Source organism: Amycolatopsis bullii (genome assembly GCF_014654205.1).
Taxonomy (GTDB): Bacteria; Actinomycetota; Actinomycetes; order Mycobacteriales; family Pseudonocardiaceae; genus Amycolatopsis; species Amycolatopsis plumensis.
In genome coordinates, this window is the sequence record NZ_BNAW01000004.1 from 1 (window position 1) to 55,947 (window position 55,947).

At 71.1% G+C, this 55,947-nt stretch carries 58 protein-coding genes and 1 tRNA gene (1 of these 59 only partly in view); 14 read left to right on the top strand and 45 right to left on the bottom strand.

The window, feature by feature from the left end; all coding sequences use genetic code 11:
- Positions 1–217 precede the first annotated feature (217 nt).
- Positions 218–1,657, top strand: coding sequence for an FAD-dependent monooxygenase (locus tag IE317_RS06680; RefSeq protein ID WP_191307343.1), 1,440 nt, complete (start codon positions 218–220; stop codon positions 1,655–1,657).
- Between the two features lie 53 nt (positions 1,658–1,710).
- Positions 1,711–2,412, top strand: a complete 702-nt coding sequence (locus tag IE317_RS06685; protein WP_191307345.1) for a VOC family protein — start codon at positions 1,711–1,713, stop codon at positions 2,410–2,412.
- Positions 2,413–2,503: 91 nt separating this feature from the next.
- Here the strand turns inward: IE317_RS06685 and IE317_RS06690 are convergent, their stop codons facing one another.
- From IE317_RS06690 to IE317_RS06705, 4 genes are all read right to left on the bottom strand, one after another.
- The gene (locus IE317_RS06690; protein ID WP_191307347.1) at positions 2,504–3,268 is read right to left on the bottom strand and encodes an SdrD B-like domain-containing protein; all 765 of its coding nucleotides are present in this window, start codon (positions 3,266–3,268) and stop codon (positions 2,504–2,506) included.
- A 99-nt stretch (positions 3,269–3,367) separates the two neighbouring features.
- Positions 3,368–4,783 (bottom strand): alpha/beta hydrolase, encoded by a 1,416-nt coding sequence (locus IE317_RS06695; RefSeq protein ID WP_229902545.1) that lies wholly within the window; start codon positions 4,781–4,783, stop codon positions 3,368–3,370.
- Positions 4,784–4,812: 29 nt separating this feature from the next.
- Positions 4,813–5,220 (bottom strand): hypothetical protein, encoded by a 408-nt coding sequence (locus IE317_RS45560; RefSeq protein ID WP_229902515.1) that lies wholly within the window; start codon positions 5,218–5,220, stop codon positions 4,813–4,815.
- Positions 5,221–5,544: 324 nt separating this feature from the next.
- Positions 5,545–6,429, bottom strand: a complete 885-nt coding sequence (locus tag IE317_RS06705; RefSeq protein WP_191307352.1) for an ABC transporter ATP-binding protein — start codon at positions 6,427–6,429, stop codon at positions 5,545–5,547.
- A 155-nt stretch (positions 6,430–6,584) separates the two neighbouring features.
- On the opposite strand from IE317_RS06705, the gene IE317_RS06710 reads away from it, so the two are divergent.
- From IE317_RS06710 to IE317_RS06720, 3 genes are all read left to right on the top strand, one after another.
- On the top strand, positions 6,585–7,700 hold the full coding sequence (locus IE317_RS06710) for a sensor histidine kinase (RefSeq protein ID WP_191307354.1): 1,116 nt from the start codon (positions 6,585–6,587) through the stop codon (positions 7,698–7,700).
- Positions 7,697–8,299 (top strand): response regulator transcription factor, encoded by a 603-nt coding sequence (locus IE317_RS06715; protein WP_191307356.1) that lies wholly within the window; start codon positions 7,697–7,699, stop codon positions 8,297–8,299. The genes IE317_RS06710 and IE317_RS06715 overlap by 4 nt, the downstream gene beginning before the upstream one ends.
- 145 nt (positions 8,300–8,444) lie before the next feature.
- The gene (locus tag IE317_RS06720) at positions 8,445–10,109 is read left to right on the top strand and encodes a discoidin domain-containing protein (protein ID WP_191307358.1); all 1,665 of its coding nucleotides are present in this window, start codon (positions 8,445–8,447) and stop codon (positions 10,107–10,109) included.
- 520 nt (positions 10,110–10,629) lie between these two features.
- Here the strand turns inward: IE317_RS06720 and IE317_RS06725 are convergent.
- Positions 10,630–10,881: a hypothetical protein gene (locus IE317_RS06725; protein ID WP_191307360.1), complete on the bottom strand. Its 252-nt coding sequence runs from the start codon at positions 10,879–10,881 to the stop codon at positions 10,630–10,632.
- Positions 10,882–11,247: 366 nt separating this feature from the next.
- Here IE317_RS06725 and IE317_RS44370 point away from each other — a divergent pair, with 366 nt between their 5' ends.
- Positions 11,248–11,655: a hypothetical protein gene (locus tag IE317_RS44370; RefSeq protein ID WP_229902516.1), complete on the top strand. Its 408-nt coding sequence runs from the start codon at positions 11,248–11,250 to the stop codon at positions 11,653–11,655.
- Here the strand turns inward: IE317_RS44370 and IE317_RS44375 are convergent.
- Together IE317_RS44375 and IE317_RS06740 are read right to left on the bottom strand one after the other, a co-directional pair.
- A complete protein-coding gene (locus IE317_RS44375) occupies positions 11,607–11,825 on the bottom strand; it encodes a hypothetical protein (protein ID WP_229902517.1) in 219 nt (72 codons plus the stop codon). The genes IE317_RS44370 and IE317_RS44375 overlap by 49 nt on opposite strands.
- A 122-nt stretch (positions 11,826–11,947) precedes the next feature.
- Complete coding sequence (locus IE317_RS06740; RefSeq protein ID WP_191307362.1) at positions 11,948–15,550, bottom strand: ALF repeat-containing protein; 3,603 nt, start codon at positions 15,548–15,550, stop codon at positions 11,948–11,950.
- A 446-nt stretch (positions 15,551–15,996) separates the two neighbouring features.
- On the opposite strand from IE317_RS06740, the gene IE317_RS06745 reads away from it, so the two are divergent.
- Both IE317_RS06745 and IE317_RS06750 read left to right on the top strand, forming a co-directional pair.
- Positions 15,997–18,003 (top strand): S1 family peptidase, encoded by a 2,007-nt coding sequence (locus IE317_RS06745; protein WP_191307364.1) that lies wholly within the window; start codon positions 15,997–15,999, stop codon positions 18,001–18,003.
- A 310-nt stretch (positions 18,004–18,313) separates the two neighbouring features.
- A complete protein-coding gene (locus IE317_RS06750; RefSeq protein WP_229902546.1) occupies positions 18,314–19,489 on the top strand; it encodes a GDSL-type esterase/lipase family protein in 1,176 nt (391 codons plus the stop codon).
- A 269-nt stretch (positions 19,490–19,758) separates the two neighbouring features.
- Here the strand turns inward: IE317_RS06750 and IE317_RS06755 are convergent, their stop codons facing one another.
- The 3 genes from IE317_RS06755 to IE317_RS06765 all read right to left on the bottom strand — a co-directional run bounded on the left by IE317_RS06755 (position 19,759) and on the right by IE317_RS06765 (position 21,358).
- Complete coding sequence (locus IE317_RS06755; protein WP_191307366.1) at positions 19,759–19,896, bottom strand: hypothetical protein; 138 nt, start codon at positions 19,894–19,896, stop codon at positions 19,759–19,761.
- A 151-nt stretch (positions 19,897–20,047) separates the two neighbouring features.
- Positions 20,048–20,746, bottom strand: a complete 699-nt coding sequence (locus IE317_RS06760; RefSeq protein WP_191307368.1) for a TIGR02391 family protein — start codon at positions 20,744–20,746, stop codon at positions 20,048–20,050.
- Positions 20,747–21,285: 539 nt separating this feature from the next.
- Positions 21,286–21,358 (bottom strand) — tRNA-Asn (locus IE317_RS06765).
- Positions 21,359–21,525: 167 nt separating this feature from the next.
- On the opposite strand from IE317_RS06765, the gene IE317_RS06770 reads away from it, so the two are divergent.
- Positions 21,526–21,696 carry a hypothetical protein gene (locus IE317_RS06770; protein ID WP_003097798.1) on the top strand — a complete coding sequence of 57 codons (171 nt, stop codon included), beginning with the start codon at positions 21,526–21,528 and terminating at the stop codon, positions 21,694–21,696.
- On the opposite strand, the gene IE317_RS06775 is transcribed toward IE317_RS06770, so the two are convergent.
- Genes IE317_RS06775 through dnaG form a run of 3 tightly spaced genes read right to left on the bottom strand, consistent with a single transcriptional unit; the run spans position 21,686 to position 24,933 of the window.
- A complete protein-coding gene (locus tag IE317_RS06775; protein ID WP_191307371.1) occupies positions 21,686–22,453 on the bottom strand; it encodes a trans-aconitate 2-methyltransferase in 768 nt (255 codons plus the stop codon). The genes IE317_RS06770 and IE317_RS06775 overlap by 11 nt on opposite strands.
- A gap of 49 nt (positions 22,454–22,502) precedes the next feature.
- Positions 22,503–23,024 (bottom strand): hypothetical protein, encoded by a 522-nt coding sequence (locus IE317_RS06780; RefSeq protein WP_191307373.1) that lies wholly within the window; start codon positions 23,022–23,024, stop codon positions 22,503–22,505.
- A 1-nt stretch (position 23,025) separates the two neighbouring features.
- Positions 23,026–24,933, bottom strand: a complete 1,908-nt coding sequence (gene dnaG / locus IE317_RS06785) for a DNA primase (protein ID WP_191307375.1) — start codon at positions 24,931–24,933, stop codon at positions 23,026–23,028.
- A 63-nt stretch (positions 24,934–24,996) separates the two neighbouring features.
- Here dnaG and IE317_RS06790 point away from each other — a divergent pair, with 63 nt between their 5' ends.
- Complete coding sequence (locus IE317_RS06790) at positions 24,997–25,938, top strand: sigma-70 family RNA polymerase sigma factor (protein ID WP_191307378.1); 942 nt, start codon at positions 24,997–24,999, stop codon at positions 25,936–25,938.
- On the opposite strand, the gene IE317_RS06795 is transcribed toward IE317_RS06790, so the two are convergent.
- The 3 genes from IE317_RS06795 to IE317_RS06805 form a co-directional block, all read right to left on the bottom strand.
- Positions 25,919–26,689 (bottom strand): hypothetical protein, encoded by a 771-nt coding sequence (locus tag IE317_RS06795; protein WP_191307380.1) that lies wholly within the window; start codon positions 26,687–26,689, stop codon positions 25,919–25,921. The genes IE317_RS06790 and IE317_RS06795 overlap by 20 nt on opposite strands.
- A 63-nt stretch (positions 26,690–26,752) precedes the next feature.
- Positions 26,753–27,319, bottom strand: a complete 567-nt coding sequence (locus IE317_RS06800) for a carboxymuconolactone decarboxylase family protein (protein WP_191307382.1) — start codon at positions 27,317–27,319, stop codon at positions 26,753–26,755.
- 22 nt (positions 27,320–27,341) lie between these two features.
- Positions 27,342–28,700 carry an MFS transporter gene (locus IE317_RS06805; protein WP_191307384.1) on the bottom strand — a complete coding sequence of 453 codons (1,359 nt, stop codon included), beginning with the start codon at positions 28,698–28,700 and terminating at the stop codon, positions 27,342–27,344.
- Positions 28,701–28,724: 24 nt separating this feature from the next.
- Between IE317_RS06805 and IE317_RS06810 the strand changes: the two genes are divergently transcribed.
- Positions 28,725–29,174, top strand: coding sequence for a MarR family winged helix-turn-helix transcriptional regulator (locus IE317_RS06810; RefSeq protein WP_191307386.1), 450 nt, complete (start codon positions 28,725–28,727; stop codon positions 29,172–29,174).
- Here IE317_RS06810 and IE317_RS06815 read toward each other — a convergent pair.
- Complete coding sequence (locus tag IE317_RS06815) at positions 29,171–29,875, bottom strand: carboxymuconolactone decarboxylase family protein (protein WP_191307389.1); 705 nt, start codon at positions 29,873–29,875, stop codon at positions 29,171–29,173. The two genes, IE317_RS06810 and IE317_RS06815, sit on opposite strands and share 4 nt — an antisense overlap.
- Before the next feature lie 101 nt (positions 29,876–29,976).
- On the opposite strand from IE317_RS06815, the gene IE317_RS06820 reads away from it, so the two are divergent.
- On the top strand, positions 29,977–30,576 hold the full coding sequence (locus IE317_RS06820) for a TetR/AcrR family transcriptional regulator (protein WP_191307391.1): 600 nt from the start codon (positions 29,977–29,979) through the stop codon (positions 30,574–30,576).
- 7 nt (positions 30,577–30,583) lie between these two features.
- Here the strand turns inward: IE317_RS06820 and IE317_RS06825 are convergent, their stop codons facing one another.
- The 13 genes from IE317_RS06825 to IE317_RS06885 all read right to left on the bottom strand — a co-directional run bounded on the left by IE317_RS06825 (position 30,584) and on the right by IE317_RS06885 (position 43,823).
- On the bottom strand, positions 30,584–31,123 hold the full coding sequence (locus IE317_RS06825) for a DinB family protein (RefSeq protein WP_191307393.1): 540 nt from the start codon (positions 31,121–31,123) through the stop codon (positions 30,584–30,586).
- Positions 31,120–32,940, bottom strand: a complete 1,821-nt coding sequence (locus tag IE317_RS06830; protein ID WP_229902518.1) for a glycosyl transferase — start codon at positions 32,938–32,940, stop codon at positions 31,120–31,122. Before IE317_RS06830 ends, IE317_RS06825 begins: the two co-directional genes overlap by 4 nt.
- Entirely contained in the window at positions 32,937–34,016 is a 1,080-nt protein-coding gene (locus IE317_RS06835) for a serpin family protein (RefSeq protein ID WP_191307395.1), read from the bottom strand. The genes IE317_RS06830 and IE317_RS06835 overlap by 4 nt, the downstream gene beginning before the upstream one ends.
- Before the next feature lie 286 nt (positions 34,017–34,302).
- A complete protein-coding gene (locus IE317_RS06840; protein ID WP_191307397.1) occupies positions 34,303–35,577 on the bottom strand; it encodes a deoxyguanosinetriphosphate triphosphohydrolase in 1,275 nt (424 codons plus the stop codon).
- Positions 35,578–35,610: 33 nt separating this feature from the next.
- Entirely contained in the window at positions 35,611–36,264 is a 654-nt protein-coding gene (locus tag IE317_RS06845; protein ID WP_191307399.1) for a YdcF family protein, read from the bottom strand.
- Between the two features lie 24 nt (positions 36,265–36,288).
- On the bottom strand, positions 36,289–36,894 hold the full coding sequence (locus IE317_RS06850; RefSeq protein WP_103348153.1) for a response regulator transcription factor: 606 nt from the start codon (positions 36,892–36,894) through the stop codon (positions 36,289–36,291).
- Positions 36,891–38,105, bottom strand: a complete 1,215-nt coding sequence (locus IE317_RS06855) for a sensor histidine kinase (RefSeq protein WP_191307401.1) — start codon at positions 38,103–38,105, stop codon at positions 36,891–36,893. Before IE317_RS06855 ends, IE317_RS06850 begins: the two co-directional genes overlap by 4 nt.
- Positions 38,106–38,124: 19 nt before the next feature.
- Positions 38,125–38,865, bottom strand: coding sequence for an ABC transporter permease (locus IE317_RS06860; protein WP_191307403.1), 741 nt, complete (start codon positions 38,863–38,865; stop codon positions 38,125–38,127).
- Complete coding sequence (locus IE317_RS06865) at positions 38,862–39,794, bottom strand: ABC transporter ATP-binding protein (RefSeq protein ID WP_191307405.1); 933 nt, start codon at positions 39,792–39,794, stop codon at positions 38,862–38,864. Before IE317_RS06865 ends, IE317_RS06860 begins: the two co-directional genes overlap by 4 nt.
- A 91-nt stretch (positions 39,795–39,885) precedes the next feature.
- Positions 39,886–41,274, bottom strand: a complete 1,389-nt coding sequence (locus tag IE317_RS06870) for a glycine--tRNA ligase (protein WP_191307407.1) — start codon at positions 41,272–41,274, stop codon at positions 39,886–39,888.
- Positions 41,275–41,361: 87 nt separating this feature from the next.
- On the bottom strand, positions 41,362–42,012 hold the full coding sequence (locus IE317_RS06875; RefSeq protein WP_191307868.1) for a class F sortase: 651 nt from the start codon (positions 42,010–42,012) through the stop codon (positions 41,362–41,364).
- Between the two features lie 80 nt (positions 42,013–42,092).
- Positions 42,093–42,734: a class F sortase gene (locus IE317_RS06880; RefSeq protein WP_191307409.1), complete on the bottom strand. Its 642-nt coding sequence runs from the start codon at positions 42,732–42,734 to the stop codon at positions 42,093–42,095.
- Positions 42,735–43,823 carry a hypothetical protein gene (locus tag IE317_RS06885; protein ID WP_191307411.1) on the bottom strand — a complete coding sequence of 363 codons (1,089 nt, stop codon included), beginning with the start codon at positions 43,821–43,823 and terminating at the stop codon, positions 42,735–42,737.
- Between the two features lie 263 nt (positions 43,824–44,086).
- On the opposite strand from IE317_RS06885, the gene IE317_RS06890 reads away from it, so the two are divergent.
- Positions 44,087–44,452, top strand: coding sequence for an ArsR/SmtB family transcription factor (locus tag IE317_RS06890; protein WP_191307870.1), 366 nt, complete (start codon positions 44,087–44,089; stop codon positions 44,450–44,452).
- Positions 44,452–44,877: a Fur family transcriptional regulator gene (locus tag IE317_RS06895; protein ID WP_103340864.1), complete on the top strand. Its 426-nt coding sequence runs from the start codon at positions 44,452–44,454 to the stop codon at positions 44,875–44,877. Before IE317_RS06890 ends, IE317_RS06895 begins: the two co-directional genes overlap by 1 nt.
- A 204-nt stretch (positions 44,878–45,081) precedes the next feature.
- On the opposite strand, the gene IE317_RS06900 is transcribed toward IE317_RS06895, so the two are convergent.
- The 15 genes from IE317_RS06900 to IE317_RS06970 all read right to left on the bottom strand — a co-directional run.
- On the bottom strand, positions 45,082–45,909 hold the full coding sequence (locus IE317_RS06900) for a helix-turn-helix domain-containing protein (RefSeq protein WP_229902519.1): 828 nt from the start codon (positions 45,907–45,909) through the stop codon (positions 45,082–45,084).
- Positions 45,910–46,716 carry an alpha/beta fold hydrolase gene (locus IE317_RS06905; protein ID WP_229902520.1) on the bottom strand — a complete coding sequence of 269 codons (807 nt, stop codon included), beginning with the start codon at positions 46,714–46,716 and terminating at the stop codon, positions 45,910–45,912. It abuts the gene before it with no gap.
- A gap of 46 nt (positions 46,717–46,762) precedes the next feature.
- Positions 46,763–47,476 (bottom strand): TIGR03943 family putative permease subunit, encoded by a 714-nt coding sequence (locus IE317_RS06910; protein ID WP_191307413.1) that lies wholly within the window; start codon positions 47,474–47,476, stop codon positions 46,763–46,765.
- Positions 47,477–47,618: 142 nt separating this feature from the next.
- Complete coding sequence (locus IE317_RS06915; RefSeq protein ID WP_373308991.1) at positions 47,619–48,626, bottom strand: permease; 1,008 nt, start codon at positions 48,624–48,626, stop codon at positions 47,619–47,621.
- A 125-nt stretch (positions 48,627–48,751) separates the two neighbouring features.
- Entirely contained in the window at positions 48,752–49,177 is a 426-nt protein-coding gene (locus tag IE317_RS06920; RefSeq protein ID WP_191307418.1) for a YbjN domain-containing protein, read from the bottom strand.
- Positions 49,174–49,989: an isoprenyl transferase gene (locus tag IE317_RS06925; protein ID WP_191307420.1), complete on the bottom strand. Its 816-nt coding sequence runs from the start codon at positions 49,987–49,989 to the stop codon at positions 49,174–49,176. The genes IE317_RS06920 and IE317_RS06925 overlap by 4 nt, the downstream gene beginning before the upstream one ends.
- Positions 49,990–50,030: 41 nt before the next feature.
- Positions 50,031–50,792 (bottom strand): DNA repair protein RecO, encoded by a 762-nt coding sequence (gene recO, locus IE317_RS06930; RefSeq protein WP_191307422.1) that lies wholly within the window; start codon positions 50,790–50,792, stop codon positions 50,031–50,033.
- 61 nt (positions 50,793–50,853) lie between these two features.
- Positions 50,854–51,312: a CD225/dispanin family protein gene (locus IE317_RS06935; RefSeq protein ID WP_191307424.1), complete on the bottom strand. Its 459-nt coding sequence runs from the start codon at positions 51,310–51,312 to the stop codon at positions 50,854–50,856.
- 82 nt (positions 51,313–51,394) lie between these two features.
- The gene (locus tag IE317_RS06940; protein WP_191307426.1) at positions 51,395–52,441 is read right to left on the bottom strand and encodes an RDD family protein; all 1,047 of its coding nucleotides are present in this window, start codon (positions 52,439–52,441) and stop codon (positions 51,395–51,397) included.
- A 183-nt stretch (positions 52,442–52,624) separates the two neighbouring features.
- Positions 52,625–53,077: a DUF2752 domain-containing protein gene (locus IE317_RS06945; RefSeq protein WP_191307428.1), complete on the bottom strand. Its 453-nt coding sequence runs from the start codon at positions 53,075–53,077 to the stop codon at positions 52,625–52,627.
- A complete protein-coding gene (locus IE317_RS06950) occupies positions 53,074–53,421 on the bottom strand; it encodes a CD225/dispanin family protein (RefSeq protein ID WP_191307430.1) in 348 nt (115 codons plus the stop codon). Before IE317_RS06950 ends, IE317_RS06945 begins: the two co-directional genes overlap by 4 nt.
- A 26-nt stretch (positions 53,422–53,447) precedes the next feature.
- The gene (locus IE317_RS06955; protein WP_191307432.1) at positions 53,448–53,816 is read right to left on the bottom strand and encodes a CD225/dispanin family protein; all 369 of its coding nucleotides are present in this window, start codon (positions 53,814–53,816) and stop codon (positions 53,448–53,450) included.
- Positions 53,817–53,994: 178 nt separating this feature from the next.
- Entirely contained in the window at positions 53,995–54,891 is an 897-nt protein-coding gene (era, locus tag IE317_RS06960; protein WP_191307434.1) for a GTPase Era, read from the bottom strand.
- Positions 54,888–55,226: a cytidine deaminase gene (locus IE317_RS06965; protein ID WP_191307436.1), complete on the bottom strand. Its 339-nt coding sequence runs from the start codon at positions 55,224–55,226 to the stop codon at positions 54,888–54,890. Before IE317_RS06965 ends, era begins: the two co-directional genes overlap by 4 nt.
- On the bottom strand, positions 55,219–55,947 hold the 3' portion of the coding sequence (locus IE317_RS06970; protein ID WP_191307438.1) for a hemolysin family protein. 615 nt of this gene lie beyond the right edge of the window; the window shows 729 of its 1,344 coding nt (coding positions 616–1,344); its start codon lies off the right edge, out of view; it ends in the stop codon at positions 55,219–55,221. Before IE317_RS06970 ends, IE317_RS06965 begins: the two co-directional genes overlap by 8 nt.

Sequence of the window (55,947 nt, forward strand, 5' to 3'; positions counted from 1 at the left end):
CCTCCCGTCCTTCGCAGCTCAACCCCGTGGACGACCCGCCAGCATCTCCATAAACAGCGACCGAGCGCAGATCTCAACCAGCGGCCAGGACGTCCACAACGACGGAGCGACCACTCCTCGGAAGCCACCTCGAAGGCAAGAAACCATCAGCCACACCCCATCGCCCTGCGCATCCAGGACACCCCGTCCTGAACACCGACAATCTTATGGAGAAACCATGGATACCGACGTGCTCGTCGTCGGCGCCGGGCCGACCGGCCTGACACTGGCCAACGAACTGCGGCTGGCGGGCGTGCCGGCCGTGCTCGTCGACAAGCTGCCGCAGCGCAGCACGTTGTCGAAGGCGGGCGGCGTGCAATCCCGCACCCAGGAGGCATTCGACCAGCGCGGGCTGCTGGAACCGTTGCTGGCCACCGGAAAATACCCGGACGGCACCGCCCACTTCGCCGGCCTCACGCTCCCGCTCACCCGCGGCAGGCACCGGCACCCGTGGCGGTCCATCCCGCAGGTGGTGATCGAAGGGTTCCTCGAGGAGTACCTTGCGGCACAAGGCATCCGCGTCCGGCGCGACCACGAGCTGACCGGCCTCACCCAGGACGGGAACGGCGTCACCGCGACGTTCGCCGACGGCGGTGTGCTCCGCTCCCGGTACCTGGTCGCGGCCGACGGCGGCCGCAGCACGGTGCGGTCGCTGCTGGGGGCCGAGTTCCCCGGCAGGCCGGGCACGGTGACCACCGTCGCCGCCGACGTGCGGTTGGGCGGCGACGTCCAGGCCATGACGCACGCCCGCAGCGACGACGGGCACTGGGCGGCGGTGTTCCCGCTCGGCACCGATCCGGAGGGCAGGCCGCTGCGCCGGCTCTCGCTCGGCGGACCCGGCCGGTCGCTGCCCCGCGAGGTCCCCGTCACCGAAGCCGAGGTTCGCGAGGGGCTGCGTGCGGTCTTCGGCTCCCGGGTGGAACTGCTCGAACTGCGGTACGCCCGCCGCATCACCAACGCGGCCCGGCAGGCCGCCCGGTACCGGCACGGGCGGGTGTTCCTGGCCGGCGACGCCGCGCACGTCCACCTCCCGATCGGCGCGCAGGGCATGAACACCGGGATCCAGGACGCGCTCAACCTCGGGTGGAAGCTCGGTGCCGCCGTGCACGGCTGGGCTCCGGCGCACCTGCTCGACACCTACCACACCGAACGCCACCCCGTCGCGGCCGCCGTGCTGCGCAACGTCCAGGCGCAGAGCCTGCTGATGGACCAGGAAAGCACCGGCCACCCCGACCTGGCGGCCGCCAGGGACCTGTTCGCGGACCTGGCGCGCCTGCGTGCGGTGCAGGACCACCTCGACGACATGCTGTCCGGAATGGGCATCCGCTACCCCGTGCCGGGCGCCGAGGGGCAGCCCCTCGTCGGCCTGCCGGCGCCGGACCTGCAGCTCGGCCCGATCCGGTCGCACGAGCTGCTGCGGCGCGGGCGCGGCGTCCTGATCGACCCGGCCGGCCGGTTCGCCGAGGTCGCCGCCCGGTGGCCGGACCGCGTGGACCGCGCGGGTCAGGGCGCCGACGCCGAACCGATGCTCATCCGGCCGGACGGCTACGTGTGCTGGGCAGGCCACCCGGACGACCTCGAACCGGCACTCGGCCACTGGTTCGGCGCACCCCGGTGATCCGTGATTTTATCGGCTTGCCCCGCCACGACGGCGGTGGCTACGGTCCGGTGATGGGTTCGCGACTGCCGGCGGTGACCTTCGAGGCGGAAAACCCGGCTGAAGCGGCGCGCTTCTGGGCCGGCCTGCTCAACCGGGAGGTCATCGAGGACGCCGGTGGCGTGCTGCTCCCGGGTGGAGACACCCAGCTGGGCCTGCGGTTCGTGACGGGCCGCCCCGGCCGGCTCGGCGCGAACCGGATGCACCTGCACCTGACCAGCACCGACCTCGACGACCAGCGCAACACGGTGGCCACGGCGCTCAGGCTCGGTGGCCGCCACTTCGACGTCGGTCAGCGGCCCGAGGAGACGCACGTGGTCCTGGCCGACCCGGCGGGCTACGAGTTCTGCGTGATCGAGCCGGGCAACGACTACCTCGCCGGCTGCGGCCCGCTGGGCGAGCTCACCTGTGCCGGCAGCCGGCAGGTCGGCCTGTTCTGGAGCAAGGCGCTGGGCTGGCCGCTGGTGTGGGACCGAGGAGAGCAAATCGCGATCCAGCCACCGCGCGGCGGAACGAAACTCGCCTGGGACACCTGGGAAGGCCAGCCCGACCAGCCGAACCGGCAGCGCTTCGAGCTGCTCCCCCCGGACGGCGATCAGCGCGCGGCGGTCGACACGCTGATCTCCCTCGGCGCCACCCACCTCGAGGATCGCAGCGACGGCACCATCGTCCTGGCGGACCCGGACGGCAACGAGTTCTGCGTGCGACCCGAGTAGCCGTGATGTCCGGTGGTGTCCGCCGCCGATGACCGGACGCGGTGACGGATCAGCGGTCGTCTCCCCTGGACCGAGGGAGACGACCGCTTCTTCACGGCTGCGGCTCGACCTCCAGAATGAGCTCCCCGTACTCAGTGGACCGGACCTCGGCGGTTCCGACGCCGGACCCGTAGGTCAGCCACCAGCCGGCCGGAGGTGTCACGCGGACCTCGTATTCGCCGACCGGCAGCCCGGTGAACCGGAAGTCGCCGTTGCGGTCGGTGCGGGTGGTGGCCCGGCGGTCGATGTCGACCAGGCCGACCACGGTGATCTTGACACCCTTCAGGCCCTCGCCCGGGTCCTTGCGGTTGTTGCCGTTCTGGTCGTAGTAGCTGACGCCGACCATCTCGCCGGTCAGGCCCGGCACGGACGCCCGCGCGCTCCCGACGTTGTCCTGCGGGTCGGAGTCGCCGTTCTGCGCGGTGAAACCGTAGGCGATGGTCACCCGGCCGACGTTCGCGGCCGCGGCCGGCACGGTGCCGCGCAGGACGACGGTGACCGTCTGGCCCGCGGGGATGGTGATCCCCTCCTGGTCGTACCCGACGCCGGCCCAGTCGGTGACCTCCAGCTCCCACGGGTCCCCGTTGCCGCCGCTGTCGTTGACGACCTTGACGGCGTCGACCGGGCCCCAGTTCGCGAACTTGTAGGTGACCGTGGCGGCGTCACCGGGTTGGTAGCTGAGCTTGTCGAACCGCGTGGAAACGACGTGCACGTTCGGTTGCCCGTCCGCGGCCACGGCCGGCAGCGCCCCGGCGAGCAGAGCGGCCGAGCACACCGCCGCGGCGAGCAACGGCCGTCCGGCCTCGGCAAACGTCAACACTGGCTCCCCCTTCGTCCGGGGGCGGGCCGATCCCGCCCCCGGCCTACACGCCGCCGGGGCTCGAAGGGTTTAGCCGGCGAGCCGTCTCTTCGGTGATCACGGGCAGTGCACGTCGTGCGCTGGCCGCTTCCCCGTCGCCAGGTAGTCCGTCACCGCCGTGTTGGCGCACTGGTCGGGACCCAGGTACACGCCGTGGCCGCCCTGGTCGACGGTCACCATCCGGGCGCGCTCGCCGAACGCCGAACGCAGCTTGCGGGCGTTCACCAGCGGCGTTCCCGGGTCGCGTTCGTTCTGCACCATCAGCACGTTCGCCGGACCACGGCCGGTGATCCGCACCGGCGGCTCCTTCGGGGGCGCCCAGTAGGCGCACGCCGAGATGTTCGCCGTGGCCGCGCCGAGCAGCGGGTAGCGGATGCGGTCGACGGCCACGTTCACCTGGTACACCGCCACCGGACGCGGCCACGCCGAATCCCCGCAGATGACCGCGAACCGGGACGCGAACAGGTTCTCCGCCGAGCCGAACTCCACCGGTTGCTGCGGCGCGCGGCCGTTGTCGAGCGCCTGCCAATCGGCGGCCAGCGGGGCCAGGTCCGTCGCGTATAGGCCGCCGAAGGTCAAGCCGCGGAAGATCGAGCCGGTCACTTCCCCCACCGGGGCCCGGTCCAAGCGCGCCGCCAGCTCGTGGAACTTGGCCGTCACCGCGGCCGGCGTGCGGCCGAGGCCGTACTCCGGGTGCGCCGCGGCGAACTTCGCGAAGTCCGGGAAGCGGTCCTCCATGCCCCGCGCGAAAGCGCGCATCGCCGTGAGGTCGTAGCCGCCCGGGCCGAGATTGCTGTCCAGCACAATGCGGTCGCTGCGGTCCGGGAACATCGTCGTGTACACCGCGCCCAGGTACGTGCCGTAGGAAGCACCGAGGTAGGACAAGGTGGGCTCGCCGAGCGCCGCCCGGATGCGGTCCATGTCCCGCGCGGTGTTGGCCGTGGTGACGTAGGGCAGCATCGGGCCGGTGGCCGCGTCCCGGCACTGCCGTGCCTCGGTTTTCGCCAGCTCGGCCTGCTTGACGACGTCGGCCGGGCCGTTGGCGTAGGGCAGGTTGCCGATCGCCAGCTGCGCCGGCGTCAGGGTGCACGTCACCGGCGTGCTGCGGCCGACGCCCCGCGGGTCGAACCCGATGACGTCGTAGGCGTCCAGGACGCTTTGCGGCAGCTTCAGGTACTTCAGCACCTGCGGGTAGTCCAGGCCTTCGCCGCCGGGGCCCCCGGGGTTGGTGAAGAGCACGCCCCGCCGCTTCTCCGGGTGCTTGCTCGGCAGGCGCGACACGGCGATGTCGATCGCGTGGCCGTCCGGGTCGCCGTAGTCCAGCGGCACCTTCATCGTCGTGCACTGCAGGTCCGGAACCGGGAAGGCACCGGCCGGGCACGGTCCCCAGTCGAGGCCGGTCGCGGCCGACGCCGGAGCCGCGGCCGTCGCGCCGAGCACGGCGACCGCGGCGGTGAGCAAAGCTTTGCGCAGCATCGAATTTCCTTTCGTCCGGCCGCGGGTCAGCGGCGCGGTTCCCAGCGGAAGAGGCGCGCGGCCAGCGCGACGGCGACGACGACCCACGCCAGGGTGGGGGCGAAGAGGACGAGCGAGTCGGCCGGCGGAACGCCGCCGTTCCAGGCGTTCAGCACCAGTTCGGTCGCCGAACCGCCGGGCAGCAGGCGCTTGAGCAACGTCAGGTCGCCCGTGCCGGTGAGGCCGACCCAGCCGGACACCCCGATGACGCCGAGGCTGACCGGCAGCGTCGTCACCTGCGCGTGCTCGGGTGAGTTCGTCAGCCCCGCCGTGGCCAGCCCCAGCGCGAGCAGCATGACCACAGTGGACACGACGGCGGCGATCAGCAGCAGCGGGTTCGCCGGGCCCCCGGCCACCGCGGCCAGCACGCCGAGGATGACGGCGATCTGGACCACCGACAGCACGGTGATCGGCAGCAGCAGCCCGCCGAGGATGCCGGCGTCGCCCGCCGCGGTGGAGCGCAGGCGCTTGAGGAACAGGTTCTGGCGGCGGGCGGCCAGCGTGGTGACCGACGTCGTGTACAGGCCGATTCCGGCGACGAAGAACAGGCCAGCGTCGCGATGTAGCCGAGAGTGCTCCCTTCGGTGAACAAGTCGCGTTTGGCGATGAAGAACGCGCTGAGCGCGGCCGGCAGCACCAGGGCGGTGACCAGGACCAGGCGGTTGCGGAAGATCTGGATCAGCTCGCCACGAGCGATCGTGAACATGGGATGCCTCCTTTCAGGAGTGTTCGATGGCGCGGAAGACGTCGTCGAGCCGCGTCGGCCCGGCCTGCAGGTCGGTCAGCTCGACGGCGTGGTCGGCCGCCCAGCCGAGCAGCGTGTGCAGGTCCTTCTGCAGCTCGAACGTCTCGACGAGGAACCGCCCGTCACCCCGGCGCGCGGCGTGCAGCGGCGGCACCGGTGCCCGCGCCGGCAGTCCGAAGTGGATGGTGGCGGGCAGCGTGCGGGTCAGCTCGGCGACGGTGCCCTCGCGGTGGAAGACGCCCTGGTGCATCAGCCCGATGCGGTCGGCGCGCTGCTGGGCCTCTTCGAGGTAGTGGGTGGTGAGCACGATCGTCGAGCCGTCCTCGCGCAGCCGGTCGACGGCGTCCCACAGCGCGTCGCGGGACTGGATGTCCAGCCCGGTGGTGGGTTCGTCGAGGAAGACCAGCTCGGGCGTGCCGTACACGGCGGTGGCGAAGTCCAGCCGCCGCTTCTCGCCGCCGGAAAGCTGGCCCACCTTCGTCCCGGCCTTGCGGGCCAGGTCGACGACGCCGAGCACGCGCCCGGCGTCGTCGGTGCGTTCGGTGAGCCGCCCGATCAGCCGGACCGTCTCGGCGACGGTCAGATCGGGCGAGAACCCGCTTTCCTGCAGCATGATCCCCATCCGCGGGCGGACGGCGGCGCGGTCGCGGGGGTCCTTGCCGAACACCCGCACGGCGCCCGAGGTCGGCGCGCGGTGACCTTCGACCGTTTCCAGGGTCGAGGTCTTCCCGGCGCCGTTGGTGCCGAGCAGGGCGTACAGCTCTCCGCGCTCCACCTGGAACGAAAGGTCCTTCACGGCGGCGAACCCGCCGTAGGTGAGGGTCAGGCGATCGACGTCGATGACTGGTGTCGTGGACATGCCGCGAATTCCAGCGCCGATCACGGCCGGGCGGCAGTGCGCCCGCGTCACCACCGCACCGTGACGTTCGTGCCCCGGAAGCATGACGTCGCGTCACTGGTGGGGCCGCGGCCGGTGCGGCAAGCTGGCGGGGACCGCGCCGACCCCGGAGGACCATGACCGAGACCCGCCGGAGGTGGTCCGGCGGAGCCGTGCAGGACCGGCTGCGCCGGCTCAACCTCATCACGACGGTGCCGCCGCTGGCGTTCGTCGGCTTGCTCCTCCTGGCGCTCAACGCCAGGACCTGGTGGCAGGTCGGCCTGCAGGTCGTCGCGCTCGTCGCGGCGCTGGCGACGGCCGAACGCTGGACGGCGGGCGACTACCTCCGCGTCGCGCGGCCGAGCCTGGCCGTCACCGCGGTGGTCTGGCTGGTCGGCGCGCTGACGGACGACACCGTCGCGTTCTACGGCGTGTCCATCGTCGGGTCGTTCCTCGTCCCGCCGCTGCGACGCCACCGGCTGGCGGCCCTGTTCGGGCTCGCCGCGCTGGTCGGGGTCCTGGGCCTGCCGAACGTGCTCGTGCACCCCGATCACACCGGGCCGCGGCTGGTGCAGTACGTCGCCGTCCCGGCGATCGCGGTGCTGATCTCGACCGCGTTCATGTTCGCCACCCAGCGGCTGTTCGACCTGGTCGCCGAGCTGGAGCAGTCCCGCGAGCGGGAAGCGGAGCTGGCGGTCGCCCGGGAGCGCGTCCGCTTCGCGAGCGACCTGCACGACATCCAGGGGCACACGCTGCACGTGGTGAAGCTGAAGGTGGCGCTGGCGGAGAAGCTCCTGGACACCGATCCCCGCCGCGCGCGGGAGGAGCTGCGGGAGGTGCACACGCTCGTCGGCGACACGATCGTCCAGACCAGGGAACTGGCCTACGCCCAGCGGCGGCTCAACCTGGCCGCGGAGCTGGAGAACGCGAAGAACCTGTTCGAGGCCGCGGGCATCCACGTGCGCCTCGAGCGGGAAGCCGAGCCGGACGCCCGCGTCGGCGAGCTGCTCGGCCAGGTCCTGCGCGAGACGACGACGAACATCCTGCGCCACGCCGAGGCCCGCCACGTGCGGATCACGCTCGGCCGCCGGGGCATCGCGATCGTCAACGACGGCGCGGGCGAGCCGGGCCCGCTCGGCGGGCTTTCGGCGCTGCGGCACCGGCTGGCGGAGAACGGAGGAGAACTCGAGGTGTCGTACGAGGACGGCCGGTTCCTGACGGCGGTGGCGTTCCCCGCAGGGGCCGCCCGATGACGACCGTGGTGCTCGCCGACGACGAAGTCTTGCTGCGCAAGGCCTTGGCGGCGCTGCTGCCGCTGGAGGGCGGGATCACCGTGCTCGCCGAGGCCGAAGACGGCGAGCAGGCGGTGGCGGCCACCCTGCGGCACCGGCCCGACGTGCTCGTCATCGACCTCGAAATGCCCGTGGTCGACGGGATCGGCGCGGTCGCGCGCATCCGGCGGGAGCGGCCCGGGCAGGTCATCCTCATGCTGACCCGGCACGCCCGCCCCGGCGTGCTGCGGCAGGCGCTGAAGCTGGGGGTCCAGGGGTTCGTCAGCAAGGCGGCGGAACCCGCGCACATCACCGCGGTGATCCAGACCCTGCACGCGGGCAAGCGCTGGATCGACCCGGACGTCTCGGCCCTCGCCGTCGTCGACGACTGCCCGCTGACCGAACGCGAGCTCGACGTCCTGCGCGCGACCCGCGAGGGGTACTCGGTGGCCGAGATCGCGGGCCGGCTGCACCTGGCCGAGGGCACGGTGCGCAACTACCTGTCGAACGCGATGCAGAAGACCCAGACCCGCACCCGCCACGAAGCGGCCCGCTACGCCCACGAGCACGACTGGCTGTAACCGCCCCGGCCGCAGACGAACGCACGCAATTTTGCAGGATTCGTCACGCAAGTTTCAGAAATCTGTACGACTATTGCAGCGGTCTGCTCGGCGGCCTACAGTTCACCCGGACGAGGCATGGAGCGGCTCAGCGGGAGGAACTGGCATGGCGATCTCGCGCAGGACCTTCATCGGCTCGGCCGCAGCAGCGTCGGCCTGGGGCGCGCTGACCCTCGCCGGAGCGCGGGAGGCCACCGCCGCGGCCAGCCCGCCGGGAGACGTGGTCGGCAAGATCACCGTCGGGTACCAAGGCTGGTTCGCCTGCGCCGGCGACGGCGCGCCGATCAACGGCTGGTGGCACTGGAGCCAGGACTGGAGCCGCACGCCGTCGCCGTCGAACAACGTCATCAAGGCTTGGCCGGACATGCGGGAGTACACGCGCACGTACCCGACCGCCTACGGCACCCTCGGCGACGGCCGGCCCGCCACGCTCTTCTCGTCCTACGACCAGCAGACCGTGGACACGCACTTCCGGTGGATGCAGCAGAACGGCTGCGACACCGCCGCCCTGCAGCGCTTCAACCCCAACAGCAGCGAAGGCCCCACGCGCGACGCGATGGCCGCGAAGGTCCGCAGTGCCGCCGAGGCACACGGGCGGAAGTTCTACATCATGTACGACGCCACCGGCTGGGCGAACATGCAGACGGAGATGAAGGCCGACTGGTCGGCGAAGATGTCCGCGCACACCGCGTCGCCCGCCTACGCTCGCCAGAACGGCAAACCGGTGGTCTGCATCTGGGGTTTCGGCTACAACGACGCCAACCATCCGTGGGACGCCGCTGCCTGCCTCGACGTCGTCGACTGGTTCAAAGCGCAGGGCTGTTACGTCATCGGCGGCGTGCCGCGGGAATGGCGCACCGGCGACGGCGGTTCGCGACCCGGCTTCAGCGGCGTCTACCACGCGTTCGACATGATCTCGCCGTGGATGGTCGGCGCCATCGGCGACGTGGCCGGCTCCGACTGGACGTACCAGAACCTCACCGTGCCCGACCAAGCCGACTGCACCGCCCACGGCATCGACTACCAGCCGTGCGTGCTGCCCGGTGACGTCTCCGCGCGCCAGCGGGCCCACGGCGACTTCATGTGGCGCCAGTTTTACAACATGGTGCGCGCCGGCGTGCAGGGCATCTACATCTCGATGTTCGACGAGTACGGCGAAGGCAACCAGATCGCCAAGACCGCGGAGAACGCCGCGATGACCCCCGCCGGTTCCGGCTTGCTCGCCCTCGACGAAGACGGGACGGCGTGCTCGTCGGACTACTACCTGCGGCTGACCGCCGACGGCGGCCGCATGCTCAAGGGTCAGCTGCCCCTCACGGCGATCCGCCCGACCGCTCCCCTGCCGGCCACCGGCGGCGGCCCGGCCGACCTGGCCCGCGGCCGCACGACCACCGAAAGCAGTCACACCCAGAACTACGGGGCGGCGAACGCCGTCGACGGAAACCCCGACACGTACTGGGAAAGCGCGAACAACGCGTTCCCCCAGTGGCTGCAGGTGGACCTGGGCGCGGCAGTCCCGGTGACGCGGATCGTGGCAGCGGTCCCGCCGTCGTGGGGCGCCCGGACACAGACGCTGACCCTGTCCGGCTCCGTCGACGGCACGGCGTTCGACACGCTCGTCCCCGCAGCCGGGTACACCTTCGACCCCGGGCGAGGCAACACCGTCACGATCACCATCCCGGCCGGCAGCCACCGCTTCCTGCGCCTGACGTGCAGCGGCAACACCGGGTGGCCCGCCGGCCAGATCGCCCGCTTCGAGGTGTACGCCTGAGGCGCTGTCAGCCCTTCAGGCGGAGGAACAAGGCCTCGGAGATTCCCCGGTCGATCGCGGTCCGCAAAACCGCGGTCGTGGAGGAAGTGCAGCACCGGTTCGTACGTGGGATCTCCGAGGTACCGGCCATTGTTGTCGGCCGGCAGGAATCCGGAGGCTCGGGTGTGCAGGCCTCGGTCGCCTTCATGTACGCGAACTTAACACCCTTCGCCGCCACCCCGGGGCCAGTCCACGGTCTTCTGGTAGCGGCTGACGTCCAACCCCGGCAAACCGTCCGGCGCAACCGCACTGACCGACGCCGTCCGCCGGCCGACCGCGCCGGCCCTCTCGGAAACCGGGACGGACAAACCCAGGAAGTCCGCTTGGGGATGCAGCCCGCCGAACCCGGTGGCCGCCGACGCCTGGCAAGGCCCGGCTGCCAGCGTCCCGGCGAAAACCACCGCCGCCACACCGGTGCCGGCCACTGCGTGCATTGAGCGGAATTTCACGAATAGCCCTCTGCCAGTCAGCCGTTCTTGGACTACTGCCATCCTCCGAACCACCAAGGCACGTCCGACTCGCCGAAGAGCATCACGTACGTGGACACCGGGAACCGACCGTCCGGCGGATGGAAGCCCACCGTCGTCTCGACCTCTTCGCCACTGAGCAAGGTCAGCCCGGCATCGCGGAGCAGCTCGATGATCCGCTTCTCCTCCGCCGACCTGTCCTCACTGGAACCGGTGACCACGTCAGCGCGCGCCAATTCGCGACCGACATCGCTGTACGTCAGCAACGAGTACGGCCCCACCGCCAACAGCCACAGCGACCATGCTTTCTGACTGGCCGCTGTTGCGCCCGGTGTACCTGGATTTCACGGCGGATCCGCACTTCGTCGCGTTCGGTGACGTGGAGTCCGGGAAGAGTTCGTTAGCTGCGCGCGATCGCGTCCGGGATCACCTCGGCGTACACGCCGGAGGAAGCGACGATCATCGCGGCGGGCTACCGCCGGGGTCTCCTGGGCGCGGTGGCGGAGTCCGCACCTGCTCGGCTACGCCGGCTCAGAGGGCAAGCTAACGGACCTGATCGGCGAGTGCGCCCAGGCGATACGCAACCGCCTGCCGGGCCCGGAGGTGACGCCGGAGCAGCTGCGGAACCGCTCGTGTGGCGCGGGCCTGAGCTGTTCGTGCTGCTGGAAGACTACGAACTGGTGGCGACGGTCGGGCGGAACCCCTTGCAGCCGTTGCTGGAGTTCCTGCAGCAGGCCCGCGACATCGGGTTGCACCTGGTGATCGTGCGCGGGTCCGGTGGTGCCGGGCGGGCGTTGTTCGAGCCGGTGCTGCAGCGGTTGCGGGAGCTGGACTCGCCGGGGTTGATCATGTCGGGGGCGACGGACGAGGGCGCGTCGCTGGCGGACGTGAAGCCGTCACCCCAGCCGCCAGGCCGGGGAATGCTGGTACCCCGACGGCATGGGACCGGCCTGGTCCAGGTGGCGTGGAGGAAACAGGCGGAGTCCTGGCTTCAGGGAGCGGCTTCGACCACCACGTCTCGACCGAGCTCACTGTCGTAGTACACGACCCGCCAGTCAGGACCCACCTGAGCCCGCACCTGTCCCGCCAGGTGGCGACCCTCGGCCACGAACGCCTGCTCGACGGCTTCCGACTGGAAGCCCGAAGCGATCGGGTCGTCCCGGTTCAGGGTCGCGGTGTACTCGTCGGCCCAGCGGTTCAAGTCGCGCACGAGAGCCGGGCTCAACCCCAGCCGGCCATCCGCTGGGTCGACGTTTTCGGTACCCGACCCCGCGGACACCCACAGCGCCCAGCAGTCGTAATCCGCTAGGACCCGAAGAACCTTATCCGTTGTCACCACGAACCCACCGGATTGGCCCCGACGATAAATCCGTTGCTCCCGACCGTGATGGCCAAGCGGTACTCCTTGCCCTTGTAGGTAAACTGGTAGATCGGACGTCCCGTACCCTTCCCTTGGTAGCCGACTATACGGCCGGTGGCAGCACCAGTCAGAACGAACTCTCCGATCTCCTCCTGTGGGATGCTGAGCTGCGCGAACTCGTCACCGTGACGCAGGATGTGGATCAAGCCTGCACCGTCGTTCCCGGTTTCGAGGAAGATAAGCTTCCCATCCGCGTTGAGCTGCAAGCCGACCAGGTTCTCGCGGGTGAACTTCACCCCGCTGACGGAAAGCTGCTCCAGCAGCTGCGGGTCGAGCATGGATCGTGGCCGAGACATCGTGTCGGCAACCGCACCCACGTTGACTTCGGCGTCTATGCCGGCTTGCTCGAACAGTCCAGCCACCCGGGAGGTGACGAGGGCATCTCCGGTGGCGATGGCCATCCAGGAGGTGAAAGCCGTTCCCTCGGGAATGATCGACGCAGCCAACAGAGCACAAGGCTCGAAAGCAGCGCACAGCGTGCCCGCGAGTAGCGCGGTTTCCGTGGTTGCCAGTGCGCCGTAGATCGCACCGAGTTCGTTGAGGGCGTGCGCCACTACCGTGAAAGCCAGATCGGTGGCGAAGGTGGGGCTCGTCTCGGCGGCGAAGCAATGCTGCTGGAACGCACGTCCCATGTTTTCGGTGTGGCGGCAGAGCCAGTCGTTGTCCAGGATGCGCATCGCTTGGTCGGCGTCGGGCATTTGCGCGAACTGGATGCACTCGTCGTAGCCAATGCCACCAAGCAGGCTCTTGCAGTGCAAGAGGATGAGCCCGTGGGCTTCCTCCTGCTTCCGCTTGACCGTGGCCAGCGCCGCCGACACCGCGTCGTTCGCCGCCGTCTTCGCCTTCTCGGCGTTGCCTCCGGCCGCCACTGCGCTGTTGAACGCGTCGCGGGCAGAACCATACGCGTCCGAGGCCATTCGTGCGGCGAAGTTCGCCGACGAGTTCGCCCACGCCGCCGACATCGCGGCTTTGCGCGACGACGTCCGTGCGTTCGCCGCGGCCGTGTTGGCGGTCGCGGCGGAGTGCGCCGCGCGGGTGGCGGCGTCCTGGGCCGCCACGGCCGACTCATGGGCTCGTTGGGCGTTGGTAGCGGCGGCCTGTCGATCGGTTTCGGCTTGCCGGGCATAGCCCTCGGCCGCGGCGGCAGCACCGCGGGCGGTGGCGGCGACCTGCTGGGCCAGGTCCGCGTTCTGGGCCGCGGTCTGCGCCGTCTGCATCGCCTGAGCGAGGTAGCCGGAGACCTGGGCGTCGTGGGCGGCGTTGTCCTGGTCCCGCTGGGCTGCGACGTATTGGCCCGAGACAAGGAAGTCCCGGACCATCGCGGGAGTGCCGTCCAGCGCGATCTGAGCGGCCGCTTTCAGTTCCGGCCCGCTGGTGTCGGCGGCGTAGATCTGGTTGGCCTTGATCAGGTCGTCGTTGATCGCGTTCGCGGTCTTGCCAGCATCGAGGAACTGCCGGAGGGCCTGATCGGTATCCGCGTCCAGGGCCTGCTGCGCCGCAGCCTGGGTCGCGAAGTTCCCTTCACGCTGGGCTTCGGCGAAGATCTGGTCGACAGCGATCCGGTCGTCAACTTCGCGGTCGGGGTAGTTTTGACTGCGCAGGAACGCCTGGACATCGGCGTCGCTCCCGGCCAGGGCGGTGTCGGCGGCCTTCTTGAAGCCGTCGGGTGCGGTTCGCTCGAGGTTGACCAGGGTGACGCGGTCGTCCTGGCCGGCGGCGATCGTGAGGCCGGTGCGGATGAAGTCCATCACGATGATGTCCGGGCTTGCCAGGGCGTTCTGGGCGGCGGCTTGAGTCCAGGGGCCGCCGCTGTTAGCCAGGGCCAGGGCCGCTTTGCGGGCGTCGGACACAGCGAGAGCAGGGTTGGTGCCCGGGGCGGTCGCTTCGGCGATCAGCCGATTCGTCTCGGCCGTCCGCAGGTCGTTCTGGGTCTTATTCCACCGATCGGCGATGGAGATCTGGTCGGCTGCGGCGCTCAGGTGGAGGGCGAGTTCGTCGTCGCGTTCGAATTGGGCGGCGAGGCGAGCGGCGTCGGCGGTCCGGGCGGCGTCGTAGACGGTCTTGGCCTGGGTGGCTGCGGTGACGGCGGCTTGAGCAGCCTGGCTCGCGGCGTTGGCGTGTGTGGTGGCGAGACCGGCCGCTTCGGTGGCGTTGTGGGCGTGGTTGGCCGCGTCGAGTGCGGCTGCTGCGGCGGCGTCGGCGTCGGTGGCGGCTCGTTCCGCGGCGGCTTGGGCGGCGTAGGCAGCGTTGGCCGCGGTGTCGGCGAACGCGCTCGCGGCCTGCGCCGCTCGTGTGGCGCGGGCGGCGCTGGCGGCCGCGCTGGCTGCGGCCTGCCGGGCCTTGGCGGCCTGAGCCTGGGCCACGGCGGAGTTCTTGCTGGCCGCCTCGGCCGCACGGGCCGCGGCAGCGGCGTTGTTCCCAGCCGAACCCGCCGCCGAGATCGCGTTCTTGGCCGCGGTAATCGCGTCACCGGCGGACTTGGCGGCCGCGGCCGCGTCTCGGGCGCCTTGTGCGGCGGCTCGTGCGGTTTCCGCATCCTGGCGAGCCGTATCGGCGTTCTGCGCATCTGTCGCCGCGGCCGAGGCGGACTTGTAGGCCTGGGACGCGGCCTGTCCGGCCTTGGTCGCCGCGGTCGCCGCGCGCGTTGCGGCACCGGAGGCAACCCGGGCGGCGACACTGGCCGCGTTCGCCGCACCGACGGCTTCCCGCGCGGCCGACGCAGCCTTGTCCGCGGCGTCCGCGGCCTGCGCCGCCGCGGCACTCGCCGCGTTTGCGTCGTTGTGGGCGTTGGCGCTCGCGGTCGCGGCCGCCTCGGCGGCTTGTTTGGCCAGCTGCGCTTCGGTCACCGCACGGGCGGAGGCCTCCTTGGACGCCTCGGTTTCTCTCGCTGCTTCTTCGCCGGCGTCCTTGGCTGCCGCGGCCAGCTGCGCGATCGTGGCCGTTTCCAGATCGTGGGCTTCGGCGATCTCCCGGTCGTGGTTGAGGAACTGGGCGTAGGCCTCGAGGGTGTCGGCGTCGAGGGCCCGCTGCGCGGCCACGCGGGTCTCCGGCCCGCCGGCAGCGAAGGCCTGGTCGACCCGGATCCGCTGGTCGACCTCGTAGGGAGCCTTCCAACCGGCATCGAGGAAGTCCTGGATGGCGTCGTCGGTGTCGGCATCCAACGCCACCTGCGCGGCCTTCTGCAGTTCCGGGCCGCCGGCCGCGAGCATCTGGTCGACGTGGATGCGCCGATCCACGCTCGCGGGCAGTTGCCAGCCCGAGGACAGGAACGCGGAGACTGCTGCGTCGTCAGTGGCGTCGAGGGCGCGCTGGGCGGCGTCCTTGATGGTCGGGCCGCCGGCGGCCAGCATCCGGTTCACGCTGATCCGGTCGTCGACCTTGCGATCCAGGGGCAGCTTGACGGTCAGGAACGCCGTGATGTCGGCGTCAGTGCCGATCAGCGCCGCCGCCGCATCCGCCTTCACTGTCGGGCCGCCCAGCCGCCACAGCTGCAGCACCCGATCGCGGTCGGTCATCGGCGGAGCGGGGGCGTCCGGCGGAGGCTCCGACTCAGCCAGCGCAGCCGGCGCGGTCAACGTCCCCGCAAACAACGCGATCACCAGCAAGACCAGCCCGGCAACAGACCGTCCCGAGTCTCGGCGCGCGAACATCCCTCAGCCCCCACATCTGAACCGTCACCCGTACCGCCGAATGGCGTATACAGCCCCCGAAAACCGCCGCAAAAACGACAGTATCGCTCACGCTAACCACCGACCACGACGCGTGAAACATGAGCTAGATCACCGCCGGTCCCAGAAAAAAATGTCCGCCTCTTCGCGATAGAGCTGGACGACGTTCACCTCGCAGGCCCAGTAAACGGATAAATCGGACATGGGTGCCGGGGTGCTTTCGCGGTGCCGACGGACGTCATGTCGCGGCCGAAGTGAACAGAGCGTCGCATCCGACACAACGAGGGGGACTCATGCAAAAGCGGATCGCGCTCTTCGCGAGCACACTCGCCGTAGCCATCCTTCCAGGCATTCTGGCCGCCGAACCTATGGCAATCGCCGCCACAGTCGATGGTGACCAGCAGGCTGCGCTGGTCGAAGACTACGCCTACCCTGGTGCCGCTACGATCCAAGCGACCTACAACGTCACGCTGATCTCCGGTGACGGCAATCTGGTGTTCGCCGACTGCGCAACACCCCCGGAGGGGAACATCGGTCTTCTCCGGGTCCGCACAAGCAATACCTCCGCCGGCGCCAGCGGGAGGATTTGTTTCAAAATCCTCTCAACGCCTGCGCAGTTGTCGCTGAAAGTGCCCGCGGTCTTCGAGATCCGCGGCGACGGCCAGGTGGCCGGCACCGGCCACCAGGTCCAGGCTGACTTGACCACGGACGCCGGGCAGCACACGACGGTCCAGGTGAACCCCAGCGGGCCCACACCGGTCGGCGTCGGAGCCAAGCCAGGCGACCCGCCGACCACATTGCTGCAACTCACAGCCGGCACGCCTGCCACGGCGGCCAGCCCGACGATCAGCGGTGGCTCATCAGCACCCGACGGGGCATACCCGTTCGTCGGTCGGCTGGACGTCGGGCATCCTGGAGCTGGTGGACGTTCCTGCACCGCCACGCTGATCAACAGCTCCTGGATCCTCACCGCCACAACCTGCTTCGGCGACGCCGGACTCCAGACCGGGGCACCTCCCCAGCCGACCACTGTCACGCTGGGCCGCACCGCCACCAACGCCGGGCGAATCGCGCACGTCACCTCCGTCACGCCGAAGGCCGGCACCAATGTGACTCTCGGCCACCTGGACACCCCGGTCACCGACATCACGCCACCGGCACTAAGCACGACCGCACCCGCCCCCGGCGAGACATTGACCGCTGTCGGGTACGGCCGCACGGCCGACACCTGGGTGCCCAACCAGGCCCGGATCGCACCGGTCACCGTCGCTGCGACCACCGACACCACCACGACCATCACCAGCACCGGCGGGATGGACACCTGCCAGGGCGACGCAGGCGGCCCGGCCCTGCGCCAGATCGGGACCGCCACCGAACTCGTCGCACTGCACAGCACGTCCTGGCAGCACGGCTGCCTCGCCGTCGCGGAAACCCGCCAAGGCGGCACCGAATCCCGGATCGACAACATCACCGACTGGATCCGGCAGATCACCTACGCTACGGACATCGCGCTGACCGATACCCGCGCGATGCGTCTTCAGAACGGCTCCGCCTACCTCAAAGACGGTAACGGCGCATGGAGCCTACAGTGGGACGGCCACGACAACCCGGTGACCAAGATCGGGGTGCACGGGACTCGCGTCGGTGTTCTCTTGGCCAACGGCGACCTCTGGATCAAGGACGACGCTCTCCCCGGCGTGGGCTGGATCCGTGAATCCACCGACATCACCGACTTCGACCTTTCCGGCGAACGCCTCGCCGCCGTCCACAACGGAAACGTCTACATCAAGGACGGCAACCTCTACGGCAGCTGGACCACTCCATGGGACACCCAGCGAGGCACAGTCACTACAGTGCACGTCGACGGCACCCGAATCGGCGTTCTCCTGACCAACAAGGAAGTCTGGGTCGAAGACGACACTCTCCCCGACCTCGGCTGGTGCGCCGAGATCGACGCAACCACCGACTTCGCTCTCTCCGGTCAACGCTTCGCCGCCATCAAGAACGGAAACGTTTACATCAAGGACGGCGACCTCAGAGGCGGCTGGACCACCCCATGGGACACCCAGCGAGGTACGGTCACCACAATCCGCCTAGACGGCACCCGAATCGGCGTCCTCCGGACCAACAACGAAGTCTGGGTCAAAGACGACACTCTCCCCCACCTCGGCTGGCTCGCCTCCTCCGACAAGACAACCGCCTTCGACCTGGCCGGCAACCGCATCGGAATCGTCCGGACAGGGCAATGCCTCGTCCAGAGCGACAACCTTCAGGGACCGTGGACAGACCTCGGACAATAGTCGAGACACCGGACGGTGTCGTCGTACCCACGACGACACCGTCCATGGTGCACCCGACCTGAGCTGAACAGCGACAAGGTGACCACGGGAGTCGGTCCCAACGATCCACGTCACTGCCCTACCCCGCCCGCGATGTGCCCGATGGCGGCGGTAGCCCCGTGTTGTTGATCACGCCGGGCTCTCATTCACCAAAGTGCTTGCGCAGCAATGGTGAACCCGAACGAATCGCATCTACACCGTTACGAACTGGGAGCAGTTGGTGAACCCGCGGATCAGAAGCATCGGCGTCAGCCTGGCTGCGTTGACCGCCGTGGCGTGCGTGGCCGGGTCGGCATCCTCGGGAACCACCGGCACCCAGTGGATCGCGGCCTGGGGCACTGCCATGCACGAGGCGGTGCCGCTGAACGCCTCGAACTTCAGTTGCCGCAACGCCGAACGCGTCAGCGCGGACGGCACGCAGATCCGCATCCGGCTGACCAACCAGTTCGTCCGCACGCCCACCACGTTCAACCGGGTCACCGTCGCGCAACGCGCCGCCGACAGCACCATCGTCCCCGCCACCCTGCACAACGTCACCTTCGGCGGCCGACCCGTGGTCACGATCCCGGCCGGCGGCGAGGTGTTCAGCGACCCGGTACCCATGCCCGTCACCGCAGGCGAGCAACTCGCGGTCAGCGTGTACTCCGCCGGATCCGTCACCGAGTACCCCAACCACGAACTCGGGCTGGTCGGCGAGTACTGCACCGACTTCGGCGGCGGCGCCGGGGACCACACAGCCGATCCCGGCCCGTATCCGGGCCGCGGGATCAACGTGGCCTGGGTGTCCGGCATCGAGGTGGCCGGTGGCCACACCACCGGCGCCGTGATCGTCCTCGGTGACTCGGTCGCCGACGGAGCACACGCCACGGTCAACACCTTCACCACTTGGCCGGACGTGCTGTCGCGCAGGTTGCAGGCCGCGGGCACGCCGCTGTCGGTCGTCAACGAAGGGGTCGCGGGCAACGCCCTGATCACCCCCGGTGGAATCGGCCCGACCGCGGCCCAACGGTTCGACCGGGACGTACTCGGCCACAACGGCGCCCGGACGGTGATCATCGCCGAAGGCTCCAACGACCTCTACCTGGGCACGGACGCCGCCACCCTGATCGACGGACTCGAACAGCTCGCCGACCGGGCACACGCCGCCGGCCTCCGAGTCGTCGGTGCCACGGTGACCCCGCGCCGCGGTGGATGGTTCGGCGACGACGACGTCAAGGACACCAACCGTGTCCAGGTCAACCAGTTCATCCGCACCGACGACCACTTCGACGCGGTCATCGACTTCGACGCGATCGTGCGCAACACCGACCCGAACTACCCCCACGCCGGCGCACCCGACTACCAGAACTGGGTCAACCCCGCGTGGGACAGCGGCGACCGCATCCACCTCAACGACAGCGGCTACGCCGTGATGGCCGACTCAATCGACCTGTCCACCTTGAACTGAACGGATTACCGTCTCGAGGCGGCCTGCGTGCCTCTGCATCAGCGCAGACGGGCCGCGCCGACGGGGGCACGTCAGCAAGAAGTGGGCGAGGGCACTGACCCCTATCCTGGTCCCGAAGCGCTTCGCGGAAGCGGGGGACGCATGCCATTCGCACGTTCGATCGTAATGAACGCGGCGCGTCCTCTCACCCTGGCAGTGAGGGGATCACCAGCACTGTCTTCGTTGGTCAAAGACGTCCCCGTCAGTTGCCGACCCGAGTTCGGGGGCAGTCACAGGGCGAGCCCGAACGACACACTTTGTGGACGATGTATCCGCTCAAGCGGCGCACCGTCAGCAATCGCCCGGCCACGGAAGTCATCGGCGACGTTCCCCAGATCGGGTGGCAGGTACAGCTGCGTGCCCGGCATCGATGCCACTGTCGTCGAGGAGATCTCGGCTGCCGCCGCGCGGGCTTGGGGAATCCGGCTGCGAAGCCGAGACACGTGAGCTCCTGAAACGCGCCGAAGCGCCTGGTCTCGTCTCCCAGACGGAAGACAACGTCGCGAACCAGGCGATTGATCAAGCAGCCGGCCGGTCCTCGACACCGTCGAGCAGCCGCAGGAGCAGATCAGCCAACAGGACCGCATCGCTGGCGACCGCCGGGTCCTCGTACTTCACGGCTCGGTGCGACGTCGGGTTCTTGAACATCCCGATCGCCCCTTTGAAGAGGTTCAGCATCGCCTGCTGTTCGCCTGGCTCAGCCTTGGGGTCGACCAAAACCCCGGGGATCCCGGGAGCGAACGCTTTGTCGATCAGCTTGGTGCCCAGGTCCGAGTCCGACGCGCCGGCGAGGTCCCGGACGCGGATCTCCACCTCTCGCATGGCCACGAACACGGCGACGTCGTACTCACCGAGTAGGAATTGCTGCTCGACCAGCTGGGCAATGCGCGGGTGCAGCGACATCCCCAGCCGTTCGGCAGCAGCGAGCTTGCCGACGCCGTACCGTAACGTCTCCTCGCCCAAGCGACTGACGACATATGCGTCTGCAGACGACTGCGACGGATCACGTACGACCAGACCGTGAGTCATCAACCAACTCCAGCCTTCCGACAGCGCGCGGCCGATCTCACGATCCCTGGCGGTCCCCTGTTGCTCGGCGCCCCTCATCCAGTTCTGCCAGTTCCATCCATCTCCAGCCTTGTAGTCGTGCAACATCAACAAGGCGAGCGCGTCGATCGGCAGGGCCAGCGTCTCGGCCCTCGGCCGCGTCCAAGTCATCGGAGTTCGGCGTCCTCTCGTCGTCGTCGCGCCCTACCGTCGTCGACCAAGCCGACCTTGTTACGGGTGCACAAGGACGCTGCGATCTGACCACCTCTGTGACTTGCGTCGTTGAACGCAGTCCCGTACCGACTTCGACCTGCCCGCCGGGTTCCTTCAGATCACTCGACAGCACGATGGCGGCACCGACAACACAGCCGGCCAGGCCTCCGGTCACAGACATCAACTTCAAGGCCCCGGACTGAGCAGTGCCACGGACGCCCGCTCGACCGAGCACACCGGCCGACTTCACGGCCTTCGATCTCTGAACTCCAGAACCAAAGAGAGGAGCGGGGCACGATGTCACATGCGGCATGGCACATCCGGTCAGCCGCCGAGCCCACAGGGTTGCGTCTTGATGCCGACGCGGCCAGCCAACGGACCACGGCAGCCCGGTCCTACAGGTCAGCAGGCCGATCATTGGACGGTCGTCAAGATAGACACTAAATCGCCCCTACCCGTAGGTAGCAAAAAAGCCCAGGTCAGCGACCTGGGCTTTGCTCCCCCGCTTGGACTCGAACCAAGAACCCTCCGGTTAACAGCCGAATGCTCTGCCAGTTGAGCTACAGGGGAATGTTGCTCACTTCCGGTGCCGGTCTCTCCGACCGACGAGAAGAACTTTAGACCATGCCCCGGAAGCGCCGCACACCACCCCCCACTTAGCGCAACCGCCCCCGCCCGGGCGGTTTTCCTGGACAATGGACAGTCGGACGACCTAACGACGGAAGGCGTGGACGCGGATGAAGAAGTTCCTGCTGGGGGCAGGCCTGGGGTACGTACTGGGCGCCAAGGCAGGCCGGGGGCGGTACGAGCAGCTCGTGCGCACCTACCGCCGGGTCGTCGACCACCCGATGGTCCAGGGCGCCGCCGGTGTGGCGCGCGCGAAGATCGGGGAGAAGCTCAAGCGCTGACGCGGGCCACGAAGAACACGCGGCGGAACTCGAACCAGGTGACCCCGTCGGGCCGCGCCGGGTAGGCGTCGGCCAGGCGAGGCGCCAGCGAGGCGCGGAACTGCTCCCACTCGGGGTCGGACAGGGCCGCGCGGATCGGGCGCAGCGCCGTGCCGGTGATCCACTCCAGCACCGGCGAAGGCCCGTGCAGCGGCTGCACGTACGTCGTCTCCCAGGCGTCGACGGCGCAGCCCGCGTCGGCCAGGAGGTTCGCGTACTCCTGCGGGGCCGACACCGCGTCGTCCTCGCGCAGCACCACCTCGGCCAAGCGCGACGCCCAGGCCGGTGACGCCGCCAGCTCGCGGGTCAGCACGTGCGAAGGCGCGTTGAAGTTACCCGGCACCTGCACCGCCAGGTAGGCGCCCGCGGGCAGTGCGGCAGCCCAGCGGCGGAGCAACGACGAATGGTCCGGCACCCACTGCAGGACGGCGTTCGACACGACGACGTCGGTGTCGGGCGCCGGCGTCCAGTCGCGGACGTCGAGCAGTGCCGCGTCGAGGCCGCGAGCGCGGGCGGCGGTCACCATTTCGGGTGAACTGTCACTGCACTCGAGCGTCGCCGACGGCCAGCGTTCACGGAGCGAAACGGTCAGGTTGCCCGGGCCGCAGCCCAGGTCGACGACGCGCCGCGGGGCCGACGCCCCGATGCGGGAGACCAGATCGTAAAACGGCCGGGCCCGCAGGTCGGCGTAGTCGAGGTACTTGCCGGGATCCCACATGGCCACCTCCGGAAATAACAGTACGCCTGTACTGAGTACGAGCGTACTGCTATTCCGCCGGGTTGACCAGCTTCGCGGCGGCCTGCTCGGCGATGGCCTCGACCAGTGCGGCGTCGGTGCCGGGGTCCGGCCGGACCTGCAGCACGGTGCCGTCGCGGCCGGGCACCTTGCGCTGGACGAACCACGCTCCCCCGGCGCCGATCTCCTGCCGGTGCCGCGAGCGGATCGAGCCCTCGACGCGCTGGTAGGCCTCGCGCGGCACCTTGCCCGGCGCCGGCAGCCGGAACCGCACCGGCGGGAGGTCGGCCAGCACGACCGCCGCACCCGCCGTCCCCGCCTCGGACGACTCCGTCAGCGTGAAGACGCCGTCCGCCCAGGTCGCCTTGGCGACGAGGTGCCAGCCGACGCGGCGGGGGCCGTCGTCCGCGGGGATCCACAGCCCCAGTGCGGTCACCACGAGGTGGCCGCCGCCCTCGACCGGGGCGCTGTCCACGACTTCTTCGCCCGGCGCGAGCGCACCGGTGAAACCCGGAGGTGTGCGGTCGCCCAGCAACCGGCGGAGGAACCCCATCTCAGCCCCACGCGCCGGCGGCGGCCTGCTCGCCCAGCGACTTCTTGTACTGCTCCAGCGCGACCAGATCGCCGAACAGCGCGCGGTAGTCGTCCGGCGCTTCGACCGGCGACAGCCGCTGCAGCTTCCCCTTGATCTCCGCGATCTGCCGCCCGACGAGGCCTTCCTGCAGCCGCGCGAGGATCGAGGAGATGTACCGCGAGTCGACCTCGTCCTTGGCCTGCAACGGTTCCACGGCCAGCTCCGACAGCACCCGCCGGACCGTCCCTTCCGGACAGTGCGGGGCGGCCGCGTCCAGCAACGCCGGCCCGGTCAGGCCCGAACCCGCGCCGCCCGCCTTCAGGACGGCCTCGTGGACGGCCACGTACACCGGGTGCGTGAACGCCTCCAGCGGCAGGGCGTCGTACTCCGGCCCGGCGATCGCGGGCTGCTGCAGCGCCGCCTTCAACGCTTCGCGCTGCACGGCGAACCGCGGGTCCTTCGGCGCCGGGCGGGCGATGTCCTGGGTGGGAGCGGCGGCCGGCACCGTCTGGGCCCGCGCCGGCTGCCGCATCGGCGCCCCGCCGCGCTTGTCCGTCGCGCCCGCGCTGCCGCGGACGCGGTTGACCACCTGCGCCACGTCCTGCCAGCCGACCCACCAGGCGAGCTTCGACGCGTAGCCGTCCCGGGCCGCGCGGTCCTTGATCGACGCCACCATCGGCACGGTCTTCTGCAGCGCCGCGACCTGCCCGTCGACCGAGTCGAGGTCGTAGTTCTTGAGCGTGCTGCGGATGACGAACTCGAACAGCGGCGTGCGCCGCGCGACCAGGTCCTTCACCGCGCTGTCGCCCTTGGCCAGCCGCAGCTCGCACGGGTCCATGCCGTCCGGCGCGACCGCGATGTACGTCTGGCCGGCGAAGGTCTGGTCGCCTTCGAACGCCTTCAACGCGGCCTTCTGACCTGCTTCGTCACCGTCGAAGGTGAAGATGACTTCGCCGCGGAAGGCGTCGTCGTCCATCATCAGCCGGCGAAGCACCTTCATGTGGTCTTCGCCGAACGCCGTGCCCGAGGAGGCGACCGCCGTCGGCACGCCCGCCGCGTGCATCGCCATCACGTCGGTGTAACCCTCGACCACGACCACCTGGTGCCGCTTCGCGATCTCGCGTTTGGCCAGGTCGAGGCCGAACATGACCTGGGACTTCTTGTAGATCGGCGACTCCGCCGTGTTCAGGTACTTCGCCGAGATGCGGTCGTCTTCGAACAGCCGCCGCGCGCCGAAGCCGACGACGTCGTTGCCGACGTCGCGGATCGGCCAGACCAGCCGCCGGTGGAACCGGTCCATCGGGCCGCGCTGGCCCTCCTTGGACAGCCCCGCGGTGAGCAGCTCCTTGACCTCGAAGCCGCGGTTGAGCAGGAACTTCGTCAGCTTGTCCCAGCCGCCGGGTGCGTACCCGCAGCCGAACGTCTTCGCCATGGCGGCGTCGAACCCGCGCTCGGACAGGAAGTCCCGTGCCGGGCGCGCCTCGTCGGTGATCAGCTGCTCGGCGTAGAACTCCTGCGCCAGGCGGTGCGCCTCGACCAGCCGGGTGCGGCTGCCGCGGTCGCGCTGGATCGTCGCGCCGCCGCCTTCGTAGGTGAGCCGGATGCCGACCCGGTCGGCCAGCCGCTCGACGGCTTCCACGAACGAGATCAGGTCGATCTTCTGGATGAACTTGATCACGTCACCGCCCTCGCCACAGCCGAAGCAGTGGAAGGTGCCGTGCGTCGGGCGGACGTTGAACGACGGGGTCTTCTCGTTGTGGAACGGGCAGAGGCCCTTCAGGCTGCCCCCGCCGGCGCGGCGCAGCGCCACGTACTCCCCGACGACCTCGTCGATCCGGTTCCGCTCGCGCACCTCCGCGATGTCGCTCTCCCGAATCCGTCCTGCCACCTCACCACAATAGATCGGACCTCGTCCACGGGGAGATGCGACCTCATCCGGCACACTCTTGGCATGGCCTCCTCCACCGCCCAGGACACGCTCGCCGCGCAGTTCGCCGAGCACCGCAGTCACCTGATCGGGGTGGCCTACCGGCTGACCGGCACGCGCGCCGACGCCGAGGACGCCGTCCAGGAGTCCTGGTTCCGCCTGGCCGGGCTGGACGACGCGGGCCGCGCGGCGATCCGCGACCTGCGGGGCTGGCTGACCACGGTCGTCGGCCGGATCTGCCTCGACCGGCTCAAGTCGGCCGCCGCGCAGCGGGAGCGCTACGTCGGCAACTGGCTGCCCGAGCCGGTCGTCACGCCGTTCGGGCGGCCGGTCAGCGAAGACCCGCTGGACGTCGCGGTCCGCGACGACGGGCTGCGGATGGCCGCGCTCGTCGTCCTCGACAAGCTGACGCCGGAGCAGCGCGTCGCGTTCGTGCTGCACGACGCCTTTTCGGTGCCGTTCGCCGAGATCGCGGACGCGCTCGGCGTCTCGGTCGACGCCGCGCGCCAGTACGCCTCCCGCGGCCGCAAGGCCCTCGCCGACGCGGACCCGGCGCCGCGCATCCCGCTGGACGATCAGGCGAAGGTCCTCGAGAAGTTCGTCGTCGCCCTGCAGGCGGGCGACGTCCGGGCGATGACCGAGCTGCTGGCCCCGGACGTCGTGCTCATCGGCGACTCGAACGGCAAGGGCCGGACCACGCGCCAGCTCATCGTCGGCCCGGACAAGATCGCCCGCTTCTTCGTGGGCCTCACGAGGAAGTACCCGTCCGGAGTGCTCACCAGCGGCACGCCGGTGCTCGTCAACGGCGACCTCGGGGTGTACCTCGCTCCGCAACCGGCCCGCGACGGCCTCTTCGCCCTCGACGAGCACGTGCAGGCGATGACCGTCCGCGACGGGAAGATCGTGGCGATCTACGACGTGGTCAACCCCGACAAGCTGGCCCGGATCACGCGTCCCGGCGCTTGACCCGCACGATCCCGGCCGCGAGCAGGACGGCGGCGAAGAGCCCGAAGTAGGCCAGCGCCCAGCCCGGGCCCAGCGGCGAATCGGACAGGACCGCGGCGTTGCCGCCGTCCCGGCCCGCGTTGGCCTCCCCGCTTCCGCTGAGGAACTTCGTGACGGCGTTCAGCGGCAGCCACCGGTGGATCGCCTGCCCGGCCCGCGGGATGAGCTGGACGAGGTTCTCGACCATCAGCGGGTAGGCGACGAGCACGGCCACCGCGCCGGCCGTGTACCGCACGAGCAGGCCGACGCCGACCCCGCAGACCGCGGCGAGGGCGAACACCGGGCCGGTCCCGGCGACGATCCGCCAGTCCGCGGCGCTCTCCAGGACGAGGTCGGCGTCCGGGGCGAGGACCCGGGCCACCAGCCAGGCCGTGAACGCGCCGGCCTCGCCCAGCAGGAAGGCGTAGCCGGCGACGAGCGCGGCCTTGGCCAGCAGCACCGGCGTCCGGCTCGGCACGGCCTGGAAGGTGCCGTGGATCGTGCCGGAGTGGTACTCGCTCGTGACGGCGAGCGCGGCCAGCACCAGCACGGCGACCATCGCGAGCTGGTAGCCGGACTGCGTGCTGGCGACGGTGGGCGGCAGGTGGGCCTCCCCGGCGCTGAGCGCGGCGATCGCGGCCGGGAAAACCAGCGCCACCACGGTGAAGGTGCCGCACACCCAGGGCGTGGCGATGCTGAAGAGCTTGATCCGTTCACTGGCGACGAGGTGCATGTGCAGAACGGTCCCGCGCCGGACCCCGGTGGCGCGTCCCACCGGGGTCGGGTTCGGCGCCTCCTACGGGAGCGGGACCCGGCACGCGTCGCCGGAGGTGAAGCCCTGGTCGACGATGCCGAGCGCGCTGTTCATCCGGGCGCGGGAGTTCTCCAGCGCGATCTGGTAGGTCAGCTCGAGGACGCCGTCGCGGCCGAACTCGCGCTCGAGCTCGGCGACCTGCTCGTCGGTCACGGTCACCCGGTCGCCGGACATCGCGTCGGCGTAGGCGAGCGCCAGCCGCTCCTGCCTGCTGAACGCGGGCGAGGTGGCGTAGTCGTCGATCTTCGTGAGCCGCTCGATGTCGAGGCCGTCGTGCTTCTGCAGCATGGTGCCGAAGTCGACGCACCACGAGCAGCCGATCCGCGTCGCGACCCGGTACACGGCCAGTTCGCGGACGTTCGCCGCCAGCTTCTTGGAGGCGCGTTCCACCAGCAGTTCGTGCACGACGTTCGCCCGCAGCAGGCCGGGGTGGTGCGCGACGACGGCCATCGGCTCCGGCACGGCGCCGTAGCGGCGGCCGGCGATCCGGTAGAACAGCCTGGTCAGCGGCCCGGCTTCCGAGGTCTTCTTCGCGGTGATGCGCGGCATGGCGGTCTCCTTCGTCCGGTGTCTACGAGCTGGACGAGACGGCGTCGGCCGACGTGACACCGGGCGCTGTGAGCCAGGCCACCAGCATCGTCACCGCCGCCGCGGCGAACACGACGGTGAGGCCCGGCGCGGCCAGCCCGCCGGTGGTGGCGAGCGCGAGCCAGCCGAACACCGCGGCCCCGCCCAGGCCACCGGCCTGCCGGGCGAAGGTCAGCGACCCCAGCGTGACGCCCAGCAGCGCCCGGTCCGCCCGCGTCTGGCCGAGCACGGTGTAGGCGGACGTGCAGACGGCGAAGGCCGCGCCGATCGCGAACAGGCCCGGGGCCAGGAGCCCGGGTGCGCCGCCGAAGGCCGCCGCGACGGCGATCGCGGCGAGCCCGGCCGTGCCGAGCAGGCAGCCGGCCCGGCCCCACGCCGTCAGGTCCGGGTGCCGCCGGGCCAGTGCGGCGAAGGACGCCGACAGGACGAGCTGTCCCGCGGTCATGGCGGCCAGCAGCAGCCCGGTGCCCGCCGCGCCCGCACCGGAAGCGGCGACCAGGGCGACGTAGGTGAAGGTGCCGTAGAGCGCGGCACCCGCCAGGCCGTTGACCACCACCGCGCGCTTGAGGACGGCGTCGGCGAACACCTTCGGCGAGATCAGCGGGCTCGGCGTGCGGCGCTGCCGCCGGACGAACAGGAAACCCGCCCCGACGGTCGTTCCCAGCAACACCGGCGTCCACAGTGGACTCCTGGCGAACGCATCGACCGTGCCGAGCGCGACGACGGCGGCACCCGCGACGGTCAGCAGCGCACTGCCCGGGACGTCGAACTTCTCCTTGTCCTGACGCGGTTTCGCGGGCAGTCCGCGCAAGCCGAGGACCAGGGCGGGCACGCTCAGCGGCAGGTTGACCAGGAAGATCCACCGCCAGCCGGGACCGGCCGCGAGCAGGCCGCCCAGCGGCGGTCCGCCGAGCGTGGCGGCCGCGAAGACGGCCGTCTGCCAGCCTTGGCGGCGCAGCAGCTCGTCGCGGTCGAACAGCTCGCCGAGCGCGCTCATCGCCGTGACGATCAGGCCGCTGCCGCCCAGCCCCTGCAGCGCGCGGGCGGCGATCAGCGACCCGAGATCGGGCGCGGCGGCGCACCACGCGGAGGCGGCGGCGAACACGAGAACCGACAGCGTGAAGGACACCCGGCGGCCGTACAGGTCACCGAGCCTGCCGTGCAGCGGCGTCGCGACGGTCACGGTCAGCAGGCCGGCGGCGGTGACCGCGACGAGCCCGGTGCGGGCGTGCAGGTCCGCGCCGATCGACGGCAGGGCCGCGGTCAGGACCAGGCCGTCCAGCTGGGCCATGGCCATGCCGAGCAGGAGGCCGGCGTAGGCGAGGTTCCGAGATGCGTGCATAAAGCACACGTTATAACGTGTCTTATGCACGCATCAATCGAGGGTGGACCGGCCCTGTTCCGCCTGGTCCGGCACTGGGCGCGCCAGTGGGCCCCGGACGTCGTCGAGCGGTTCGGCGAGGACACCCCGCCGTCGTGGACCGTGCCGAACCTGTTCGTCATCCAGGCCGTCGACGGCACGGCGGGCGACGAGGTGACCGTCGCGGACGTGGCCCGCCAGCTGGGCGTCGACCGCTCGGTGGCCAGCCGGATGGTGGCCGAAGCGGCGCGAGAGGGCTTCGTCGCGCGCTCGACGTCGACACGCGACGCGCGACGCGCAGTCCTCACCCTCACCGACACGGCGAAGGAATTCCTCGACGCTTCACGGGCCCACCAGCGTCAGGCGTTCGAAGCGCTGGTGGGCCATTGGGCGGAGGAGGACCGCGAGCGCTTCGCCGGCTACCTGAGCCGGCTCGCGGGCGAGGTCCTCGGTTAGGCCAGGATCGCGTTCAGCGCCTCCCAGGCGTGCCACGCCCGGGTGACGCCGAACTGGGCGTTGAACCGCAGGGCCGCCCGGACGTCCTCCGGCGCCGCACCGCCCCGCAGCGCGCGCCCGACGTGCGTGCGGAAGGTGTCGGCCAGGGTCTGGTAGTGGACGTCGACACTGAGGCTGACCAGCCCGCGCTCGCGCTCGCTGAGCGTGCCCGGCCCGTGCCCGGTACGCATCCGCGACTGCAGGTCGAAGTAGCCGGTGAAGTGCGGGTCCAGCTCGGTCAACCGGGCCCGCACCGCGTCCGGCAGCGGGCTGGGCGCCGCGTCCGGCCCGGTCGACACGAGTTCCGGGGCCAGCAGTTCGGCGTCCGGGCGCGGCAGGCCGAGCTGCGCTTCGAGCTCGCTGATCCGCTCGATGCCGGCGGTGGCGGCGTGGTAACCGCAGTCGTACGAGACGAACCGCAGCAGCTCACGAATGTCCCCTGTGGACACTCCGGCCGCCAGCCCGGCCCGCACGTGCGCCGCGAACGCCAGGCCGAGGCTCGCCTGGCAGACGTCGGCCGTGACGCACAGGAAGGTCTTCTCGCGGTCGGTCAGCTCGGGGATCGACCGGACGTACCGCGCGGTGGCCCCGACCATTTGGGCGAAAACCGGGTCGAGTGCGGCCAGCCGTTCGAGGTTCGACGGCGTTTCGGTGGTGGTCAAGCTCTGCTCCCTCAGTTTGCTGAACGTACGTAGCGCTACAGCTGTAGTGCGAATGACGCTACACCTGTAGCGCAATGGGTGTCCAGCTACACTGGGCGCCGATGGAAGAGACCAGACGCCGCCCGAACGCCCGCGGCAAGGGCGAGCTGCTGCGCGAAGAGATCGTCACGGCCGCCGTCGGCATGCTCGACGAACTCGCCGACGACGAGGCACTGTCCCTGCGGGCGGTCGCGCGCGCGGTGTCGATCGCGGCGACGTCGGTCTACCTGCACTTCCCGGACCGCGACGCCCTGGTGCTGGCCGCCATGCGGCGCTGCCACGAGGAACTGGTCGCGGCCGGCGACGAGGCCGCCGCGGCGGCCGCCGGCCCGGCGGACGCCCTCCGCGCCCGGATCCTGGCGCAGGCCGCGTGGGCCCAGGAGCACCCCGGGCTCTACAAGGTGCTCCACGAAAGCGCGGTCCACCGGCGGCACGGGATGCCGTTCAAGGAGGTGATGGTCGCCCGCACGGTCGAGGCGGTCCAGGCGTGCATGGACGCCGGTGTCGCCCCGGCCGACGACGCCACGACCGTCGCCATCGACCTGCGGACCGCCGTCAACGGCATGCTGGCCCAGCGGATCAACGAGCCCGACCTGCCCTGGCCGCCCGCGGCCGAGCAGCTGGACCGGTTCCTGGTCAAGCTGGTGGGCCTGCGGCGGTAGCGGCCGGCTACTCCCCCGTGCTGCCGTCGATCGCCTCGCGGACCAGGTCGGCGTGGCCGTTGTGGCGGGAGTACTCCTCGACCATGTGGACCAGGATCCAGCGCAGGGTCGGCGCGCTGCCGTCCCGCCGGGGACGCCGGGCCCGCTGCGCCAGATCGCCGTCCGCCACGGCCTCCGCCACCGCCGCCCGCGACCGCTCGACCGCGGCCGCCCAGAGCTCGCGCAGCTGCTCCGGGGTGTCGCCGGCCGCGGAATCCCAGTCCCAGTCCGGCGTGGCAGCCCAGTCGACGGCGTCGAAGGGCGCCATCCGGTCCCGGCCCCACAGCACGTGGGAGAACCAGTGGTCCTCCACGTAGGCCAGGTGCTTGAGCAGCCCGCCGAGCGTCATCGTGGACGGCGGGTGCGTCGCGCGCAGGGCCGCCGCGTCCAGCCCCGCGCACTTCCAGGCCAGCGTCGCGCGGTGGAAGTCGAGGAAGCCCAGCAGCGTGGCCGCTTCGTCGCCGTCGAGGGGCGGCTCGGGCCGGCCCTCTTCGTCCACAGTGGTCACGAAGCCGACGCCGTCAACGGGCGGACGTCCCAGATCCACACGCCGCCGACGAATTCCGCCGGCTTCCGCAGCAGCAGATCCACGGTGGACTTCAGCGCTTCCTGGTTCTGCCGCGGCCCGACCACGAGCACGCTCGCTTTCCACTTCCGCAGGTCCGTGAGCGCCTGCGTGCGATCGGCCTCGGTGATCTCCGCCGCCTGACCGGTGCGCTCGACCTGCGCGAACAGGTCCGACGTCGGCAGCGGGACGGCGCCGTACCGGCCGCGGCGGTCGTCCGGGGAGGTGGGGCCGACGAAGTAGCCCTCCGGCATCGGGTAGCCGAGGCCCGCGTCGACCTGCCAGTGCAGCGGCTCGGCCTCCCCGGTGCTCGGCAGGGGCACCGGTACCAGCGAACCGCCCGGGGCGACGTACTGGCGCCAGATCCCGTCGGCGAAGAACGGCGGCGAGAGGGGACGCTGGTGCGTCACCAGCTCCGTCGGCGCGATCGGCAGCAGCACGGCCACCACCGCGCCGATCCAGATCATCCGCAGCGGGAACGCCGGCTTGCCGTCGAGCGGTTCCGGCAGCTGGGTCGCCGCCGTCCAGACGCGGTGCGTCGCGATCGCCAGGAGCCCGCCCACCGCCGGGATGCAGCCCATCGCGAGCCGGGATTCGAGCAGCGAGTCGAGCAGCGGCAGCTGGCCCAGCCACTTCCACGGCCCGGCGATACCGGTGTCCTCGTGCGCGACGGTGATCTCGATGCCCAGCGAGAGCAGGGCCATCACGTACATCGTGATCGCCAGCGCCCGCGAAACGACGTCACGCCACAGCCAGATGGTCAGCACCACCATGAGCACGATCAGCGGCCAGCCGAAGAACGCGTTCTCCTCGGTGCGGTTCATCGAGACGTCCGCGGCCGCCTCGGGCGCGCCGGCCACCGACTGCGTCGCGAACCGGGTGAACGCGGCCGTGTCGTTGCCCGCGGAACCGTGCAGCAGCGAGTGGAAGCTCTGCGGGCCGAAGAACTGCCAGTACAACGGGAACCCGGCGATCAGCAGGGCGACGACCGCGCCGATCCCGACGCCCTTGCCCAGCGGCGCCAGCATGCCCTTGATCTCCGCGCGGTGCGGGATCAGGTACGCGACCGCGAACACGAGGAAGGCGAGCGCGAAGATGGCCAGCGGCTCTTCGCCGAGCAGGATCTGCCACGCGACGAGCAGGCCGAGCACGATGCCGTTGCGCACCGGGCGTTCGCCGCGCGCGATCTGGATCGTCTTGAGCGCGATGAACGGCAGCACGAACAGCACGACGAAGTTCGGGTGCGCGTTGCCGTGCGAGATCATCGGCGGCGCGAAGCCGCAGAACGCGCCGCCGATCGCGGCCGCGGTCCGGTTCGGCACCAGGTGCCGGGAGAAGACCCAGTACCAGCCGGTCGCGGTGCCGGCGAGGCCGGCGGTGAGCACGATCGCCCAGGTGAGGGTGGCGCCGAAGGTGAGCGTGAGCGGCGCCAGCGGGATGTTCAGGCCGAACATCGCCGCGTTCGCCGCCATGTTGACGCCGAGCGGGTAGTTCTGGAGGTCGGTGGTGAACGGGTTCTGGAAGTGCAGGACGGCCTTCGCGACGACCGTCGAGTACCACTCCCACTGGCTCTGGTCGGCGCCGCCGTTCCAGAGGTAGCCGCGCTTGAGGTCGAACCACAGCCCGTTGTAGAGCAGGATCGTGAACAGCAGGAACCCGCCGGTGATCGCGGAGTCCTGCCAAGCCCAGCGCTTCGGGCCTTCGGGGGGTTCGGGAGCGGGCGGCACCAGCTCGGGGACGGCTTCGGACTTCAAGCTCACGGTTCGACCACCCTGGCGAGGAAGTAGAGCGCCCCGGTTCCGGCGTGCCGGACCAGCAGCAGGAACGGCCGGTCCACCGTCACGGCGACCGGGTCGTCGATCATCATCGAGGTGAGGCGCATGACCAGCGCGGTGGCCGCGGCCCCCTCGAAGCCTTGTTCGTCGACGCGCAGCACGGCCTGGTGCAGCACCTCGGACACGGTCAGCCGCGGATCCGGCGAGAGGCCGGTCAGGTCGGCGTCGTCGGTGAACAGCGTGCGCACGCCGAGGCCGTGCAGCACGCCGGCGAGCTTGCTGGAGACGTCGAGCGAAATCTTGGGCAGCGACAGTTCCACCGGCTTGAAGCGGATCTTGCCGAGCAGGCTGGTCAGCGTGGCCTGGTCGAGCCGGGATTCCGCCTCGGCGAGGTCGCCGTCGGGCAGCAGCACGACGGCCTGCAGGCCACCGGCCGCGGCCAGCTGCACCGCCTGCCAGCCGCTGTCGTGCGCGTAGCCGAGCTTCTCGCTGAGCCACATGGTCGGCACGTCCCGCGGGCCGGACGGGGCGTGGAACGGGGCGTCGCTGGTGTTGGCTTCGCGGAACGGCAGTTTCCACGCGGCTTTGAGGTAGAGCGCGTTGACGAGCACGGCGGCGACGTCGGAGTCGATCGAGCCGGGCGGCAGCAGCTGCGGGATCAGGCCGCGCGTGGTGCGCCCGACGTCGTCGTTGATCAGCGCGCGAGCGGATTCGAATGCCTTTTCGAAGGGCGCGCTCGCGACGGCGGCCCCGGGCCACTCGGCCAGCTCGGCCTTGAAGGCGTCCTCGAGCGGGAGCCGGTCGTCGGCCCACAGCGTGTTGGCCACGGCGAGCTCGGGCTCGTCTTCGGTGAGCTGGGTGGCCTCCCGCAGCAGGATGGTCTGCGCACCCGGGTCACCGAGCAGCGCGACGAGCTCCTCCCGCGTGCGTCCCCGGGCGGCGTGCGCGGCGAGGGTCAGCGCACTGGCCACCGAATACGGCGAAAAGCAGGAGTTCCCGCCCTCGGCACCGAGGGCCGCGTGGACGGCGAGGGCGAACCGGAGGTGGCTGTCCGTGGCCATGCGGGCGAGAGTACCGGAACGCCACCCCCCACCGGCCCCCCACGCGCAACTCCACCCGAGCATGACAAATCCGGCGAAACTTTCGCACCGCCGACCGTGCGCCAAGAGGCATTTCGCGTGATTGGGCGGGCATCACCCGTGATGGGGGAGGCATCTCGCGTGATCAGGCGGGCATCACCCTGATGCCCCTCCCATCACGGGTGATGCCCCTCCAGACACGGGTGATGCCCCTCCAGACACGGGTGATGCCCCTTCGGACACGCGTGATGCCTCTTCGATCACGGGTTCAGCGGTGGTGGCGGGTGACGTGCCAGGAGTACCAGGCGTGGGCCTGGGCGTCGGTGAGGGAGGCGACCTGGTCGACGACCACGCGGAGCAGGCCGGCGTCGTCCGCGGCGGTGTTCCAGGCCGGGACGAACAGCGGGTCGAGGGACTCCGGGGCCCGGCGGGCCAGTGCGTGGACCAGCTCGGCCAGCAGCTCGCGCTGCCCCTCCTGCATCGCCAGCCGCCGGCGGTCGCTCATCACGTACCGCAGGGCCAGCGCCTTCAGCAGGGCGACCTCCGCCGCCACCTGCTCGGGGACGCACAGGTTCGCCCGGTAACGCGTCAGCGGCCCCTCGCCGAACTTCTCGCGCGTGCCCGTGACCGCCGCCGTGGTGAAGCGGCCGACCAGCTCGCTCGTCAGGCGTTTCAACGCGACCTGGGCGCCCGGCGAACCGTCCGGCTCGGCCGACGCCAGCTCCGCCACCACCGGCAGCGCCAGCAGTTCCGCCGCCGCATCCTCCAAAGTGGACACCGATTGCGCGGAGAAGTGCTTGGCGGCGGCCTCGGCGACGGCCGCGCGCTCGTCCGGGTGGGCGAGCACCCGCAGCTTGATCCGGCCGGCCAGCACGCCGTCCTCGACGTCGTGCACCGAGTACGCGACGTCGTCGGCCCAGTCCATGATCTGGGCTTCCAGGCACCGCTGCTCCGCCGGCGCCCCGGCGCGGAACCACTCGAACACTCCGGCGTCGTCGCCGTAGACGCCGTACTTCACCTGCCCCGGCCGGCGCGGCCACGGGTACTTCGTGGTCGCGTCCAGGCACGCGCGGGTCAGGTTGAGCCCGACCGGGTCACCCTCAGCGGACAGCAGCTTGGGCTCCAGCCGGGTGAGGATGCGCAACGTCTGCGCGTTGCCCTCGAACCCGCCGCAGGCGGCGGCCACCTCGTCGAGCGCGCGCTCGCCGTTGTGCCCGAACGGCGGGTGCCCGATGTCGTGCGCCAGCCCCGCGGTGTCCACCAGGTCCGGGTCGGCGCCCAGCTCGTCGGCGATGCCGCGGCCGATCTGGGCGACCTCCAGGGAGTGCGTCAGCCGCGTGCGCGGGACGCCGGTGACCTCGGCGCCCTCCCCCGGCCCGACCACCTGGGTCTTGCCCGCGAGCCGCCGCAGCGCCGCGGAGTGCAGCACCCGGGCCCGGTCGCGCGAGAACGCGCTGCGCCCGTCCGCCCGCGCGCCGGGCAGCGCCGCGCCCTTGGCCGGCTCCGGCAGCAGGCGGGCGGTGTCGTGCTCGGTGTAGTTCACCCGACCAGCCTAAATGCGCCCACCGACAAAAGCTCAGCTCAGGAAGGTCGCGAACAGGTCGTCCGCGGGCGTCTTCGTCAGCCGGTAGTACAGCAGTGCCCCCGTCTCGCGGACGATGTACCGCACCTGGGTGACGCGCTCCTGGACGATCGGCCCGCTGTGCGTCGGTGCGGTCCAGGCGTCCAGGCCCAGGTCGCCGGCCATGGTGCGGGCGCGGAAGGAGTGCCACGGGTCGCTGACCAGCACCGCCGTCCGCCAGCCGCGGGCCTCCACCTGCTGGGCGACCGCGCGCAGGCTGCGCAGCGTGTCGCTGCCTTCGCCGACGGCGAGCGTCGCCGACGCCGGCACCCCGCGCCGGGTCAGCCAGAGCTGGCCGGCCCGGGCCTCGGTGTAGTTGTCCTCGGCCTTCTTGCCGCCCGCGGTGACGATCGTCTTCGCGACGCCGGTGTCGTAGAGCTGCTTGGCCTTCGCCAGCCGGGCGGCGTAGATGTCCGACGGCTTGCCGTTGTACTGGGCCGCGCCGAGCACGACGATGACGTCGGCGGGGGTCCGGTCGTTGTCGCGGGCGACCTGCCAGACCCGGAACGCGGTGCCGCCGATCAGCGCCACCAGCACGAGGACCGTGCCGAAGACGATCCGGCGCACCCAGCTCGCGACCGACGGTTTGCTGCGTTCAGCGGTACCCACCCGGCCCATTGTTTCAGACGCGGCTCAGAGCCAGCCACGCTCCTCGGCGACGCGCACCGCTTCGGCCCGCGTCCGCGCCCCGGTCTTGCCGATGGCGGCGGACAGGTGGTTGCGGACGGTGCCTTCCGAGAGGTGCAGGGCCCGGGCGACGTCGGCCACCGTGCTGCCGTCCTTGGCCTCCCGCAGCACGTCCCGCTCCCGCCCGGTGAGCGGGCTGGCCCCGGTGGCCAGGGATTCCGCCGCCAGCGCCGGATCCACCACCCGCAGTCCACTGTGGACTCGGCGGACGGCTTCGACGAGCTGCTCCGGCGGGGCGTCCTTGACGACGAACCCGGCCGCGCCCGCCGCCATCGCCCGGGCGAGGTAGCCGGGACGGCCGAACGTCGTGCAGATGATCACCCGGCACGACGGGAGCGCCGCCCGCAGGTCGGCCGCGGCCTCCAGGCCGTCCTTGCCCGGCATCTGGACGTCCAGCAGGGCGACGTCCGGCTTGGCCTCGCGCGCGGCGGCCACCACCTCGTCGCCCGAGCCGACCTGCCCGACCACTTCGATGTCGTTCTCGAGGCCCAGCACGGTGGCCAGCGCCCCGCGGACCATGGCCTGGTCGTCGGCCAGCAGCACCCGGATCAAGCGAGTCCTCCCGCGGGTTCGGCGCGCACGGCCGGGGTGGCCGGGCTCGGTTCGGGCCCTGGAATCCCGGCTGGGATCTCCGCCCGCACGGTCAATCCTCCCCCGGGCCGGACCGACGTCCGCAGCGTCCCCCCGGCCGCGGCCAGTCGTTCGGACAGCCCGCGCAGGCCGTTGCCCGCGACGACGTCGGTGGCGGTGCCGTCGTCCTCGATCTCCAGCCAGTTGCCGCCCAGCCGCACGCGCACCCGCTTGGCACCGGAGTGCCGCAGCACGTTCGTGACGGCTTCGCGCAGCACGTAACCGAAGGTGGGCTGGAACTCGGGCCGGACGTTGTCGACGGCGTGCGGCAGGTCGGCGTCGATCTCCGCGGCCCGCAGCGCCGCGCGAGCGCCCACGAGCTCCGCCGACAGCGACACCTCGCGGTTCGCCGACACGGTGGCGCGGACGTCGGACAGCGCGCTGCGGGTGAGGCCTTCGACCTCGCGGATCTCCTCGACCGCTCGCGGAATGTCCCCGGCGCTCTCCAGCACCCGCCGGGCCAGCCCCGCCTTGACGGTGATCGTGGTGAGGCTGTGCCCCAGCAGGTCGTGCAGGTCGCGGGCCAGCCGTTCCCGTTCGTTCGCCACGGCCAGCGTGGCGATCTCCTCGTTCGCGCGTTCCAGCCGCCGGACCGCGCGGACGAGGTTGGCCATGAAGAACATGGCCAGGGTGATCGAGGCGACCGTGATCAGGTCGCCGTAGCCGTCCAGGAACCGGCCTCGCGCCAGCAGGATCACCGCGCCGACGGCCAGTGTGGGCAGGTCGATGATCACCGCCCAGGCGGCCGGAACCAGGAACACGACCACCGCCGTGCCGTAGAGCAGGACGAACCCGCTGCCGGCGGCCACCGCCAGCGAGGCGAGCCCCAGGACGTTCATCGTGATGCAGAAGGCCAGCTTCACGCGGCGTTCCCGGTCGAAGACGAACGGGAACACCGCATAACACGCGGAATAGGCGTAGACGACGAGGGCGGTGAGCACGAGCCCCGCGGTGACCGCGGGCTGGGCCAGCAGCGAGCGGGTGACCGGGAGGAGGAACGGCAGCAGGAAGACCACCGCCATGAACGGCCAGCGCCAGCCGCCAGGCCCGTGCTTGCGGGCGTCGGGCAGCGGGTCCACCCACCACGATTCCTTGCTGTCCAGCCCGAAGCTGCGTTTCCCGGTCTCCGCCATCGCCGTTCCCCTCCGGCCCTCAGACGCGGGCGCTGTCCTTACGGTAACGCCTGATCACCAGGGCTCCCAGCACGACCGTCCAGGCCCCGAGCACCCCGGCGGCCGTGGGCAGCGAGACGAGCATGTCGGTGGTCACCGCGGGCCGCACCACCTGCAGCACCCAGTAGGTCGGCATGATCTGCGCGAGGTCGTGCATCCAGGACGGCATCGTCTCCAGCGGGATCCACAGGCCGCCGAGGAACCCCATGCCGAACGTGACGAGCATGTTGATCGGCTGCATCGAGTCCGGCGTGCCGAACTGGCCGAGCAGCAGGCCCAGCAGCACCAGCGGGATCGTGCCGAGCCAGATGCCGGCGAAGATGCGGACCCAGCCGCTCGCGTCGACGTGCACGCCCTCGGCCAGGACGCCCAGCAGCGGAACGAGCACGAGCGCGGGCAGCCCCACGAGCATCCCGGAGATCCCCTTGCCCGCCAGGTAACCGGTGCCGGTCAGCGGGGTCAGGCGCAGCTGCCGCTGCCAGCCGACGGCGCGTTCGAGGGCCAGTCGGGCCCCGCTGTTGGTCGCCGCGGCGAAGACCCCGAACGTCATCATGTCGATCATGATCACGGCCGCGATCTGCGCGTGGTCCGGGTCGCTCGTCTTGGTGAAGACGTTGGCCTGCAACAGGAACATCAGCACCGGGAACGCGACGACGAAGATCAGGAACCGCGGCGCCCGGAAGTTCCGGCGGATCTCGGTGAGCAGGTAGGTGGCGTTCATCGCACGGGCTCCGCGGTCTCGTCGGCGGTCAGGGACAGGAAGGCGCCTTCGAGGCCGACGGCGCTGATCTCGACGTCGTGCACGGCCGGCACCGCGGCCTTGAGCGCCCAGAGCGTGGCGTCGGAGTCGGCGGTGGAGATCGCGACGCGGTCGCCGCGCAGCTCGAACTCCTTGACCCCGGGCAACGCGGCGATCACCGCCTCGGTGGCGCCCGGGACGGCGGCGCGCAGGGTGCGCCCGCCGGCCAGCGCGCGGACCTCGGCGACGGACCCGTCGGCGACGATCCGGCCGCGGCGCATCAGCACCACCCGGTCGGCGAACTCCTCGGCCTCTTCCAGGTAGTGCGTGGCGAACAGGACCGTGCGGCCGGACTCGGTGAAGGAGTACATCGACTGCCAGAACTCGCGCCGCGTGCCGACGTCCATCGCCGCGGTCGGCTCGTCGAGGATCAGCAGGTCGGGATTGCTGACCAGGGCGACGGCGAACCGCACCCGCTGCTTCTGCCCGCCGGAGAGCTTGTTCGCGCGGCGGCCGGCCAGCTCCTCGATCCCGGCGGCGCGCAGGGCCTCGGCCACCGGCATCGGCTTGCGGTGCAGCGCCGCGACCATGCCGACGGTCTCGCCGACGGTCAGGTCGTCCATCAGGGCGCCGCCCTGCAGCATCGCGCCGATCAGCCCGGCGCGGACGGCGTCGATCGGCTTGCGCCCGAACACGCGCACTTCGCCGGCGCCGGGGCTGGTCAGGCCGAGGATCATGTCGACGGTGGTGGACTTGCCGGCGCCGTTCGGGCCGAGCAGGGCGACCACCTCGCCCGGGGCGATCGTCAGGTCGACGCCGTCGACCGCGTGGACGTCACCGTAGTGTTTCCGCAGGCCGGTGAGGTGGATCGCGGCCCCCGCCGCCACCGCCCGGATGTCTGTTTCTCGCATGCCCCCAGGCTGCCGCCCGGCGGGCCCGGGTCCCCGGATCGTGCGTCACGACTTGGCCGTGACAGGTGTCAGGGGTACCCGGGCCCGGCGGTCAGCAGCCGATGAGGCGGCCAGCCAGGTAGGACTCGAGCTTGTCGATCGCGATGCGTTCCTGCGCCATCGTGTCGCGCTCGCGCACGGTCACGGCCTGGTCCTCGAGCGAGTCGAAGTCGACCGTGACGCAGTACGGCGTGCCGATCTCGTCCTGGCGGCGGTAGCGGCGGCCGATCGCCTGGGCGTCGTCGAAGTCGACGTTCCAGTGCTTGCGCAGGGTCGCGGCCACCTCCTTGGCCTTCGGGGTCAGGTCGGCGTTGCGCGACAGCGGCAGCACCGCGACCTTGAACGGCGACAGCCGCGGGTCGAGCTTGAGCACCACGCGGGTGTCGGTGCCGCCCTTGGCGTTCGGCACCTCTTCCTCGACGTAGGAGTCGATCAGGAACGCCATCATCGAGCGGCCGACACCGGCCGCCGGCTCGATGACGAAGGGCCGGTACCGCTGGCCCGAGGCCTGGTCGAAGAACGACAGGTCCTGGCCCGAGTGGTTCGAGTGCGTCGTCAGGTCGAAGTCGGTGCGGTTGGCGATGCCCTCGAGTTCGCCCCACTCCTGGCCCGCGTTGAACTCGAACCGGTACTCGATGTCGACGGTGCGCTTCGCGTAGTGCGAGAGCTTTTCCTTCGGGTGCTCGTAGTGGCGCAGGTTGTCGGCCTTGATGCCGAGGTCGGTGTACCACTTCGTGCGCTCGTCGATCCAGTACTGGTGCCAGCGCTCGTCTTCGCCCGGCTCGACGAAGAACTCCATCTCCATCTGCTCGAACTCGCGCGTCCGGAAGATGAAGTTGCCCGGCGTGATCTCGTTGCGGAAGGACTTGCCGATCTGGCCGATGCCGAACGGCGGCTTCTTCCGCGACGTCGTCTGGACGTTGGAGAAGTTCACGAAGATGCCCTGCGCGGTCTCCGGGCGGAGGTAGGCCAGGCCCTCTTCGGTCTCCACCGGGCCGAGGTAGGTCTTCAGCATCATGTTGAAGTCCCGCGGCGGGGTGTACTTGCCGCGCGTGCCGCAGTTCGGGCACGGCACCTCGGACAGGTCGTCCTCGCTGGTCTCCTTGCCGGTGCGCGCCGCGAACTCCTCGGCGAGCTGGTCGGCGCGGAAGCGCTTGTGGCACGACAGGCACTCGATCAGCGGGTCGGTGAACACGTTGACGTGCCCCGACGCGACCCAGACCTCACGCGGCAGGATCACCGACGAGTCGAGGCCGACGACGTCGTCGCGGCCCTGGACGACGGTCTTCCACCACTGGCGCTTGATGTTGTCCTTGAGCTCGACCCCGAGCGGCCCGTAGTCCCACGCAGAGCGGGTGCCGCCGTAGATCTCTCCGCTGGCGAAGACGAAACCACGGCGTTTGCACAGGCTGATGATCTTCTCAATGGTGTTCGTGGGCACTCCACGCTCCGAAAAGCTTGCGGGGACGGTTCAGGACTGAACGTCCAGGGTATCGGCCGGGGCCCACCGCTTTTCGCGCAGGTGAGCCTACGGCCGCGACACCAGCGACGCCGTCACGACGCGGTTGTCCTCGTACCCCTCGCTGCCGCCGACGTACTCGCCGCCGCAGGTGACGAGCAGCAACTTGTGCGGGCCGTCGGGGTCGAACAGCTGCTCGGACCGGCCGGCGAGGTCCGACTTGTGCACGGTCTCGGCCGTGTCGATCCGGTACACCCACGCGCCGCCGGCGGCGTCGGTCAGCTTGACCTCCTGCCCCGGCTTGACCTGCCAGAGCTCGGTGAAGGGGCCCTTCTTGCCCTTCCAGTTCACGTGCCCGGACAGCAGCGCGACGCCGTGGTCGGCGCCCAGCTTCGCGCCCCACCAGGCGGCTTCGTCGAGCCCTTCCGGGATCTTCAGCGCGCCCGCGGCGTCGAGGTCCTCCTTGATCAGCTTCGCGGTGCCGCCGCCGGGCAGGGACAGCCGGTCCGGGTCGCTGCCGGTGTCCGGCCGGGTGCCCTGCGGGGCCGACTGGTTCGCGGCCGGGACGGGCGTCCCGGCCCCGTTCGCGACGGCCGGTTCATCCTTTCCGGTGAACACGAGCAGGGTCACGACGAGGGCCGCGACCACGAACACCCCGGCGATGCCGACGATCCACCAGCGGCCGGAGCCCTTCTTCGGCTCCGGGTTGTGCTCCTGCATGGGCGTGCGCTCCTTCGCTGTCGTGGCCAGTGCAGGGACAGGCATGCCGCGAAGGGCGCGAAAGGTTGCAGCGAACTCGATCAGCCGGTGGGGCGCGTCACCAGCTTGGCCGTGACCAGGCGGTTCTCGTCGTAGCCTTCGGTGCCGCCGAGGTAGTCGCCGCCGCAGGTGACCAGCACCAGCCGGTGCGGGCCGTCCTGCCCGAACCACCGGGCGGCCTGCGAGGGCAACGCCTCCTTCGGCAGCGTGACGACGTCGTCGACGCGGTACACCCACCGGCCGCCGCGGGCGTCGACGACGCTGACCTCGTCGCCGTCGCGCATGCGCCACAGCTCGTCGAACGGCCCGCGCCTGCCCTCCCAGTTGACGTGCCCGGACAGCAGGGCGGCACCGCGGGCCGCGCCCAGCTTGGCGCCCCACCACGCGGCGTCGCCCAGGCCGCGCGGGATGGGCAGCACGCCCGTATCGGTGAGTTCGGTGCGGACCAGGCGGGCGGTGGCGCCACCGGGCAGCCGGACCGTGCCCGGCCGCTGCTGCGCGGCGGACTCGCTGTCCGCGGGGAGCACGGCCGGGGCCGCGTTCTCCCCCGGCAGCGAGCCGGGCGGGGGTGGCGCCGCCAGGGGCGTGACCGTCGGCGGCAGCCAGGTCAGCACGACGATGCCGGCCGCGAAGGCGGCCACGGCCAGCGCCGCCGAGACGGCGGCCAGCGCGGTGCGCAGCACCTAGTCCGACCCGGTTTTGCGCCGCCTGCCCAGCAGCAGGGCGACGGCGGCGAAGAAGACCCCGCCGAAGAGCAGGCCGATGCCGAACGGCACGCGGGAGCCGTCGTCGTCGGTGGCCGGCGCGGCCGCGCCCAGGTAACCGGCCGGGACCTGGGTCGGCACCGCGGCCTGCGTGGCGGCCGGGCCGCCCGTGGGGGCGGCGGCCTTCGCGACGAAGCCGTTCGGGATCGAGCAGCTGACCCCGCCGAGCACGATGTTCGTCTTCACGTCCTGCAGCGCGGCGCCCTGCGCGTCCTTGACGTGGGTGGTGATCTCGACCCGCCAGCCGGCGACCGCGGTGTGGTCGCCCCCGCGCCAGCCGTCCTGGCGGATCAGCTGGCCGAAGGCGGTGACGCGGGTCAGCCTGAGGTCGGAGACGGTGGTCGCCCGGTCGGCGTTGGTGATGTCGCCCGGCGGGCCGAGCCGGAGGTTCTTCAGCTCGAGACCGGCGTTGCCGCCGGGCACCGGGACGATGCCGAGCCCGCCGCCGGCCTGGCGCACCCACAGCCGGGTCACCGCCGTGGCGGCGGAGAGCTTCGCCGGACCGGTGCACTCCACCGACGTCTTGGCCCCTTCCAGGGCGAGCACGGTGTTGTCGGCCGGTTTGGTGCCGCCCTGCCAGTTGTCCCGCAGCGCGTAGTTGGTTTCCGCGGCGGCGGTGGGCACGGTCGTCGCCTGCAACGCGGCGAAGACGTTGTGATCGCGGCTCGCGACCCCGGGCGGGTACGGGTTCTGTGACGCGCTGTAGCGGCCGAGGTCGATCTGGTAGTGCCCGCCGAAGGTGGCGCGCTCGCCGTCGTCCTTGGGGACCGAAACGCGGTCCGCGCCGAGCTTCGACTGGCCGGGCAGCAGCGGGGACCGTTGCGTTTCCGTGATGAGGGCACCGCCGCGCTGGCCCTCGTCCCCGATCCGCACCGAGGCGATGTTCGCGAACGAGACCGGGCCGGTCTTCTCGTCCACGGCCTGGGCCTGCGCCCCGGCGACACCCACGCCGACCAGCGGGAACACCGCGACCGCCAGTGCGGCTGCCTTCGTCACGAATCGCGTCATGTCTCCCCACTGCTCTGCTCGGGCGGCTCGCCGGCGTCCGGGAAGCGGCGAAACGCTCCGCGCCAACCTTGCACCGTCGGCCACGACATGCGAAGCCGCAGGGCCAATATCCCACGAACTCACCCGAACGGGGTAATACGACCGGCCGTACCTCGCAGCTCGGCGCCGAAGCGGGGGTCCCGGACGGGGGAACACTAGGATGGGCCGGGCCGTTATCGGCAATGACTACGGAATTCATGGTCGCGGGCAGCGTGGAGGCGGGAATGGCGACGGTCACCGGGAGTGGCGCCCAGCCGGGGCTCGCGGACTGCACCCCGGCGTCCCCGGCGGCGCCCGCCCATCCCCCGCAGTCGGTGCTGACCGACGCGGGCGACCTGCTGCGCGCGCTGGCGGCGCCGGTCCGGATCGCGATCGTGCTGCAGCTGCGCGCGGCCGACCGGTGCGTGCACGAGCTGGTGGACGCGCTCGACGTCGCCCAGCCGCTGATCAGCCAGCACCTGCGGGTGCTGAAGACGGCCGGGGTGGTCCAGGGCGAGCGGCGCGGCCGCGAGGTCGTCTACCGGCTCGCCGACGACCACCTGGCGCACATCGTGGTCGACGCCGTCGCCCACGTGCAGGAAGGAAAGTGATGAACCCCGCCGCTGAGCCGGCCGCACAACGCAGCCAGGCCCCGGTCCCCGGGCGCCGCTCCACCCGGCAGCGGTCCGCGGTCGTCGAGCTGCTGAGCACGATCGACGACTTCCGATCGGCCCAGGAACTCCACGACGAGCTGCGCAAACGCGGCGACGGCATCGGCCTGACGACGGTGTACCGCACGCTGCAGTCGCTGTCGGAGGCGGGCGAGATCGACGTGCTGCGCACCGATTCGGGCGAGGCGATCTACCGCCGGTGTTCCGCGCACCACCACCATCACCTGGTGTGCCGCCTGTGCGGCCGGACGGTCGAGGTCGAGGGGCCGGCGGTGGAACGCTGGGCGGAGAAGATCGCGGCGGAGCACGGCTTTTCGGAGATTTCGCACACGGTGGAGATCACCGGCACCTGCGCCGAGCACTGACGCCAACGCACCTCGAAGATCGGCCCGCGTACCCAGGCGGTCGACTCGCGCACCTGGACGGTCGGCCCGCGCACCCGACGGCCGACTCGCGTGCCTGGACGGTCGGCCTGCGTACCCGGAGGGTCGGCCCGCGTACCCGGACGGTCGACTTGCGTACCTGGAGGGTCGGCCCGCGGGTCTGGGTGGGCGACTCGGCAGTGGCGGTCAGGTTCGTGGTGCTGCGGGCCAGGCCACCGTGTCGATGGCCAGCCACGGGGCCGTCGCCAGCGCGGCGGGCGTCAAGCCCGTGATCGCCCGGGCTTGGCGGTGGAGGTGCGACTGGTCCGCGTAGCCGCTCCGGGTGGCCACCGCCGCCGGTGGGTGGCCGGCCGCCAGGAGGTGGGCCGCGTGGTCGAAGCGGACCAGCTGAGCCGCCCGCTTGGGCGTGAGACCGAGCTGCGCGCGAAAGCGGGACCACAGGCGCTGGCGGCTCCAGCCGACCTCTTCGGCCAGGCCGTCGATCCGCAGCCGGCCGCGGGCGGCCCGCGTCCGGCGCCAGGCCTGCGCCACCTCCGGCTCGACCCGGGACGGCACCGCCAGGCGGCGGGCGAGGACGTCCGTCGCGATCGTGAAGCGTTCGTCCCAGGTCGGGGCGTCGCGCAGGCGTTCCTCGAGCCGTCCGGCGTCGCGTCCCCAGACCTCCTCCAGGGTCGCCACCGTGCCGGTGAGCTCGGCCGAGGCGCCGAGCACCACGCTCGCGACCGCCGGGGACAGCCGGATCTGCAGGCAGGTGCCCTCCTGCCCGCCGGTCCGGAGGCGGCCCGGGAGCAGCCCGGCCACGAAGCTGCCCCGCCGGGACGTCCCGCCGGCTTCGCGGACGATCCCCCCGGTCTCGCTCAGGTCGAGGAACAGCGTCACCGACGGGTGCGCGACCATCGCGATCTCCACGTCGCCGCGAACCCGCTGGCGGAACCCGGCCATCGCGACGCCCGGCAGGCAGCTTCCCGGGCGCGGCACGGCGACGTCCACGTCCGCCCACGTCCAGCCGCTCACCTACGCAGGGTAGGCCGCCGCCGCGAAGCGCAGCAGGAGTTCGCTCGTCGGTTCAGGGGCCTCCAGGAGGGGAACGTGCCCGACGCCGGGGAGCAGTTCCACGCGCGCGCCCGGCACCACGTCGTACTCGCGGGCCGACCGCGGATCCCAGCGCGGGTCCGCCGCGCCGAAGACCACCAGCACGGGCCGCCCGAGACCGGCGAGGCGATCGGGGATGCTCAGCTCGGCGACATACGCCGAGTTGGCGCGCAGGATCGCCCGGAACGTGCGGTAGCCGATGTTCTTCAGGTCGGCGACGGCGTCGTCCGGGACGTCCACCGGGCGGGCGGTCGTCGCCCGGATTCCCTTGCGGATCAACGCTTCCGACCGCACCGACCAGAGGAGCGGGCCGAGCGGCGGGGCCGACAGGGCTCGGATCAGCGGCGGTTGCGGCAGGAGCGCGCCGAGGCTCGGGCCGGTGCTGACCAGCGCCAGCGACCGCACCAGCTCCGGGCGCTGCTCCGCGAGCGACGTCGCGACGTAGCCGCCGCTCGAGTGCCCCGCCACGGCGACCTGCCGCAGGCCGAGGTCGTCGAGCAGCGCGGCCACGCGGGCGGCCAGCCCGGGCACCGCGTACGACGGCGCGGGCGGGGATTGGCCACACCCCGGCAGATCGACCCGGATGACGTGGTGACGGGCGGCGAGGATCCGGGCCACCGGACCCCAGGACGACCCCGAAGCACCCGACCCGTGGACCAGCAGCAAGGGCGGCGCCTCCCGCGGACCGTCGTGGACGACGTACATCCCCGTACTTCTGTGAAGACCCATGCGCCTGACGGTAGGGGCGCGACCGGCCGCCGGTCTTGGACGAATGTCAGTACTCGTACGGGTCCTTGGGAGTGGGGACCGAGGTCACCGAGGCCGGGGTGAAGTCGGGGGTGTAGTTGTTGTCCTTCGTCGCCGTGCCCGGCACCACCTCGCCGGTGACCTGGATCCACGCGTCGCTCGCCAGGTGGTCCGCTTCGCCGCCGCGGAGGCGGACCGTCACCGGGAACGCGTCCGCCGCGCAGCAGCTGATCACCAGGCGGGCCAGGAGCGTGCTGCCGTCGGTGTGCACCACGAAACCAGTGAGGGAAACCGTGCGGCCGTTCAGCGTGCCCGCCGAGTCCCAGCCCGCGCGGCTGACGAACTCGTTCACCGTCAACGGAACCACGTTCCCCGCCGGCAGTGGCGGGAACGCCGCCGCGTTGGCCGCCGCCGCGGTCGAGGGGGCGCGCGCCTCGGTGCGGACCACCGAGTCCGCGCCCAGTGCCGGTGGCGCGACCAGGAAGACCGCCAGCACCGGGACGAGCAGCAGCCACGCCGGACGCACCGAGTGCGAGTGGCCGTCGTGGTCATGGGACGCTCGCGACGCCACCAGATCGCGGACGATCGCCACCGCACCCAGCAGCACCATCACGGCGCCGCCCGCGATGATCCACGGCTGCTGGGCGGGCTTGACGTACCGCAGGTAGTCGCCGTTGACCGCGATCTTGACCAGCGCCCCGCCGAGCAGGATCAGCAGGATGTTCTGGGTCTCCCGTTTCACGCGATCTCCGCCCCACGCCCGACACCACACGCCGCCTCATGCGGCCCCCACGAAAACCGCGCCCGCAACACGCACGCAGCCACCAACCCCGACTGGACCACCCCGGCCGCCGACGGCCCCGCGCCCAACACCACACGCAACCTCACACGACCCCCACCAGGAACCCGGCCGCCAGCGCGCAGGCCACCGCCACCACGAACGTCACCGGCGCGAACCGGACCGCGAACGACCGTCCGAACGTGCCCGCCTGCAACGCGAACAGCTTCACGTCGATCGCCGGGCCCACCACCAGGAACACCAGCTTCGGCAGCAGGGGCAACGCCGTCAGCGACGCCGCGACGAACGCGTCCGCCTCGCTGCACAGCGCCAGCACCACCGCCAGGACCGCCATCACCACCACGCCCAGCACCAGCTGGCCGCCCAGGACGCCGAACCAGCGAGCCGGCACCAGCACGTTCAACGCCGACGAGATCAACGCCCCCAGCACCAGGAAACCGCCCGCCTCGACCAGGTCCGTGCGCGCGGTCTCGGCGAACACCCGCCACCGCCGGCCGCCCGCCACGTCCGGGAGGCGCTGCAGCGCCCGCGCGGTGATCCACTCCAGCTTGCCCCAGCGGGCCCACAGCCAGCCCATCACCATCGCCGTGGCGAGGGAGCCGGCGAACCGGGCGAGCACCATCTCCGGACGGCCCGGGAACGCGACCGCGGTGGCCACCAGCACCACCGGGTTCACCGCCGGCGCGGCGAGCAGGAACGTCAGCGCCGCGGCCGGCGCCACGCCCTGGCCCATCAGCCGCCGGGCCACCGGCACCGACGCGCATTCGCAGCCCGGCAGCGCGACCCCGGCCAGCCCCGCGACGCCGACGGCCGCCCCGGCCCGGCGGGGCAGCACCTTCTCCAGCACGCGGGCGGGCACGAACGCGGCGATGGCCCCGCTGATCAGCACGCCGAGCACGAGGAACGGCAGCGCCTGCACGCAGACCGCGACGAACACGGTCGAGCCGGTGCGCAACGCGGGCACGTCGAACAGCTGCTGGAGCCGGCTCTGGGCCAGGATCGCGATCAGCAGGATCGCGCACAGCACTTCGACCGAGCTGATCCGGAACCGGCGGGTGCGCCGGCCGGGCTCGGCCTCGGTGTCGGAAACGATGTTCACGACGGCGATGATGCCAGGGCCGTCCGACAAGACCGGACCCGCACGGGCCGCGAACGGAGGATCACGGTCCGTTTCGGTACGGAATTCTCCGTTCGCGGCGAAAATCCACCCCGAACGGGTCAGTCGCCGGGCACGATTCCGGGCAGATCGGTCCTCAGCTGCGAAGCCGTCGACACCACCAGCATCAGCAGCGTCCCGAGCGCGGCCGCGTCCAGCCCCGCCGCCGGGAAGGCGTACCGGAGCGTGACGTCGACGCCGTTGTCCGAATGCCCGATCCCGAGCGTCCCGAACAGCCCCTGCCCGGCCCGCTCGGCGACGGCGATCGAGAGCCCGGGCTCGTCCGCGAGGTCCCAGCCGACCACGCAGGTCAGGGTGAGCACCGTGAGACCTTCGCCGAGCCGGGTCGCCTGGATGACGCAGGGGACGCCGCCGTGGGAGAACGTCAGCGCGCCGTCGTCGTCGACGTGGACCTCGAGGTAGCGCTCGAGGGCTTCCCGGGCCCGCGTCAGCAGGTCCGCGGTTTCCACCGCTTCCGTGGCGCTCACGAAGAAGCCGCCTGGTCGACCGCGCCGCCGAAGCGGCGATCCCGCTTCGCGAATTCCAGGCAGGCCCGCCACAGGTGCGTCCGGTCGAAGTCCGGGAACAGCGTGTCCTGGTAGACCATCTCGGCGTAGGCCGACTGCCACAGCAGGAAGTTCGACGTCCGCTGCTCGCCCGAAGGCCGCAGGAACAGGTCCACGTCCGGCATCTCCGGCTGGTACAGGTACTTCCCGATGGTCTTCTCGTTGACCTTGTCGGGGTTCAGCTTGCCGTCGGCGACGTCACCCGCGATCCGCTGCATGGCGTCGCCCAGCTCGGCGCGGCCGCCGTAGTTGACGCACATGGTCATGTTCAGCGCCGTGTTGTGCTTGGTCTTCTCCTCGGCCGCCTGCAGCTCCTTGATCACCGACGCCCACAGCTTCGGCCGCCGCCCCGCCCAGCGGATCCGCACGCCGATCGAGCCGAGGTAGTCGACCTGGCGGCGGATGGTGTCGCGGTTGAAGCCCATCAGGAACCGCACCTCTTCGGGGCTGCGCTTCCAGTTCTCGGTCGAGAACGCGTACACCGAGAGCCACTTGACGCCCAGCTCGACCGCCCCGCTGGCGACGTCGATCATCACCGCTTCGCCGCGCTTGTGGCCCTCGATCCGCGGCAGCCCGCGCTGGTTGGCCCAGCGGCCGTTGCCGTCCATGACCAGCGCGACGTGCTTGGGCACCAGCTCGCGCGGGATTTCCGGCGGCTTCGCGCCCGACGGGTGCGGATCCGGGGCCCGCAGCTCGGATCGCGACGCCTTGTTCTCGCGTCCCCTGCGCAGCACTGCGAGCCTCCCTGGATGGGTGAAACCGATCAGGCCCGACCTTACTGGCCGAGCGCGGTGGTCTCCCGGGCGCGTCGCTCGACCAGGGGCAGGGACCGCAGCTGACGCTCCAGGTGCCACTGCAGGTGCGCCGCGACCAGGCCGCTCGCGTCGCGGCGGGTGCCGGGCAGGGTCGCCTCGGCCACCGGCCATTCGCCGTGCAGCAGGGCGGTGAGCAGGTCCAGGACCTCGGGGGCGGGGTGCACGCAGCCGGCGATCCGGCAGTCGGAGCACATCGAGCCGCCCGCGGCGATGCTGAACGCCGGGTGCGGGCCCGGCAGGCCGCAGCGGGCGCACTCGGTGAGCGCGGGCGCCCAGCCGGCGTAGGACATCGCGCGGAGCAGGAACGCGTCGAGCACCAGGGAAGAGTCCCGCTGCCCCTCGGCGAGCGCCCGCAGCGCCCCGACGACGAGGAGGTACAGCTTGAGCACCGGCTCGCCCTCTTCGGCCGAGAGCCGGTCCGCGGTTTCGGCGATCGCGCTGGCCGCGGTGTAGCTCTGGTAGTCGGCGACCAGGGGCAGCTGGAAGGCGTCCACGGTCTCGACCTGGGTGATGACGTCGAGCGTGCGCCCGGTGTAGAACTGCACGTCGACGTGGCCGAACGGCTCCAGCCGGGCCCCGAAGCGCGACGAGGTGCGCCGCACGCCCTTCGCCACGGCGCGGACCTTGCCGTGCCGCCGGGTCAGCAGGGTGACGATCCGGTCGGCTTCACCCAGCTTGTGCGTGCGCAACACCACCCCGGTGTCGCGGTAGAGGTTCACCACCCCGACATCGTCCCACCTTCGGGCGATGCCGGGGTGGAGCGCCCCGCGGAAACGACCGGTCTCAGGAGACGCCGTAGGCGATCAGCGGGACCAGGAAGGCGAACAGGAACAGGACGCAGCCGAGGCCGCCGAGGATCGAGGAGACCAGGCACAGCGTCTTGGTCGTCCGCGAGGCCTGCTCGGCCATCATGTAGTTGCCCTGCATCTTGTACGTGCCGACCTCGTTGGACTTCATGATGGCGAAGATGCCCAGGATGAGGCCCCCGAGGAACAGCGATGCGATCGCCCAGCCCTTGTAGTCCTTGATCTGGTTGATGTCGCCACCGCCGGGCATGCCGTAGCCCGGGACCCCGTAGCCGGGGGTGCCGTAGCCGCCGGTGGGCGGCTGGCCGTACGGCGTGGGCTGCCCGTACGGCGCGGGCTGGCCGTAGGGCGCGGGCATGCCGCCGGACGGCGGGCCGTAGCCCGGCTGCTGCGGCTGCTGGCCGTAGGGCTGCTGCTGGCCGTAGGGATTGGTCATGACGTTCTACCCCAACTGTTCGTGAACTTCCGCCGGACGGCTCCGGCGGTGCTGCGGAAGGCGGTGCTGTCGGAAAAGAAGGTCAGCGCTGCTCGTTCGGCGGCTGGCCGAACTGGCCCGGCTGGATCTTCTGGGTGGCCTCGGCTTCGCCCTGGGCGTCCGGGCGCAGCATCTGGGTGCGCTCGGCCTGCTCGTCGAAGGCGCTCCCGGAGCCCGGGCGCAGCATCTGCGTGCGCTCCGCCTGCTCGTCGAAGGCACCACCCGGCGACGGGGCGAGCGGCTGCTGCCCGAAGCCCCCCGGCTGCGGGGACTGCGCGAAGCCACCGGAGGACGGCGGCTGGCCGAAGCCGCCCGGCTGCGGCTGGCCGAAACCACCCGGGGCGGGCTGCTGCTCGAAGCCGCCGGACTGCGGCTGCTGGGGGAAGCCACCGGACGCGGGCTGCTGCGGGAAACCGCCGGACGACGGCTGGCCGAACTGGCCGGGCTGCTGCCCCGGCGGCGGGAAGCCGCCGGCGAACCCGGGCGCGCTCTGCGGGGCGAGCGGCGCGGCGGCGTCGTCGGCGTTGACGACGACGGTGCCGATGATCTTGTCGGCGAGAGTCTGGTTCTTGTCGTCCCACAGCGGCCAGAGCCAGCCGACGTAGCAGATGACGTTGTCGACGAAGTGGGCGAGATCGCGCACGAAGGCCATGCCGGCGCCGATCGGCTGCCCGCTGTCCTCGCGGACGAGCTTGATCTTCGCGACCCGCTTGCCGAGCGACTGGCCGGTGTTGCCCTGCTGGATCCACCGGTTGTAGACGCACCAGCCGATCCAGGCGAGCGCGACGGCCAGGCTCAGCAAGCCGCCGGTCTGGCTGTCGTTCACCGAGACGGGGATGACGATCGCGTACAGCAGGACGACGGGCCCGAAGTCGATGACCCAGCCGAGGGCGCGCTGGCCCCAGCTCGCGTAGTTGCGCGGCGGCCCGAAGGGGTTGCCCTGCTGTCCGAACGGTGCGGGCTGGCCGAACGGCGCCGGCTGCCCGTAGGGCGTGGGCTGCCCGTACGGTGCCTGGCCCGGCGGCTGGCCGAACGGCTGCTGGCCACCGGGCTGCTGCCCGAAGGACTGCTGCCCGTAGGGATCGGTCATCAGGTCTTCCCCTCGCTGGTCACTCACCGCACGCCCCGTGCGGAACCGTGCCGCGTGTACGGCGCGGTCCGCGGGAGCGTACTCGGTTCACCTTCGGCGTCGCCGCCCAGGCTTCAGCTGTCCGGGTGAATCCCGTGCCGGTGCGACGCGGCCGGTGACGGCCGGGTTCCCGTCCGCCGGAAATCAGACGCGCAAGCCCGTGAACGGGGCGAACGGGAGGTTGCGGATGACGAACCAGACGACGAACACGATCGAAAACACCAGCGGCGTCCACCGCCAGTGCAGCCAGCTGTTCATCGCGCGGCCGCGCAGGCGCCCGAGTGCCCACACGATGATGCTCCACACCAGCAGCAGCACGACGACGAACGAGACGGCGTTGTAGTGCAGGGCCGCCGGGATGTCGCCGTGCATCAGGCTGTACGCCATCCGCATGCCGCCGCAGCCCGGGCAGTCGATGCCGAACAGCGCCTTCGTCGGGCAGAGGGGCAGGAAGCCGCCGGGGGTGGTCGGGTCGCCGATCCAGACGACCGCGCAGCACACGCCGAGCCCGGCGACGACGGCCATCGGCGCACCGAGGGCGCGCAGCGTGGCCTTGGCGCCGCGGGCGGGGTATCCGGTGTAGACGGTCGTGGTCACGGCCGCCACCCCGTCGAGAAGACGCCGACCCCGGCCAGCACGACGAAGAAGAGCACGTAGAGCAGCAGGAAGATCCCGACCGAGATGGCCGACCACATCGCCCACTTGCGGGCGTCGGCGGCGGCCTTCTGCGCCTCGGCGTGGAAGCCCTGGAACCACAGCGTGTGCACCTGGTTGGCCTTGACGATGGCGACAATGCCCAGTGGCAGGCAGCACAGCACGGTGCTCAGGATGGCCCACACGAGGTTGTTGTCCGGCGGTGGCCCGTAGTTCGGCGGCGAGTAGCCGTAGCCGTAGCCCGGCCCGCCGGGGGGCGGGTAGGGCGGCGGGTACTGGTCGGTCACCGGGATCCTCCTGCTGCTCGGCTACGTCAGTAGGACGACGTGCTCACATTCGCGCTGAAGACACCCGCGATCATCAGGATGACCCACAGCACGATCCACACGACGCCGACGGCCGCCGAGATGATCGCCCACTTCTTGGCCGAGTTGGCGGCCTCCTGCGCGGCGGCGGTCTGGCCCTGTGCCCACAGGCCGTTCACCTTCGCGGCCTGCACGATCGACACGACGCCGAACGGGAGGCAGCACAGGATCGTGGTCAGGATCGCCCACACGAGGTTGTTGCTCGGCGGCGGGCCCGGCTGGTAGCCGCCCGGCTGCCCACCGGGGTAGTTCGGCTGGCCGCCGTGCTGGTTCGGCTGGTCGCCGGGGTAGTTGGGCATGCCCTGGCTGTCGCTCATGGTCGGTAGTTCCCCTTCGTCGTGCTCCCAAGACGACCACCGGGTCCGCGGGCCGCCCCGATCGGCCGCGGTGTGGTCGAAGCCGCGACTGTAGGGGGCGAGATCATCACGCGCCCCCCGTTTCGTCCCTCCGCGACCGAATCGAGACCAGGAATTCCGCCGCCGCTCCCGCGGCGGGTCAGAATCCGAGCCGCCGTAACTGACGGGGGTCGCGCTGCCACTCCTTGGCCACCTTGATGTGCAGGTCGAGGTAGACCTTCGAGCCGAGCAGCGCCTCGATGTTCTTGCGGGCGGTGGCCCCGACCTCGCGCAGCCGCTCACCCTTGTGGCCGAGGATGATCCCCTTCTGGCTGGGGCGCTCCACGTAGAGGAACGCGTGCACGTCGACGAGGTCGTCGCGGCCTTCGCGGGGCAGCATCTCCTCGACGGTGACGGCGATCGAGTGCGGCAGCTCGTCGCGGACGCCTTCCAGCGCCGCCTCGCGGATCAGCTCGGCGACCAGGGTCTGCTCGGGCTCGTCGGTGAGCTCGCCGCCCGGGTACAGCTGCGGGCCCTCGGGCAGCCGCTGGACCAGCAGGTCGGCCAGGGTGCCGACCTGGAAGCCGTCCACCGCGGACACCGGGACGAGCTCGGCGAACTCCATCACTTGCTGCAGGGCGAGCAACTGCTCGGCGACCTGCTGGGGCTGGACGAGGTCGGTCTTGGTGACGATGCCGATCACCGGCGTCCGCTTGGCGATCTTCTGCAGCTCGTTGGCGATGAACTTGTCGCCGGGCCCGATCTTCTCGTTCGCCGGGACGCAGAAGCCGACGACGTCCACTTCGGACCAGGTCGTGTGCACGATGTCGTTGAGCCGCTCGCCGAGCAGGGTGCGCGGGCGGTGCAGGCCGGGCGTGTCGATGAGGACGAGCTGGGCGTCCTCGCGGTGGACGATGCCGCGGATCGCGTGCCGGGTGGTCTGCGGCTTGCTGGAGGTGATCGCGACCTTGGTGCCGACGAGGGCGTTGGTCAGCGTCGACTTGCCGGCGTTGGGCCGTCCGACGAAGCAGGCGAAGCCGGAACGGTGCCCGCTCATCGGTCCAGCACCTTGAGAACTTCGCCGTCCGGGGCGGCGAGGAAGATCGGGGCGCGCGCGGCGATGTCGCGGACGGCGTGCACGGACGCCTCCTTGAGCAGGCCGTCGCCGGTGACGACGGCAGCGGCCTCGATGCCCTCGGCACCGCTGGAGAGCGCGGCGGCGACCGCGGCCTGGAGCGCGGTCAGCTTGAACGACGGCTGGTCGACCGTGCCGGCGGCGTAGGTGCGGCCGTCGGTGTCGCGGACCGCGGCGCCCTCGGCGGCCTGGATGCGGGCGCGCGACGACCGGGCCAGCGTGACGAGTTTCTGGTCCTCGGCCTCGAGGTCAGGCATGTTCGACGCTCCTGTCGCGTTCGTCGGGGTGGGGCAGGCGCGTGCGGCGGCGCGTCCGGTCGACGGGGTCCGTCATGGCTTCGGCGTCGGCCGGGTGCACGACCACGGACGTGATCCGCATGCGGCCGCGCCGGTCCTTGCCCCCTTCGGCGAACAGCCGAAGGCCGGCGACCTCGGCTTCGGCCCCCGGCAGCGGGACCCTACCCAGTCGTTCCGCGAGCAGCCCGGCCACGGTCTCCACGTCGTGGTCTTCGAGGTCGATGCCGAACAGCTCCCCCAGGTCGTCGACGCTCATCCGGGACGAGATCCGGACCGCGCCGCCGTCGAGCTCCTCGACCTCGGGACGTTCGTCGGCGTCGGACTCGTCGGTGATCTCGCCGACGATCTCCTCCAGGACGTCTTCGATGGTGAGCAGGCCCGCCGTGCCGCCGTACTCGTCGACGGCGATCGCCATGTGGTTGTGCGAGCGCTGCATCTCCTTGAGCAGCTCGTCGAGCCGCTTCGAATCGGGGACGAAGGACGCCTGGTTCATCACGGACTCGACGACGGTGCTCGGGCCGTCCGGGTCGAGGTAGCCGGCCATCAGGTCCTTGATGTTGACGACGCCGACGATGTCGTCGACGGACTCGTCGATCACCGGCAGCCGGGTGAACCCGGTGCGCAGCGCGAGGGCCAGTGCCTGCCGGACGGTCTTGGTCCGCTCGATCCAGACGATCTCGGT

What these genes read in the sequence shown, in the direction of transcription:
- IE317_RS06680 (WP_191307343.1), top strand. Translation starts at nt 218, where the DNA reads ATGGATACCGACGTGCTCGTCGTCGGCGCCGGGCCGACCGGCCTGACA.
- IE317_RS06685 (WP_191307345.1), top strand. Translation starts at nt 1,711, where the DNA reads ATGGGTTCGCGACTGCCGGCGGTGACCTTCGAGGCGGAAAACCCGGCT.
- IE317_RS06705 (WP_191307352.1), bottom strand. Translation starts at nt 6,429, where the DNA reads ATGTCCACGACACCAGTCATCGACGTCGATCGCCTGACCCTCACCTAC.
- IE317_RS06710 (WP_191307354.1), top strand. Translation starts at nt 6,585, where the DNA reads ATGACCGAGACCCGCCGGAGGTGGTCCGGCGGAGCCGTGCAGGACCGG.
- IE317_RS06715 (WP_191307356.1), top strand. Translation starts at nt 7,697, where the DNA reads ATGACGACCGTGGTGCTCGCCGACGACGAAGTCTTGCTGCGCAAGGCC.
- IE317_RS06720 (WP_191307358.1), top strand. Translation starts at nt 8,445, where the DNA reads ATGGCGATCTCGCGCAGGACCTTCATCGGCTCGGCCGCAGCAGCGTCG.
- IE317_RS06740 (WP_191307362.1), bottom strand. Translation starts at nt 15,550, where the DNA reads ATGACCGACCGCGATCGGGTGCTGCAGCTGTGGCGGCTGGGCGGCCCG.
- IE317_RS06745 (WP_191307364.1), top strand. Translation starts at nt 15,997, where the DNA reads ATGCAAAAGCGGATCGCGCTCTTCGCGAGCACACTCGCCGTAGCCATC.
- IE317_RS06755 (WP_191307366.1), bottom strand. Translation starts at nt 19,896, where the DNA reads ATGCCGGGCACGCAGCTGTACCTGCCACCCGATCTGGGGAACGTCGCC.
- IE317_RS06760 (WP_191307368.1), bottom strand. Translation starts at nt 20,746, where the DNA reads ATGACTTGGACGCGGCCGAGGGCCGAGACGCTGGCCCTGCCGATCGAC.
- IE317_RS06770 (WP_003097798.1), top strand. Translation starts at nt 21,526, where the DNA reads ATGAAGAAGTTCCTGCTGGGGGCAGGCCTGGGGTACGTACTGGGCGCC.
- IE317_RS06775 (WP_191307371.1), bottom strand. Translation starts at nt 22,453, where the DNA reads ATGTGGGATCCCGGCAAGTACCTCGACTACGCCGACCTGCGGGCCCGG.
- IE317_RS06780 (WP_191307373.1), bottom strand. Translation starts at nt 23,024, where the DNA reads ATGGGGTTCCTCCGCCGGTTGCTGGGCGACCGCACACCTCCGGGTTTC.
- IE317_RS06790 (WP_191307378.1), top strand. Translation starts at nt 24,997, where the DNA reads ATGGCCTCCTCCACCGCCCAGGACACGCTCGCCGCGCAGTTCGCCGAG.
- IE317_RS06795 (WP_191307380.1), bottom strand. Translation starts at nt 26,689, where the DNA reads ATGCACCTCGTCGCCAGTGAACGGATCAAGCTCTTCAGCATCGCCACG.
- IE317_RS06800 (WP_191307382.1), bottom strand. Translation starts at nt 27,319, where the DNA reads ATGCCGCGCATCACCGCGAAGAAGACCTCGGAAGCCGGGCCGCTGACC.
- IE317_RS06805 (WP_191307384.1), bottom strand. Translation starts at nt 28,700, where the DNA reads ATGCACGCATCTCGGAACCTCGCCTACGCCGGCCTCCTGCTCGGCATG.
- IE317_RS06810 (WP_191307386.1), top strand. Translation starts at nt 28,725, where the DNA reads ATGCACGCATCAATCGAGGGTGGACCGGCCCTGTTCCGCCTGGTCCGG.
- IE317_RS06820 (WP_191307391.1), top strand. Translation starts at nt 29,977, where the DNA reads ATGGAAGAGACCAGACGCCGCCCGAACGCCCGCGGCAAGGGCGAGCTG.
- IE317_RS06835 (WP_191307395.1), bottom strand. Translation starts at nt 34,016, where the DNA reads ATGGCCACGGACAGCCACCTCCGGTTCGCCCTCGCCGTCCACGCGGCC.
- IE317_RS06855 (WP_191307401.1), bottom strand. Translation starts at nt 38,105, where the DNA reads ATGGCGGAGACCGGGAAACGCAGCTTCGGGCTGGACAGCAAGGAATCG.
- IE317_RS06860 (WP_191307403.1), bottom strand. Translation starts at nt 38,865, where the DNA reads ATGAACGCCACCTACCTGCTCACCGAGATCCGCCGGAACTTCCGGGCG.
- IE317_RS06865 (WP_191307405.1), bottom strand. Translation starts at nt 39,794, where the DNA reads ATGCGAGAAACAGACATCCGGGCGGTGGCGGCGGGGGCCGCGATCCAC.
- IE317_RS06875 (WP_191307868.1), bottom strand. Translation starts at nt 42,012, where the DNA reads ATGCAGGAGCACAACCCGGAGCCGAAGAAGGGCTCCGGCCGCTGGTGG.
- IE317_RS06885 (WP_191307411.1), bottom strand. Translation starts at nt 43,823, where the DNA reads ATGACGCGATTCGTGACGAAGGCAGCCGCACTGGCGGTCGCGGTGTTC.
- IE317_RS06890 (WP_191307870.1), top strand. Translation starts at nt 44,087, where the DNA reads ATGGCGACGGTCACCGGGAGTGGCGCCCAGCCGGGGCTCGCGGACTGC.
- IE317_RS06895 (WP_103340864.1), top strand. Translation starts at nt 44,452, where the DNA reads ATGAACCCCGCCGCTGAGCCGGCCGCACAACGCAGCCAGGCCCCGGTC.
- IE317_RS06905 (WP_229902520.1), bottom strand. Translation starts at nt 46,716, where the DNA reads ATGGGTCTTCACAGAAGTACGGGGATGTACGTCGTCCACGACGGTCCG.
- IE317_RS06935 (WP_191307424.1), bottom strand. Translation starts at nt 51,312, where the DNA reads ATGACCAATCCCTACGGCCAGCAGCAGCCCTACGGCCAGCAGCCGCAG.
- IE317_RS06940 (WP_191307426.1), bottom strand. Translation starts at nt 52,441, where the DNA reads ATGACCGATCCCTACGGGCAGCAGTCCTTCGGGCAGCAGCCCGGTGGC.
- IE317_RS06955 (WP_191307432.1), bottom strand. Translation starts at nt 53,816, where the DNA reads ATGAGCGACAGCCAGGGCATGCCCAACTACCCCGGCGACCAGCCGAAC.
- era (WP_191307434.1), bottom strand. Translation starts at nt 54,891, where the DNA reads ATGAGCGGGCACCGTTCCGGCTTCGCCTGCTTCGTCGGACGGCCCAAC.
- IE317_RS06965 (WP_191307436.1), bottom strand. Translation starts at nt 55,226, where the DNA reads ATGCCTGACCTCGAGGCCGAGGACCAGAAACTCGTCACGCTGGCCCGG.